This window comes from Cupriavidus basilensis (assembly GCF_029335485.1).
Taxonomy (GTDB): Bacteria; Pseudomonadota; Gammaproteobacteria; order Burkholderiales; family Burkholderiaceae; genus Cupriavidus; species Cupriavidus basilensis_E.
In genome coordinates, this window is sequence record NZ_JARJLM010000718.1 from 1 (window position 1) to 57,671 (window position 57,671).

At 62.2% G+C, this 57,671-nt stretch carries 44 protein-coding genes and 8 pseudogenes (1 of these 52 running past the window's edge); 29 read left to right on the forward strand and 23 right to left on the reverse strand.

Translation table 11 applies throughout. The features are described 5' to 3' along the window. The 5 genes from P3W85_RS44185 to P3W85_RS44205 form a co-directional block, all read right to left on the reverse strand. Window positions 1-938: NAD(P)(+) transhydrogenase (Re/Si-specific) subunit beta (locus P3W85_RS44185; protein WP_276269511.1), on the reverse strand; the 938-nt coding region annotated here is incomplete at its 3' end. A 2-nt stretch (window positions 939-940) separates the two neighbouring features. Then, the gene (locus P3W85_RS44190) at window positions 941-1,273 is read right to left on the reverse strand and encodes an NAD(P) transhydrogenase subunit alpha (RefSeq protein WP_276269472.1); all 333 of its coding nucleotides are present in this window, start codon (window positions 1,271-1,273) and stop codon (window positions 941-943) included. A 20-nt stretch (window positions 1,274-1,293) separates the two neighbouring features. Then, the gene (locus P3W85_RS44195) at window positions 1,294-2,412 is read right to left on the reverse strand and encodes a Re/Si-specific NAD(P)(+) transhydrogenase subunit alpha (protein ID WP_276269473.1); all 1,119 of its coding nucleotides are present in this window, start codon (window positions 2,410-2,412) and stop codon (window positions 1,294-1,296) included. Window positions 2,413-2,896: 484 nt separating this feature from the next. Then, the gene (locus P3W85_RS44200; protein ID WP_276269474.1) at window positions 2,897-3,304 is read right to left on the reverse strand and encodes a hypothetical protein; all 408 of its coding nucleotides are present in this window, start codon (window positions 3,302-3,304) and stop codon (window positions 2,897-2,899) included. 773 nt (window positions 3,305-4,077) lie between these two features. After that, window positions 4,078-5,331 carry a CaiB/BaiF CoA transferase family protein gene (locus tag P3W85_RS44205; protein WP_276269475.1) on the reverse strand — a complete coding sequence of 418 codons (1,254 nt, stop codon included), beginning with the start codon at window positions 5,329-5,331 and terminating at the stop codon, window positions 4,078-4,080. A 636-nt stretch (window positions 5,332-5,967) separates the two neighbouring features. On the opposite strand from P3W85_RS44205, the gene P3W85_RS44210 reads away from it, so the two are divergent. The 12 genes and pseudogenes from P3W85_RS44210 (at window position 5,968) to P3W85_RS44265 (ending at window position 16,515) form a co-directional block, all read left to right on the forward strand. Continuing rightward, the gene (locus tag P3W85_RS44210) at window positions 5,968-6,948 is read left to right on the forward strand and encodes a Bug family tripartite tricarboxylate transporter substrate binding protein (RefSeq protein WP_276269476.1); all 981 of its coding nucleotides are present in this window, start codon (window positions 5,968-5,970) and stop codon (window positions 6,946-6,948) included. 692 nt (window positions 6,949-7,640) lie between these two features. Further along, on the forward strand, window positions 7,641-8,798 hold the full coding sequence (locus P3W85_RS44215; RefSeq protein WP_276269477.1) for a CaiB/BaiF CoA transferase family protein: 1,158 nt from the start codon (window positions 7,641-7,643) through the stop codon (window positions 8,796-8,798). 597 nt (window positions 8,799-9,395) lie between these two features. After that, on the forward strand, window positions 9,396-11,069 hold the full coding sequence (locus tag P3W85_RS44220; RefSeq protein ID WP_276269478.1) for a class I adenylate-forming enzyme family protein: 1,674 nt from the start codon (window positions 9,396-9,398) through the stop codon (window positions 11,067-11,069). Window positions 11,070-11,143: 74 nt separating this feature from the next. Continuing rightward, entirely contained in the window at window positions 11,144-11,389 is a 246-nt protein-coding gene (locus P3W85_RS45745) for a hypothetical protein (protein WP_430869725.1), read from the forward strand. Further along, a pseudogene (locus P3W85_RS44230) lies at window positions 11,346-11,525 on the forward strand (electron transfer flavoprotein subunit beta/FixA family protein); the annotation flags it as partial. The gene P3W85_RS45745 and the pseudogene P3W85_RS44230, both read left to right, overlap by 44 nt. 300 nt (window positions 11,526-11,825) lie before the next feature. Beyond that, complete coding sequence (locus P3W85_RS45750; protein ID WP_430869726.1) at window positions 11,826-12,017, forward strand: thiolase C-terminal domain-containing protein; 192 nt, start codon at window positions 11,826-11,828, stop codon at window positions 12,015-12,017. Between the two features lie 159 nt (window positions 12,018-12,176). Then, window positions 12,177-12,263, forward strand: a pseudogene (locus tag P3W85_RS44240) (acyl dehydratase); the annotation flags it as partial. 67 nt (window positions 12,264-12,330) lie between these two features. Then, entirely contained in the window at window positions 12,331-12,546 is a 216-nt protein-coding gene (locus P3W85_RS44245) for a MaoC family dehydratase (RefSeq protein WP_276269514.1), read from the forward strand. Window positions 12,547-12,746: 200 nt separating this feature from the next. Next, window positions 12,747-13,571, forward strand: coding sequence for an enoyl-CoA hydratase/isomerase family protein (locus P3W85_RS44250; RefSeq protein ID WP_276269479.1), 825 nt, complete (start codon window positions 12,747-12,749; stop codon window positions 13,569-13,571). A 289-nt stretch (window positions 13,572-13,860) separates the two neighbouring features. Continuing rightward, window positions 13,861-14,181, forward strand: a pseudogene (locus tag P3W85_RS44255) (ATP-binding cassette domain-containing protein); the annotation flags it as partial. 206 nt (window positions 14,182-14,387) lie between these two features. Next, window positions 14,388-15,347, forward strand: a pseudogene (locus tag P3W85_RS44260) (IS5 family transposase). 169 nt (window positions 15,348-15,516) lie between these two features. Next, entirely contained in the window at window positions 15,517-16,515 is a 999-nt protein-coding gene (locus tag P3W85_RS44265) for an AraC family transcriptional regulator (protein WP_276269480.1), read from the forward strand. A 350-nt stretch (window positions 16,516-16,865) separates the two neighbouring features. Here the strand turns inward: P3W85_RS44265 and P3W85_RS44270 are convergent. Further along, a pseudogene (locus P3W85_RS44270) lies at window positions 16,866-17,539 on the reverse strand (IS5 family transposase); the annotation flags it as partial. Window positions 17,540-18,326: 787 nt separating this feature from the next. Further along, a complete protein-coding gene (locus P3W85_RS44280; protein ID WP_276269481.1) occupies window positions 18,327-20,054 on the reverse strand; it encodes a sigma-54 interaction domain-containing protein in 1,728 nt (575 codons plus the stop codon). A 443-nt stretch (window positions 20,055-20,497) separates the two neighbouring features. On the opposite strand from P3W85_RS44280, the gene P3W85_RS44285 reads away from it, so the two are divergent. Together P3W85_RS44285 and phbB are read left to right on the forward strand one after the other, a co-directional pair. After that, on the forward strand, window positions 20,498-20,875 hold the full coding sequence (locus tag P3W85_RS44285) for an acyl-CoA dehydrogenase family protein (RefSeq protein ID WP_276269482.1): 378 nt from the start codon (window positions 20,498-20,500) through the stop codon (window positions 20,873-20,875). A 40-nt stretch (window positions 20,876-20,915) separates the two neighbouring features. After that, window positions 20,916-21,653 carry an acetoacetyl-CoA reductase gene (phbB, locus tag P3W85_RS44290; protein WP_276269483.1) on the forward strand — a complete coding sequence of 246 codons (738 nt, stop codon included), beginning with the start codon at window positions 20,916-20,918 and terminating at the stop codon, window positions 21,651-21,653. A gap of 478 nt (window positions 21,654-22,131) precedes the next feature. Here phbB and P3W85_RS44295 read toward each other — a convergent pair whose 3' ends face one another. Then, the gene (locus P3W85_RS44295) at window positions 22,132-23,751 is read right to left on the reverse strand and encodes a GMC family oxidoreductase (protein ID WP_276269512.1); all 1,620 of its coding nucleotides are present in this window, start codon (window positions 23,749-23,751) and stop codon (window positions 22,132-22,134) included. A gap of 1,720 nt (window positions 23,752-25,471) precedes the next feature. Here P3W85_RS44295 and P3W85_RS44300 point away from each other — a divergent pair. Then, window positions 25,472-26,743 carry an acyl-CoA dehydrogenase family protein gene (locus P3W85_RS44300; protein ID WP_276269484.1) on the forward strand — a complete coding sequence of 424 codons (1,272 nt, stop codon included), beginning with the start codon at window positions 25,472-25,474 and terminating at the stop codon, window positions 26,741-26,743. Window positions 26,744-26,754: 11 nt separating this feature from the next. After that, window positions 26,755-27,543, forward strand: a complete 789-nt coding sequence (locus P3W85_RS44305) for an enoyl-CoA hydratase/isomerase family protein (protein ID WP_276269485.1) — start codon at window positions 26,755-26,757, stop codon at window positions 27,541-27,543. A gap of 36 nt (window positions 27,544-27,579) precedes the next feature. Here the strand turns inward: P3W85_RS44305 and P3W85_RS44310 are convergent, their stop codons facing one another. Together P3W85_RS44310 and P3W85_RS44315 are read right to left on the reverse strand one after the other, a co-directional pair. Beyond that, entirely contained in the window at window positions 27,580-28,917 is a 1,338-nt protein-coding gene (locus P3W85_RS44310) for an IS110 family transposase (protein WP_276269486.1), read from the reverse strand. A 293-nt stretch (window positions 28,918-29,210) separates the two neighbouring features. Then, window positions 29,211-30,493: pseudogene (locus tag P3W85_RS44315) on the reverse strand (IS110 family transposase). A gap of 147 nt (window positions 30,494-30,640) precedes the next feature. On the opposite strand from P3W85_RS44315, the gene P3W85_RS44320 reads away from it, so the two are divergent. Next, window positions 30,641-31,567, forward strand: coding sequence for a LysR substrate-binding domain-containing protein (locus tag P3W85_RS44320; RefSeq protein ID WP_276269487.1), 927 nt, complete (start codon window positions 30,641-30,643; stop codon window positions 31,565-31,567). Between the two features lie 155 nt (window positions 31,568-31,722). Here the strand turns inward: P3W85_RS44320 and P3W85_RS44325 are convergent. Then, window positions 31,723-32,048: pseudogene (locus P3W85_RS44325) on the reverse strand (hypothetical protein); the annotation flags it as partial. A 325-nt stretch (window positions 32,049-32,373) separates the two neighbouring features. Between P3W85_RS44325 and P3W85_RS44330 the strand changes: the two are divergent. After that, on the forward strand, window positions 32,374-33,219 hold the full coding sequence (locus tag P3W85_RS44330; protein WP_276269488.1) for an oxidoreductase: 846 nt from the start codon (window positions 32,374-32,376) through the stop codon (window positions 33,217-33,219). A 189-nt stretch (window positions 33,220-33,408) separates the two neighbouring features. On the opposite strand, the gene P3W85_RS44335 is transcribed toward P3W85_RS44330, so the two are convergent. The 12 genes from P3W85_RS44335 to P3W85_RS44390 all read right to left on the reverse strand — a co-directional run bounded on the left by P3W85_RS44335 (window position 33,409) and on the right by P3W85_RS44390 (window position 46,142). Next, complete coding sequence (locus P3W85_RS44335) at window positions 33,409-34,110, reverse strand: hypothetical protein (RefSeq protein WP_276269489.1); 702 nt, start codon at window positions 34,108-34,110, stop codon at window positions 33,409-33,411. A gap of 41 nt (window positions 34,111-34,151) precedes the next feature. Beyond that, the gene (locus P3W85_RS44340) at window positions 34,152-35,672 is read right to left on the reverse strand and encodes a 3-hydroxyacyl-CoA dehydrogenase (protein ID WP_276269490.1); all 1,521 of its coding nucleotides are present in this window, start codon (window positions 35,670-35,672) and stop codon (window positions 34,152-34,154) included. 87 nt (window positions 35,673-35,759) lie between these two features. Further along, window positions 35,760-36,959: an ABC transporter substrate-binding protein gene (locus P3W85_RS44345; protein WP_276269491.1), complete on the reverse strand. Its 1,200-nt coding sequence runs from the start codon at window positions 36,957-36,959 to the stop codon at window positions 35,760-35,762. A gap of 93 nt (window positions 36,960-37,052) precedes the next feature. Then, window positions 37,053-38,174, reverse strand: coding sequence for a CaiB/BaiF CoA transferase family protein (locus P3W85_RS44350; RefSeq protein ID WP_276269492.1), 1,122 nt, complete (start codon window positions 38,172-38,174; stop codon window positions 37,053-37,055). Further along, window positions 38,171-38,827: a 3-hydroxyacyl-CoA dehydrogenase family protein gene (locus P3W85_RS44355; protein WP_276269493.1), complete on the reverse strand. Its 657-nt coding sequence runs from the start codon at window positions 38,825-38,827 to the stop codon at window positions 38,171-38,173. The genes P3W85_RS44350 and P3W85_RS44355 overlap by 4 nt, the downstream gene beginning before the upstream one ends. Before the next feature lie 2 nt (window positions 38,828-38,829). Next, complete coding sequence (locus P3W85_RS44360) at window positions 38,830-39,705, reverse strand: 3-hydroxyacyl-CoA dehydrogenase family protein (RefSeq protein WP_276269494.1); 876 nt, start codon at window positions 39,703-39,705, stop codon at window positions 38,830-38,832. A gap of 15 nt (window positions 39,706-39,720) precedes the next feature. Then, entirely contained in the window at window positions 39,721-40,887 is a 1,167-nt protein-coding gene (locus P3W85_RS44365) for an acyl-CoA dehydrogenase family protein (protein WP_276269495.1), read from the reverse strand. A 15-nt stretch (window positions 40,888-40,902) separates the two neighbouring features. Next, a complete protein-coding gene (locus P3W85_RS44370; protein WP_276269496.1) occupies window positions 40,903-41,658 on the reverse strand; it encodes an SDR family NAD(P)-dependent oxidoreductase in 756 nt (251 codons plus the stop codon). Beyond that, on the reverse strand, window positions 41,651-42,424 hold the full coding sequence (locus P3W85_RS44375) for an enoyl-CoA hydratase/isomerase family protein (protein ID WP_276269497.1): 774 nt from the start codon (window positions 42,422-42,424) through the stop codon (window positions 41,651-41,653). Before P3W85_RS44375 ends, P3W85_RS44370 begins: the two co-directional genes overlap by 8 nt. Window position 42,425: 1 nt before the next feature. Continuing rightward, the gene (locus P3W85_RS44380) at window positions 42,426-44,105 is read right to left on the reverse strand and encodes a class I adenylate-forming enzyme family protein (protein WP_276269498.1); all 1,680 of its coding nucleotides are present in this window, start codon (window positions 44,103-44,105) and stop codon (window positions 42,426-42,428) included. 17 nt (window positions 44,106-44,122) lie between these two features. Further along, window positions 44,123-44,902, reverse strand: a complete 780-nt coding sequence (locus tag P3W85_RS44385; RefSeq protein ID WP_276269499.1) for an enoyl-CoA hydratase-related protein — start codon at window positions 44,900-44,902, stop codon at window positions 44,123-44,125. A gap of 10 nt (window positions 44,903-44,912) precedes the next feature. Beyond that, entirely contained in the window at window positions 44,913-46,142 is a 1,230-nt protein-coding gene (locus tag P3W85_RS44390; RefSeq protein WP_276269500.1) for a CaiB/BaiF CoA transferase family protein, read from the reverse strand. A gap of 279 nt (window positions 46,143-46,421) precedes the next feature. Between P3W85_RS44390 and P3W85_RS44395 the strand changes: the two genes are divergently transcribed. From P3W85_RS44395 to P3W85_RS44445, 11 genes and pseudogenes are all read left to right on the forward strand, one after another. Beyond that, window positions 46,422-48,101, forward strand: a complete 1,680-nt coding sequence (locus P3W85_RS44395; protein WP_276269501.1) for a sigma-54 interaction domain-containing protein — start codon at window positions 46,422-46,424, stop codon at window positions 48,099-48,101. A gap of 409 nt (window positions 48,102-48,510) precedes the next feature. Further along, the gene (locus tag P3W85_RS44400) at window positions 48,511-49,431 is read left to right on the forward strand and encodes a Bug family tripartite tricarboxylate transporter substrate binding protein (protein WP_276269502.1); all 921 of its coding nucleotides are present in this window, start codon (window positions 48,511-48,513) and stop codon (window positions 49,429-49,431) included. A gap of 24 nt (window positions 49,432-49,455) precedes the next feature. After that, entirely contained in the window at window positions 49,456-50,853 is a 1,398-nt protein-coding gene (gene leuC, locus P3W85_RS44405) for a 3-isopropylmalate dehydratase large subunit (protein ID WP_276269503.1), read from the forward strand. Window position 50,854: 1 nt separating this feature from the next. After that, on the forward strand, window positions 50,855-51,481 hold the full coding sequence (gene leuD / locus P3W85_RS44410; RefSeq protein ID WP_276269504.1) for a 3-isopropylmalate dehydratase small subunit: 627 nt from the start codon (window positions 50,855-50,857) through the stop codon (window positions 51,479-51,481). Between the two features lie 51 nt (window positions 51,482-51,532). Further along, complete coding sequence (locus tag P3W85_RS44415) at window positions 51,533-52,087, forward strand: carboxymuconolactone decarboxylase family protein (protein WP_276269505.1); 555 nt, start codon at window positions 51,533-51,535, stop codon at window positions 52,085-52,087. 475 nt (window positions 52,088-52,562) lie between these two features. Next, window positions 52,563-52,754, forward strand: a pseudogene (locus P3W85_RS44420) (GMC oxidoreductase); the annotation flags it as partial. A 73-nt stretch (window positions 52,755-52,827) separates the two neighbouring features. Next, on the forward strand, window positions 52,828-54,105 hold the full coding sequence (locus P3W85_RS44425; RefSeq protein ID WP_276269506.1) for a CaiB/BaiF CoA transferase family protein: 1,278 nt from the start codon (window positions 52,828-52,830) through the stop codon (window positions 54,103-54,105). 301 nt (window positions 54,106-54,406) lie between these two features. Then, complete coding sequence (locus tag P3W85_RS44430) at window positions 54,407-55,186, forward strand: SDR family oxidoreductase (protein ID WP_276269507.1); 780 nt, start codon at window positions 54,407-54,409, stop codon at window positions 55,184-55,186. Between the two features lie 107 nt (window positions 55,187-55,293). Beyond that, entirely contained in the window at window positions 55,294-56,112 is an 819-nt protein-coding gene (locus P3W85_RS44435; protein ID WP_276269508.1) for an enoyl-CoA hydratase/isomerase family protein, read from the forward strand. After that, entirely contained in the window at window positions 56,109-56,537 is a 429-nt protein-coding gene (locus tag P3W85_RS44440; RefSeq protein ID WP_276269509.1) for a Zn-ribbon domain-containing OB-fold protein, read from the forward strand. The genes P3W85_RS44435 and P3W85_RS44440 overlap by 4 nt, the downstream gene beginning before the upstream one ends. Then, the coding region annotated (locus P3W85_RS44445) for a thiolase C-terminal domain-containing protein (protein ID WP_276269510.1) crosses the window boundary (this coding region is incomplete at its 3' end): on the forward strand, window positions 56,534-57,671 show 1,138 of its 1,163 nt. Its footprint extends 25 nt past the window's final position. The genes P3W85_RS44440 and P3W85_RS44445, both read left to right, overlap by 4 nt.

Below are 57,671 nucleotides of genomic sequence, written 5' to 3' on the forward strand. Positions count from 1 at the left end.
TTCACGTTGCGCTGCGCCTGGCCGCCGGCCGCCGCCGCCGCGGGTGCGCCGCCGAAGCCGCCGAGCAGCACGTTGAAGAAGGAGCGGTTCATCGCGCGGCACATGATGTACGAGAGGATGGCACCGCTCGATCCCACCAGCGAGCCGGCGACGATCAGCATCGGGTTGTTGAGCGAGAAGCCGATGCCCGCCGCCGCCCAGCCCGAGTACGAATTGAGCATCGACACCACCACCGGCATGTCCGCGCCGCCGATCGGGATGATGATCAGCACGCCCAGCACGAAGGCGATCGCCAGCATCAGCAGGAAGGGCAGCCAGTCCTGCGACAGGCAGAAGATGATGCCAAAGCCAATCATGGCCACCGCCAGCAGCAGGTTCAGCAGGTGCTGCCCGGCGAAGGACACCGGCGCGCCCTGGAACAGGCGGAACTTGTACTTGCCCGACAGCTTGCCGAAGGCAATGACCGAACCGGAGAAGGTGATGGCGCCGACGAAGCAACCGATAAACAGCTCGAAGCGGTTGCCGAACGGGATATCGTGCGAGCCCGGCGGCGTGATGCTGAACGCCGACGGCTCGGCCACCACGGCCACCGCGATGCAGACCGCGGCCATACCGATGAGCGAGTGCATCGCCGCCACCAGCTCGGGCATCTTGGTCATCTCGACCCGCTTGGCCACGATCGCGCCGATGCCGCCGCCGACCACCAGCGCGCCGAAGATCAGCGCCATGCCCTCGGCAACCGAAGACTGGCCGGCGCCGATGGCGAGGAATTCATTCTTGAGCTTGACGATCAGCGCCAGCGTGGTCACCACGGCGATGGCCATGCCGATCATGCCGAAGGCGTTGCCGCGCCGCGCGGAGCTGGGGTGGGACAGGCCCTTCAACGCCTGGATGAAGCAGACCGAGGCGAGCAGGTAGAGCAGGGTGACGAGGTTCATGCTCACTTGGCGCCCTCCTCGTGACCCTTGCCGGCCTTGGCCTTGGGTTCCTTCTTCTTGAACATCTCCAGCATGCGCTGGGTCACCAGGAAGCCGCCGAACACGTTGACCGCGGCCAGCGCCACCGCCAGCGTGCCCATGGTGCGGCCCACCGGGCCCTCGGTCAGGCCGGCGGCCAGCATGGCGCCGACGATGATGATGGCCGAGATCGCATTGGTCACGGCCATCAGCGGGGTGTGCAGGGCGGGCGTTACCGTCCAGACCACGTGGTAGCCCACGTAGATCGCTAGCACGAAGATGATCAGGTTGATCACCGTATGGTTTATGCCTTCCATGTCAGTTCCTTGGCGGTGTCTTATTGTTCCAGTGCCATTTCGGCGCGCTTGGTCATCAAGCAGGCGGCGACGATGTCGTCGTCCAGGTTCAGTGTGAACTGACCTTCCTTGTCGATCACGAGCTTGAGGAAGTCGAACACATTGCGCGCATAGAGGGCCGAGGCGTCAGCCGCTACCATGCTGGCCAGGTTGGTGTGCCCGATTAGCGTGACTCCGTGTTGCTCGACCACCGCGTCGGCCACCGTGAGTGGGCAGTTGCCGCCCTGCGCGGCGGCCAGATCGACCACCACCGAGCCCGGCTTCATGGCCTGCACGGTCTCTTCCTTGAGCAGTACAGGCGCCTGGCGGCCCGGGATCAGTGCGGTGGTGATGACGATGTCGGCAGCCTTGGCGCGCTCGTGCACCAGTTCGGCCTGGCGCCGCATCCAGTCCACCGGCATGGGACGGGCATAGCCGCCCACGCCCTGCGCGATCTCGCGCTCTTCGTCGGTGACGAACGGCACATCTAGGAATTTGGCGCCCAGTGATTCGATTTGCTCCTTGACGGCGGGACGCACGTCGGAAGCCTCGATCACGGCGCCCAGCCGCTTGGCGGTGGCAATCGCCTGCAGGCCGGCCACGCCGGCGCCGAGGATCAGCATGCGCGCCGCCTTGACTGTGCCGGCGGCGGTCATCAGCATTGGCATAAAGCGCTGGTAATGCTGGGCGGCAACCAGCACGGCCTTGTAGCCGGCGATATTGGCTTGGGATGAGAGCACGTCCATGCTCTGCGCGCGCGTGGTACGCGGCGCGGCTTCCAGCGCGAAGGCGATCACCCCGGCCTCGTCCATGCGCGCCTTGATTTCCGCGTCGAAGGGATTGAGCATGCCGACCAGCACGGTGCCCGGCTTGATCAGCGTAAGTTCAGCGTCGGTCGGTGCGCGCACCTTCAGGACCAGTTGCGCACCTAGAGCGTCGGCCGCGGTGCCGATGGTGGCGCCCACTGCCTCGTATGCGGCGTCCGGTTGGCTGGCGCGCGTTCCCGCGCCCGATTGGACAATGACTTGGTGCCCCTGGGTGACATATTTCTTGACTGTCTCCGGGGTCGCAGCCACGCGCGCCTCACCTGCTCGCGCCTCCTGCGGGATGCCTATGTGCATCTACTCTCTCCTCACTCTAACGGTGTTATCTCAAATTGCCGCTCAGCTCTGGCCAAATCGCAGACGAATAGCCTTTGTGCTCGACGCGGCAGGTGCCTTGCCATCGGGGTCTCCCGACGCGGAATATGTTTCGGATTGACCACGACTGGTGGGCTTGTGCCGATTTCAAGTGCTTCCGGTGCTTTACGTGCTCATGATGGACTGCTTCCATAAAATGCCGAGGCCAAACAGGCTCATCACCTGAGCCGTGTTTCTGGTCAGGTATCTCGAATCTGGGCCTGGGTTTCCTCCGGACCGATCAATAACGCCCTTCATAGGCGCCTTTCGTGCTTGGCCATGACATACCAGTTCATGGAAGCGAATTGCGGCACGTCACACCTGTCAGCGCTATCTAACTCGCATCGGAAAATGCAATGTCCTGGTGACCATGCAGTAATGCTGGAAAGAAGATAAACGCCGTACTGAGAACGCCGAGAATGAAGACTCAACAAACAAGCCTTGCATCTCGCGGCGGAAACACACGCCAAGCTCCGTCCTCGTGGCGAAAAAAATAGAGCGAAAGCTCGTCCGAAGCGCGAACTACCTCGACTCGCACGCAACCACCCGGGCGTAGTTGCGGGGAGCGCACGCGTGTAATGCGTGCCGACGTGGTGGAGGTGGGGCCTAACCATTTGTCGATTAGTCCGCGCAGGGTTGCTTCACCTGCGTTCTCTCTCGCTCGACCTTGGATGTTCTGGTCGATTGTGTGAATCGCCTGGCTCTGGTTGCTTGCCATTGTCGGCCCTTGAATTGCGGCGTCCTCTTCTCCTTGAACTCCATGTGCTTCGCTGGTTCGCGCCATCGAAAGGTCGGCCGCAACGATCTCGTGTACCGTGGCAATTTGCTTGGTCATTGCGTGTCTCCTTGAGACGGTTCCATTCAGCGATATTTCTCTTACTGCAAGCGCCGTGCCAAGGAGCTCCGATACGCCAGAAGGCACTCGGGGTGGCGTCCAGACTTGGTTTCCGCCGATGCGGAGGAGAGGAGTGTCTTCGGACGGATCCAGATGCATAGCCAATTGTGCACTTTCCGACTACACAACTTGTGTGCGAAAGACATTGCAGTGGCAACCGGCGGGGGTATATGGGAAGGGCTGTGCCAACTTGGCGTGTCTGACGTTGGCGATGTGCTGCAGTTTCAGTAAGCCGACAAGTCTTCGGGCAGAATTTGTGAACCCCTTCATGGATTGTTGAAAATTTGTCGTTGCCGCTTTCTTCGGACATCCGTCGATGGCATCTGAGCGCCGCGGTGTGGCGTCATTTGTCTCCGCTTTGGTAATGCATCCCAACACCGTGGGCGAGACCAATTGCTCATGGTTGTTCGTCATGGCGGGGAGAAGGAAGGCCGAGGGGCTCAGTTGGACCGCTACGCCGTGTCAATGTTTGACGCCAAGTGGAATCCGGATGACGTCGTCCGTCTTCATTTCTTGACCTCTCGACCAGACAGGTAAGGCAATTTATCGTCGTGGTCACCTTCCAGGTTGTGCGCTGAATTAAAGCGGCCTCAGGTCGGTGTTAGACCCGCGAGCTACGTCGTTTTGGTCGTCTGAACTGCGAGTATGCGGGTAGAGGTCCGTCAGCCTCGCGAAGGGCGGTCGACGTACTCTTCCTTGTCATATGGACTGCGTTAGTCCAGCATGGACGACGCTGCTGGCTTGCTGTCGCTGGACTTGGCAACCTTCGCGGTCCCGAACGCGCCAGCTCGCTCAAGCCGTGCGATGTCCACAGCCGAGAGGCTGAGTTCGCGGGCGAGTACCGCATCGCGCTGCTCGCCGAGGCGAGGGACGCGAGGCGTGTGTGCCGTGTTGTCGAGCCATGCAGCGTTCGCGGGCAGCGTGAAGGTGCCGCCGAACCCGTCGTCCACTTGCCTTAGGGCACCGCGCTTATGCAGGTACTCGTCGGCGACCACTTCTCGCATGCTCAGGATTCCGGCCACGGGAACGTCCACGTCGATCAGCTTCGCCGCGATCTCGGCCCGTGTGTGCGCACGGGTGAAGGCCTCCGTGATGGTGTGCACTTCCCTCTGGTGTTTGACGCGATCACTGTATGTCGCATATCGTTCGTCCGAGGCCAACTCGGGGCGCCCCATCGCAACGCACAATCGGCGCCAGAAGTCGTCGCGGTTGCAACCGATGTTGACGGCACCGTCCGCGGCCGGAAACGCGCCATATGGGACACCGTGGAAGTTGTTGGAGCCGGCGAAGTCGGAGGTCTCCTTGTCTTCTATCTGAACGCGGCCCAGTGCGACGGACACCATAGGGAGCATGCATTCGACCAATCCCACGTCGATGACGCGGCCGATTCCGTAGCGTTCCTGATTTCGCAACGCCAGAAGGATGGCGGCGTGCGCCGACACGCCTGCCATGATGTCGCCCAGTGCAAAGCCGCACCACACGGCATTGCCGGAGTGGTCGCGGGTCAGGCCCGTGGCTCCGGCCATGGCTTCAGCGACCATCGCGAGGCCCGCGCGGTCCGCATGTTCGCCAGAATTCTCCATGCCAAAACCGGAAATGCAGGCGATGACGAGGCGCGGGTACCGCTCGTGCAGTGCATTCGGATGAAAGCCCAGTCGTTCCAGGGCCGACGTGCGCATATTGGTAACGAACACGTCCGCGGTTTCGAGCAGCTTGGCCAGGACTCTGGCGCCCTCTGGGTTCTTGAGGTCCAGCACGACGCTTTCCTTGTCACGGTTCAACGATGCGTAGTACGCGGTGACCTCGCCGTCGGCAGCCTGGCGCGTTGGCTGCCTGTGTCGGGTGAGTTCCCCCCCTGGTGGCTCGACCTTGATGACCTGCGCCCCTTCGTCGGCGAGCATCTGGCAGCAATGCGGGCCGGCAACGAGGTGGGAGAGTTCGACGACTTTGATGCCCTTGAGGGGCAAGGGCGCGGGGCTTCTGCTTGGCATGGCTATGACGTTGTTAGGTGGCGAACTGTCAGATTCTCGGGTCGAGGGCACGCCGAGTCGAGTCGGATTTTTTGTGGGAGACGGTAAGTTCGGCTGTCCCACTGTAGCCATCGGCGGGATGGCATGGGCATGTTTGTCCGCTCATCTGCTAGCCGCCCGCCCGGGCTGACTAAAGCCACCCGAACATGCTTTACGGCATCGCGCGTTTCGGTAATCGGCCACTCGAATACTCTGGGCGAAGCGAATGGCACTTGGCTAACAGCACATTGCACACCGGAGCTGAATTGGCCACGATCTGAAAGCCGTGAGGGGAGCCCCATCAGCTTCACATACTCGCGTGGGCTGAGGTAGAGACCCACTACGTCGCGGAACTTCTCGATGAAGGAGACGTCGGTGCACGGCTTGAGGGCCGTTAGTTCTACGGCTACTCGATTCGCGTTCAGTCGAGCCGTGACCTGCTGCCGCGGCTCGGGAGCAAGCTGCAGTGTCCCGCGAGTTAGCTTTCTTGTGACCGACGGTTGGAAAAGATGACTGGACTGCGCCGGACGGGCGAGCCAACAATATATATCGCGCCATTGGGCGAATGCCATAATATTCTAAGGAGACATTCTCATGAGTTCTGTGCGTTGTGCGCTTCTTGCGGTGGGGCTCGCACTGGCCGGCGTAGGAGCTGCTGCGCAGGGGAGCTGGCCCACGGGGAAACCTATTCGGATCATCGTGCCTTTTCCACCAGGTGGGCAGACCGACGTGGCTGCGCGCGTGATCGGGCAGGCGATAGGTGAATCGCTACGGACGCCTGTGTTGATCGAAAACAAGTCCGGTGCGCACGGCTTCATTGGAGTAGTGGATGCTGTCAATGCGCCAGCGGACGGCTACACTCTCCTGATGGCCAGCACCGGAACGATTGCCATCAACCCCAAACTACATGAGAAAATTCCCTATGATCCGTCGCGGCAACTTGCCCCCGTGTCCCTTGTGCTGACGGTGCCGATCGTCATCGTCAGCAACGCGGAGGCGCTGCCGGTGAAGACGTTGGCAGAGCTTATGGTCTACCTGAAGGCGAATCCTGGCAAGGTGAACTTCGCCTCTGCTGGGAACGGCGGCTCGTCGCACCTAGTGCCAGAGTACTTCAAGTTCCGCACTGGCACTTTCATGACGCATATCCCATACAAGGGCCAGGCGCCTGCGGTCGCGGACGTCGTTGCAGGCCAAATACACGTGATGTTCGACACGTTGCTGAGCAGCTCACCATACGTAAAGGCCGGCAAGCTTCGCATGCTCGCCGTGACCACCAAGGAGAGGTTGGCAGAATTTCCTGCGGTGCCGACGGTGGCGGAGGCGTTGAACATGGATGACTTCGAAGCCTCGTCATGGTCCGCGCTTTACGCGCCCGCGCGTACACCACCGGAGGTCGTTAAGCGCCTGTCGGCGGAGGTCGATGTGGCGCTCAAGAACCCGAATATCGCAAAGCGCCTGAGGGAACTCGGCGCTGTGCCCGCAGGCGGGACGCCTGAGAGGCTCGGCCAGTTCCAGCGAGAAGAACAGGAGAAATGGGCCAAGGTGATCGAAACAGCTAGAATCAAAGCGGACTGACCGCTTCGGTTTTCAGTTGATTGACGAGAGTGTTCTAAGGCTACCTCTCGTCGCGAGGTGCTACGCGCCGCGTCACAATGGTGGGCGGGGAGGCGTTGCAGGCGGTGGGGACATGGAGACAGTGACTCTTGAGATCGGCTGCGGGTCGCCGAGCATCATCACCTTTCACGCGGACCGGACAAGGCGGTTGAAACCGCAATGGTAGCCCTCTGCCGGAACTTGACGCCGATCGGCTCCGACGCGCGGCCGTTCTAGCATGAGAATGAGAGCCGGCACTACGAATCGCGCGGCGTGTCTCGAAGATCGCCTCTGACTACATGGTCGGCTTCGCATTCGACCTGACACGAAACTCGAGCCCTTTGATCTACGCGGCAGATGCAGCTGGGCTGCAAGGCGGTGTTGGGATGTTGGTCGCCACGTTATGCCATGGGCGTGATGAGAGCGCAGGCCGCTCCTCAATGATGTGATTTCGGGCTGCGAACCTGAATGAACACACAGCGTGTACTGCTAGGAAATGATAGATTCCGTGAATACGAAAGTCCTATGCTGTGCCAATAGCATGTCTTGTAGTGGGTGCGTATTGCCGTGTTCGCGAGAATGACATCTGGTGTCTTCACGACGGACACCTTACCGCCAGTCGGGCACTGAATGGGGCTTCGGCCACTGGCACAGAGCTTGCTGCACAAATTAACATGAATACGCAAAAGACTCTTTGGCAGCGAAACATCCAGCGCGGCCCCCTGGCCGGCATCCGCGTCGTCGATTTCAGCACCCTGCTGCCCGGACCTATGTGTAGTCTGCTATTGGCGCAGGCTGGGGCTGAGGTGATCAAGGTTGAGCGACCAGGCCGTGGCGACGAGATGCGCTCGTACTTGCCGAGATTCGGCACTGATGGCGTGAACTTCGCACTGTTGAACCAGGGCAAGCGCTCAGTCGCTCTCAACCTCAAGGATGCCGCCGCGCAAAAGGAAGCCATTGCCCTCGTGCGTACGGCTGATGTGCTCATCGAGCAATTCCGCCCAGGCGTGATGGAGCGGCTAGGTCTGGGTTACGAAGCGATGCGGGCTTTGAATCCCCGTCTCGTCTATTGCGCTATCACTGGCTGGGGTCAGTATGGCCCGCTGGCCAATATGGCCGCTCACGACCTGAACTATCAGGCAGAAACCGGCTTGATGGGGCTGACGGCGGGAGCTGATGGCACACCTGGTCTGCCGAATACCCTCGCCGCGGACATCTCGGGAGGAGCCTATCCGGCCATGATGAACATTCTGCTCGCACTGCGCGCCCGCGAGGAGGATGGGCAAGGACGCTTTATTGATGTCGCGATGGCGGATAACTTGTTCACCTTAATATATTGGGGGCTAGGTAACGGATTCGCGGCAGGCGAGTGGCCCACACCGGGTGGTGACGTCGTGACCGGTGGTACGCCGCGCTATCAGGTGTACAGGACGCTCGACGCCCGTTTCCTCGCTTGCGCGCCGCTGGAGCAGAAATTCTGGGAGAACTTCCTTCGCGTCCTAGACGCGCAGCATCTACTGGACGATGCTGCGGATCCGCCCGCGACTCGCGCGGCAATCGCGGCCATCATAGAGACCAAGACGGCGGACGACTGGGTGAACCGCTTCGAAGGTGTTGACGCCTGCGTATCGATAGTGAAGTCGCTGCAAGAGGCGGTCGACACCCCCCATTTCCGCGAACGTGGACTCTTCGCCGGGCGCGTCTCAAGCGGGAGCGGCACCGAGATTCCTGCGGTGCCGCTCCCGCTAGGGCGCCATTTCCGACTGGAGAGTTCGAGCGAGTACCCAGTCCTCGGTGAGGCGAACGCCGACGTTCGCGCTGAGCCGGACTGAGCCGGGCAGTCCGCGCCGTGCCGTTCAGGGTCATGGAGCGGCCACGTTCATGTCGATCGTTGAAGGAGCATTCGCCCCGCTCGGCGGTATCTGCTGCTGGTGGCTAGATGCCGGGGCTTTTCTCGATCCTTTGATTGAGATCGTAAGTGCAGTTCCTGAAGCCGTCTAGCTCGCGAATCGCGCTCAGCGAGGATTGCCAACTCGGCTCAAACATGGGTCTCATTCCAGGGAGGAATCATGCAGGAAGCTCAGCCTTGTGTTGTTCTGTCGAAGGCAGTGCCTTCACTGAGGGCACGTTCCTTCTGTGCAGCGCGCACCTGTCCTTGATGAAGACACGCGGCAGCGATCACTTGTGCAAGGAACGCTTAATTGGGCCGGCACTTTTTATTGCGAACGAGGACGGAGGCGTCGATGGCGACTTGGCACACAGCTTGCTGTATGAGCACTAGCAGCGCCAGAGCGATCTCGGGTTGTTGTGCTGCAAGCCTACTTGGAAGCCCAGTAGCACGATGAACTCGCCAAGGCCTTCACTGAGCGTTGCCGCCCCGATGCGTCGCGCTTCGGCCAATGAATAGCTTGCATCTCGGAGTCAAAATCATGTCTCACCTTCTCACGTTGCACGATCCAGCCGCTGCCAGAGAGCACTATCTGTCGGGTATCTGGCAGACCGATACGCTGTATTCGCTTGCTCGCAGGAATGCGACGGAGCGCGAGAACGCCTACGCCGTGCGTGACAGTGAGAGACGGCTCACCTGGAGCGCGCTCGTAGCGTGGGTGGATGCCGTAGCAGCCAATCTCCACGACGCCGGCCTGCATCGCGGCGACCGCGTGTCGATCTGGTTGCCCAATCGGCTGGAAAGCGCGGTCGTGCTGCTCGCGTGCTCGCGCAATGGGTACGTATGCAACCCGTCTCTGCACCAGAACTACACGGTTGCCGAGGTAGTGACGCTGCTATCACGCATCGAGTGCCGTGCGCTTTTCGCACAGCCGGGCTACGGAGCCGACGCAGTGACGGCGGACATCTTTGGGGCCGCGGCCGGCCTCAGGCACATGAAGCGGATCTACGCGCTGCCGGCGCTGCACTTGCCTGAGACGCAGCTTCCGTCGGGCGCGCATTCTATGCCTATGCCGGGGCAGGAGTCGTGCATTCCGCTTGCTCCGCCCAGCACTCATCCGGATCAGATTGTGTACCTAGCGTTCACCAGCGGTACCACAGGTACGCCGAAGGGCGTGATGCACAGCGACAACACATTGTTGGCCAACGGCCGCGCGATGGTTGCCGACTGGGGGTTGAACCGCGACACAGTGCTGCTGACGTTGAGTCCGATGAGCCACCACGTTGGAACGGTCGCGCTGGAGCAAGTGCTGGTAGCAGGCTGCGAACTCGTCATCCACGATCCTTCGGCAGGTGTTAGGGCTCTTGATTGGATCGAGACCACTGGCGCTACATACGTCATGGGGGTGCCGACTCACGCGATCGATTTGCTCCAGGAGATCGATAAACGCAGTTTGACGAAGATCGGCGCCGTCAAGGTATTCTATATGGCGGGGTCCTTGATCCCAAGCGAGGTTGCTGCCCGCATGCTCGCGCTCGGGGCAAAGCCACAGAACGTCTACGGCATGACCGAGAACGGCTCCCACCAGTACACCAAACCTGCGGATCCCGCCGAGGTTATCACCAGTACCTGCGGCAAGGCCTGCGTGGGTTATGAAGTGCGCCTGTGGAATCCGGAAAACCCCGATCTTGAGGCTGCCCCGGATGAGCTGGGTGAGATCGGTGGCCGCGGCGGCGTGCTGATGCTCGGTTACTTCAACAACCAGTCGGCGACCGAGAGTTCATTCAACAGCAGCGGCTGGTTCCTGAGTGGCGACCTGGGGCGTTTCGACGCCGCAGGCAACCTGCAGATCGTGGGTCGCAAAAAGGACCTGATTATCCGAGGCGGGCACAACATCCATCCTGCTCACATCGAGGAGTATGCCCACCGTCATCCCGCCGTGAAGAAGGCTGCGGCTTTCGGGGTGCCCGATGAACGCTTGGGCGAGAAGGTTTGCCTTGCCATCATTAGCGACGACAAGACTCCGGCCGGCGATGAGATCTTGCAGCACCTAGCGCGAGAAGGACTTTCCAAATTCGACATGCCGGAATTCTTTGCGGTCGTATCGGAGTTCCCGATGACTGCCAGCGGGAAAATACTGAAGCGTGAACTGACGCAGTGGGTGGCGAGCGGCAAGCTGCAGCCCGAACCCGTACGCTATCGCGCCTCTGCCTGATGATCTAATTCACGCAAGACGAAAAGTTTGCGGTCCCGACCATCCGGCACCCCTCAGCGCTGAACGCGCTGACCTTGGAGCAGATCACTCAAACTGGCGAGTGCATCAAGCAGGCCGTGGGATCGACAGCTTGGGATCTGATCGTCACTGGCGAAGGCGAGAGGGCGTTTTGCGCGGGTGCTGGCATCAACGAGATGAAGGGTCGCAGTCTCTCGGCGCAGCGCGACGGCGCCGAGCATGGCCACGCCGTATTCGCACTGCTCGGTCGGCAACTGCGGCGTCGACCGTTTCAACGAGAAGATGAGCATGAACCCCTTTAGCGAAGTTCCCGTTGAAAAGGCAGTGCGGCCGAAGAAAAAGGGATGGCAACCGGACCTCGTGATCCCAAGTAAGCGGGTTATCGACGACGACGCCAACCGGACCGGCCAGATGCTCGCCGCGCCGGCCGACCCGCCAGCAGGCCGACCTTAGTGCCTACAAGGTGAGAGTGACCAGCGAATGCGGATGTGGGCTACGCCCCCAACGACTGGTAAGTGGGCCGGACGGACAGGATCGTACAGCCCCGGCTGTATGTGGTAGCTGGCATCTGCGGTGCCATCCAGCCGCTAGCCAGAATGAAGTACTCCAAGCGTTCGCGGCGATCACAGAAGCGACGATGCGCCGACTATTCGGTATCGCCGCCTATGGGGTGGTTGCCGGACCTTTTCCTGGCTGTGACGCTGTTGGCGGCGCTGTAGCCATGGCGTTGTTGCGTGAATGCCTGCGGGTGCGAACGCTGTATGGCAAGGAGCGGCCAGCGGCCTCATCGACATCGTGGAAGCGGTACGCGAGCTAAGAGGGGGGCTTGGCGAAAGCCAGGTTCAAGGTGCCGAAGTCGCGCTCGTGAACAATGAAGGCAGCGTCCTTTCGGCGCACTGCACTGTTATTCCTGCCAACGCCAAGGGCTGAGAAGTCCCCAGCACGTCTCTGAGAAACCCCGACACTTTGCAAGACGGTAATAGGACATGCCATGACTATTCAGATAGAGCCGTGCGGCTGCTACTTCGAGGACTTTGAAGTGAGTTCGAGTTCGTGGTGCCCGCGCATACCGTCACCTCCACCGACATTGTGAACTTCGCTTGCCTCACAGGCGACTTGAAGGAAGTCCACACCAACTTCGAGTGCTGCAAGACAACACCATCTGGTGAGCCGGCCGCTCACAGGTCGCTGATATATGGCACCATGAACAGACTGAAGTATGCCAGCGGCATTAACCGGTACGATGCCGGCGCTCCTGCAGATCGACAACGGGCGCATGCTCAGCCCCGTGAAGCACGGCGATACCATCCGGATGCATTCGCGCGTGCTGGAGAAAAGGGAGTCAAGTATGCCGGACCGCGGCGCGGTCACCTTTCTCCGCCAGTGCGTCAAGCATGACGGCACTGTGGTCCAGGAGATGAAGATCACTCTCATGTACAAGCGCCGTACCAAGGACTGAATGTGCGCGTGCGGGTCTGGTAAGAGCGGCTGATCATTGGTGTTAGAAATTATAACCCGCAGCCTGCTGTATTCCCGTCAAAATGGACTTCAACACGAACGCAGATATCGAACAGTTGGAGTCCCGCATGAGCACCGTCTTAGCTGTCGTAGAGGAACGGAATTTCCTGCTTCCGGTCAACGCAAAGTGCCACCTGCATCATGGAACGTGAGTTGGCATACGTCGAGACTGAGCGGGTCGGGGCGGTGGAAGTCATTCGCCTTGCCTCGGAAAGGACCCGCAACTCGCTCAGCAACGGCATGCGGGAGGCTCTGGCACGGGCTTTTTCAGACGCCGCGCGAGACCGGGAGGTGCGGGCGATCTATCTCACAGCGAAGGGCCCCCATTTCTGTTCGGGTGGTGACCTGAATGCGCTCGATGAGGTTCGTCAAGACCCTTGGGCCGTACACCGACGCTTTCGCGACATGGGCCAGTGGCTGCTGCCGTTCATGCGTGTAGAGAAGCCCGTCCTGGTCGGCGTTCGCGGCTATGCCGTCGGGGGCGGCCTCGGTCTGGCCCTCGCCGGCGACATGATGATCGCGTCCGAGACCGCGAAGTTCGCGGCTTCCTGGCTTCGGCTTGGGATCATGCCGGACGCGTTGGCGCTCTACACGCTGCCGCGCCTAGTCGGGCTGGCAAAAGCCCGCAAACTTTTCATCACCGAGGAAGTGCTTGATGCAGGCGAGGCCGAGAACTTGAATCTCGCTTCCGAGGTCCTTCCTGACAACGAACTGGATGCAAGAGGCATGGAGCTGGCGCAATCGCTGGCAAGCGGACCCGCAGAGGTATGGGGATTGACGAAGCTCATCTTGTCTCGGACTTTCGAGACAAGCATCGACGACATGTTCCTGCTCGAAGGCCTGGGTCAGGTCGTCGCAATGGGAGGCCCCGAGTTTGACTACCGGCTCCACGCGTTCCTCGAGAAGCGCGTGCAGCAGCCTTCTGCAGGCGATCTCCTAAGGAAGCGCAAGCGCGAGGGCCAGTAATAATCATCTCTTATGTGCGGGATCCGGAAATGCCCCTATCTGAAGGCAGCAAACGCAGGGAACTCCACCATCGCGCCATCGACATGCGAGCGTATTGCGTGACGATGGACTCTACGACGTGGAAGCCCAGCTTGTCGATCGCAAGCCCTTTGCTTTCAATCGGTTCAGCGCCCCCGAGCCGTGGCGGCGGGCGAACCGCTGCACGATCTGTGGGTGCGCGTGACTATCGATGAGGAGTTCGTGGTGCGTGCCATCGAAGCTGCGTCTGATATTGAGGGAGCGTTAGGACCAGATGGCAGGCACGTTGTCAGGTGGCGAGCAGCAGATGCTGGCCATTGCGCGTGCGCTGATGAGCGAGCCGCGCTTACTGTTGCTCGACGAGCCGTCGCTCGGCCTTGCGCCCCAGATCATCAAGGACATTCTTGAAGCGATTCAAAATTTGCGCCAATCAGGGCTGACCATCCTGTTCGTTGAGCAGATGGCCAAGCAAGCGCTAGGTGTCGCCGATCGCGCGTACGTTCTCGAAACCGGCCCTATTACGTTGGAAGGCCCCGGTCGCGCGCTGCTTAAAGATTCGAAAGTCAAGGCGGCCTATCTGGGTGGCCATTGACACTGGCTCCAATTGCTTGATGACATGGGCCTTTTCCTTCTTGCAATGGCCGGATAGGTCCGTCTCGAGGGTGAGCGGTATTAGGCGGCGTTGTCGCATAGAAGGGTACCTCGCGACATGGTGACGTTTACGCGCAGCCGGCGGGGCTGCCTGGCTGTTAACTTTGGGGCGCACCTGCGTAGATTCTCGATTTTTCGTGCGAGAAGATGCGCAAGGACGAGCACAAGACACGTGAGCCCAAGGGTGTCTACCGCGTCAGGAACTGGTCGGCATACAACGCCGGGCTGATCGCCAGGGGTGAGGTCACGATGTGGATCGACAAGAGCGTGCTGATGCAGGACACCGAGCTTGAATCGCGCAAGCGTGGGCGCCCGTGCGTCTACTCGGATGCCGTCATTCAGATGCTGCTGGGGCTCAATCAGGTGTTTCGTTTGCCGTTGCGCGCCCTGCAGGGATTTGCCTGCAGCCTTCGCAAGCTCGCCTTCGCCGACTTGCCAGTGCCGAACTACCCGGCGCTGAGTCGGCACGCGTAGGTTCTGAACGTGGTGCTGCCGGAGCAGCGCCCCGGTCAGGCGCTGCATCTGGTCGTCGACAGCACGGCCCTGAAGGTCTTCGGCGAGGGCGAGTGGAAGGTGCGCAAGCACGGCGATTCGAAGCGGCGCACCTGGCGCAAGATGCATCTGGCGATGGACGCGGAGACCGGCCGGATATGCGCGGATCTGATGACGCATCACGATGTGGTTGATGCCGATGTGTTGTCCGAACTGCTCGAACAGCTCCCGAGCGACACGCCGATCGGCACCATTGGCGGCGACGGCGCGTACGACGCCAAGCAATGCCACGCGGCAATTGCCGCGCGCGATGCGCAACCGCCGATTTCGGCGCGTGAGGGAGCGACGCCATGGCCCGAGAGCACGCCCGGCGCACCATGGCCCAACGAAGCCATTGACGTCATTGCCCGAACCGGCCGGCGCGAATGGAAAAAGTCCTGCGGCTATCACCGGCGTTCGCTGGTCGAGAACCTGATGTACCGGCTCAAGACGCTCACAGGCAATCGCTTGTGGGCATGCGAGGTCGGGTCCCAGGAGACCGAGGTGGCGATCCGCGTAGGCGTGCTGAACCGCACGGCGGCACTCGCTCGCCCTCAGTCTGTCCGCATCGCATGAAATCAAGACCACAAGAGCTCCTTTACCTGCAAACTCGATTTACGCAACAACGCCCTTCAATAGGAGAAAATAGCGGCAGAAACCTGTCGCTTCCCAAATTGGGGAAACAGCGAACTCGCGCAGGTGGTCGGCCATGTGCGCCACCCTTGCGCCGGCCTGAGCTATGCAGATGTTTGGCGAAAAGGGTGAAATGGTTGACGTGGCACAAATAAATGCCGAATTGTTCATCGCGAGCGATACGCACGAACTGGCAGCGCAGTTGCGGCCGCTCTGCGGCGATGTGGCAATCAAGCCTGGGCTGAATGGTCAGCTCGACCTGCATATGGCGTCGAGTCTCGTCGGCGGTCCGATCGCGAATCAAATCCGTACGCCAACGGGCCTTGAGCTTCGGTTTGAGCGCCCATTCGACGGCTATGCGCTTGTCCTGCTTCACGAGGGTGGCCTGCGCACCCGAATTGGGCAGCAGGAGCACGTCTGGTCCGCAGGTGCGTGCGTAGTACTGGATGCGACAAAGGTGAGCGAATGGCAATGGCACGCGGGCAGCTATGAGATGCTTTTGGTCGGCATGGGAGATGTCGCGCAGCGGCTATCGTCGCTGCTGGAAGCACCGTTGACGCGTTCGGTGATGTTCCAGGCGGAGGTGTCTCCGGAATCGGAGGGGGTGAGACTGGGCCGTGCAGTGATGCACTTGATGCAAACGTGCTTTGGTCCTGGTGTTCCCGGATCGGCGGCGATGGCCACGGCGGCCAGCATACGTGACGTTGCCGTGGGGGCCTTCTTGGAGGGCTTGCCGCACAATTACGCCGACAGGCTGCTGGTCAAGGCACCAGGACCGTCACCACGGCACATAAGATCCGCGATCGAGTACATTCATGCCCACGCGCGGGATAGCATTTCCGTGGAGGATATTGCCAACGTCGCCGGCGTCAGCGTACGCGCATTGCAAGTGGGATTCGCCACGTTCAAGAGCACCACGCCAATGGCGTACTTGAAGCGGGTTCGGCTGGAGGGCGTGCGCAATGAACTCCTCCATAGCGATTATGTGTCGGTTGCTGACGTCGCGATGCACTGGGGGTTCAAGCACCTTGGCATGTTCGCCAAGGTGTATCGGGAAGCGTTCGGCGAGCTGCCATCGCAGACACGTCGGATTCGGATTACGAGGCGCTAGGGAAAACTCCAACTCCATCGTCGATGTACACCCGCGCGGTGACCGGCATGACAAAGGAGACGACCTGCCACATGGAGGTGGCGGGTTGCCTGTCCGTCAACTGCGGGAGATCAGCTCCGCAGGGCGGATATTAGGCGACCGTACCCAGATGACGACGCTGTCCTGGATGGGCGAAATGAAATGTCTGCGTTTATCGTTTATATTGTGCGTCATTTGGATATTCAGGCGCCAATCCAGAAGACGCATCGGGGTTTCGCAGAGAAGACGACAATGCGGCGCGGCTGTCGGCTTGTATGGGCCTTGTCGCATAAATCGGGTTTGAAGACAAAGGTCCCACTGTGATCTTGAGATCATGCGATACGGACGGAATGAGGGCGGGCGAGCGCCGTCATGCGATTGAGCACGCCCACGCGGATTGCCACCTCGGTCGCCTGGGAGCCGACCTTGCGCGCCCACAGGCAATTGCCCGTGAGCGTCTTGAGGCAGTACATCAAGGACTCGACGAGCGAGCGCCGGTGATGGCGCTGGACTTCTTCCATTCGCGCCTGCTGCTCTGTGAAATTGCGTAAATGGCCTCGTTGCACCATGCCGCGCCGGACGTGCTCTCTGGCCAGGGCATCGCCCCCTCACGCGGTGGAATCGACGGTAGCGCGCCTCGCGTGGCAATCGCCGCATGGTATTGCTTCGTGTCGTACGCACCGTCGCCGCCGATGGTGTCGATCGGCACGTCGGTGGGGATCTGATCGAGCAGCTCGGGCAACACGTCGGCATCGCCAATGTCCTGATGCGTTATCAGAGCCGCGCATATCTGCCCGGTCTTGGCGTCCATCGTCAGATGCACCTTTCGCCAAATGCGTCGCTTGGAGTAGCCGCGCTTGCGTACCTTCCACTCGTCTTCCCCGTAAAGCTTTACGCTCGTGCTGTCGGCGACAAGATGCAGCGACTCGCCGCTGCGCAGCGCGGGCAGCACCACGTTGAGTGGTTGCGCGCGACGGCTCAGAGTCGTGTAGTTCGGCACTGGCAGTCTGCGAATATCCGCCGCGGCCCCAGTTCGCGTCGCACCTTCGCGCTATTCGGTACTCTCCTCCAGCGAGGCACGTTCCAAGCGGGCAGTGCGACGTAGTTATCGACGTTCTGTGCAAGTGGTGGTGGGTTTTTGAACAGCGATACCAAGTATCGACACGCATCAATGTCGTTGGCTTTGCAGGCAAGATTTGACGATCGAGTGGAGGAGGGTCGTGGCGTTTGCTCCGTCGACGGTATAGGCGAACATCCATCCTCGACAGCCAGCGTGCTGCAGTCGTGATGGGCCCTGGTGCAGTCAGCCAAGCACCGCAGACATGATCCATGGGTCTACCGCAACGATGTGTTGAACCGCCTGCCCACCCATCTAGCGACGAGCTGCTTCCCCACAACTGGCATCCGGCGCGCTGAATGCGTCCGCTCTCTCACAAACGGCAATCGACCGGCAAGTTGGGACGGCAGGACGCTGGATATTCGGCGATGTGCTCGAAGGGGTGCTGAAGGTAGGCTTCAGGATCGAGGCCTGGCAGGCGAGCAGTTCTCACGAGGCTAATGAGGCATATATAGATAGAAATGGTGGCAGCCTCCTGGTAGACCCACCCAGTCCGCGTGCCTGTGGGAACACGCCTGAAGCCATAGCTGCCGTGCACAAGTTGGCATTGGCAGGCAAGATGTTCGCAGGTAGTTGCGGTGTTCAGATCAGGCTGGATCGAGGAAGCGGTGCATGAGGGATGCTGCCCGCCGCCACGTCGCCGAATCCGCCGCAGGCGAGGACCATGTATCGACATTCATCCCGCTGCACCTTGGTCAAAGCCCATCTGGGAAAGCCTTTTGTAAAGGTAGGAGCGAGAGATTCCGAGTTCCGTAGCAACACGTTTCTTGTTGCCGTGATATCTCGTCATGGCTTGGCGTATGAGCCGTTCCTCCAATTGCCCGACCGCGTTGTTCACCCTCGTCGATTCTTTTAAATCCGTCGTCGTCTCAGGTTTCTCCTTATCTCCTAGATTGTCCAAAGGCGCATCTAGTACCATCTCTGAGGCTTCCAACTCGATGAGTCCAAAGTCAGCAGCGTGTATGGCCTCGGCTTCAGTGAATATTGCGGCCCGCTCAACGGTATGCATCAGCTGACGCACATTTCCGGGCCACCGTTGATTTTTTAGGAATTCAAGCGCGTCGTCGGACAATCTCTTGGGACGCAGTCCGTGCCGGTTCGCGAACTGTTTGAGCGCCAATTCCGCAAGCAACGGGATATCCTCCAATCGCTCGCGGAGTGAGGGAAGTCTGATGGTGACAGCCCCGATGCGATAGAAAAGGTCGAGCCGGAAAGTTCCGTCTGCGATCATCGCCTCGAAATTTCGGTTGCTGGCACTGATCAGGCGAAAACTCGAGCTGCGAAGCTCGGCACCACCCACTCGTTGGAAGGATCCGTCCTGAAGGACGCGAAGCAGCTTTACCTGGACATCCCAGGGCATGTCCCCCACTTCGTCAAAAAAAAGCGATCCACTATCCGCTTGCTCGATCTTGCCTTTGCGGCCTTTGCGCTCTGCCCCCGTGAAGGCCCCCGCTTCATAGCCAAAAAGTTCGCTCTCGACAAGCGTCGCGGGAAGTGCAGCTGCATTGACCGTCACCATTGTGGCGTCACGCCTGGGACTTAGCCTATGAATGGCATGCGCAGCGAGTTCCTTGCCGGTGCCGCTTTCACCCGTCAGTAAGACCGGGATATCCAGCGGCGCGACTTTCACAATCTGCTGCTTAAGGCGTTGAATGGCTGGGCTGTCGCCAACTAGCTGATCGAGACCGTAGCTGCGGTTCTTCAAGCCGCAAAGCTCGCGGCGATAGAAAGCCACCTCGGATTTCAGCTTCGTGAGTTCGTTCGAAAGCGCTTGGAGTTGCTCTGGACCTTTGAACATGACTTGCCCAATGGCACCGACCGTCTCTCCACTACTAGTGCGGATCGGATGGCGGGTCACAATGCGCGTTACCCCCCGCATCACCTGTGACGAGCCAATCTCCGCTTTGCCAGTTGCTGCGACATGGTGAAGCCTGGTGTTCTCAATTACTTCAGTGACGTGAAGACCCACGCCGTCACCAGGTCTCATGCCAAAGAATCCCTCATGAACTGCACTCATGTACCGAAGGACTCCCTCTCGGTCCACTACCGTCATTGCTTCGAAGGGGTTCGTGAGAAAGTGAGCAAGTATCCCGTCTGCGAAATCAACAGAGCCGACGAACTCGAAGAGCGCGTCTCGGCCTTCACGTTGCATTGCAACAAGAACTGTCGCGTTTGATGTTGGCAATGCGACTACGACCACGGAGGAACCGTCAGGTCCTTCCAATGAAAATAGGCGTCGCTGCTGGCGTTGACTCTCGTGCCAGCCACTAATGAGCCGTCCGGCTAACTCGGGCTGTGCAGCGATGCCTCCGGAAGCCAACTCTTCACCATCAGCACCGAGGACCAGAACGCCACGCGAAAAAAGTTGGGGTGAGCCTGTTGGGCTCTTGTCTTGTGTCTCCATTGAAGGCATGTTACTTCAGTTAAAAGTGTTTGTCTTCATCGAGGATAAACAGCGCAATGCGGATGCGAATCACGCCAGGATGGACTGCATTCCGATAACAGTCGAGGTGCGTGAAATAGATCTGTCTGCTTCCAACTCGCCGCACCCACCCTCAATGTACATGCGGTGCACGCCGATGGTGTCGACGCAGTCCTTGTCGGCAACTCATTCCCGCCAGGGTTGCCGTTCTCAAGCTCGTCCATGCCCAATCTAGAGTCTCTTGCGCGACGTTATGTGCGGCTCGCCCGAGCCGGCGCTCATGGCACTTGAGAAGAATGCCGGGCTAGGTTCGGAGAGGAGTAGGGTGCCCTGCCTGAAGACGGCGAGCGTAAGAGTAGCTAAACCTCAAAGGCATAAAATACGACCCCAGGCTCGCACGATTCCTCTCAAAATTCATATTCAGATTGGAAGCGCCGAGTGAGGCCATCGCAATCGAAGCCAGTCGGGTCCTGGTGTACAAGGCCGCGCAGATGACGGACGACATTCAGCCGTCCAACCGAATTGCCGCCATTGCCAAGTACCACGCGTCGCAGACTGCCAAGCTGTACGCCGACAAGGCTCAGCAGATCTTTGGTGGCTACGGGCTGGCCAAGGAGTATAGGGTGTCGTGGCTGATGTCCTACGCCGATCTGTTCTTCACGGGAGAGGGCTCGGTCAACGTGCAGAAGATCATGATCGCCGAAGACGCCTTGGGCCGCAAGATGGCGGATCGGCACCATGGGAAGACCGGTCTGCGTGACATCCGAAATGATGACGTTGCGGCAGACCTGAGCAAATCGTGACGGCTAGCAATATGTCCGTCCTTAACGGATTTGAGGTCGTATGACAGCACTTACTAGCAACCGAGTTGCCTTGGTGACGGGTGGCACCCGAGGGATCGGGGCAGCAATATCGAGGATGATGAAGGAGTCCGGTTATCGCGTTGCTGCCACCTATGTCAGCAACGCCGAAGCGGCCGCAGCGTTCCAGTGGCAATACGACATCCCTGTCTTTAGTTGGAATGTCGCGAATTCAGAGGAATGCAGCAAGGGCGTGGAAGCGGTCACTGCAGCGCTGGGCTCGGTTGAAATCCTGGTGAACAATGCCGGCATCACGCGCGACTGCGCGTTCAGGAAGATGACAGACAGCGACTGGCACGATGTGATCGATACCAACCTGAACTCCGCGTTTTACATGAGCCGGGCCGTGATTGAGGGCATGCGGGATCGGCAGTTTGGTCGCATCATCAACATCTCATCCATCAACGGCCAGCGCGGCCGCTATGGGCAGGTGAACTACTCCACCGCGAAGGCCGGCATGTACGGCCTGACGAAGGCCCTGGCATTGGAGTATGCCAGACACGGGATCACCGTCAATGCCGTGGCTCCAGGGCACATCGACACCGACATTGTCCGATCGGCCGGCCAAGCGCTTGTCGACAGCCTGATCGCCGAGAATCCTGTCGGTCGGCTCGGCACGCCGGAGGAGATTGCGCGCTGCGTGCTATTCCTCGCTTCTGACGACGCTGCGTTCATGACGGGGTCTACGCTGACCGCCAATGGCGGCGCTTACATGCTTTGAGATCTAGGTGGGTAGCGACCCGCCGGGGAAGAGGTTCGGAGATGGGCATTCGGCTGCCTGACCCGATAGTTGACTCGATTACCCACCCACAAAACAGCCTCTCGGACTTCTCCCCCGGGACTGAGTAGCATCTCTGCGAGACGAAGCCCAAAAGAAGAGGGAGTCCGTCCTGTCGGAATATGCCTGCGGTTTCGACTCCCAGGTGCTGTTGTGCGTCGTGCTTGCCGGGGAGGCCCGCCTGGCTGACAAGTTCACCCGCGACGATCTGATCCCGTTCGGCAGGCGAATTTGCGCGCGCCACGCGATGTGGGCCGCCAGCGTGCACGAACGCGGGCGGGCTACAGACTGTTCGTTGAGCATTCGCTCGGAATGTCGGCCCAGCGCCGGCGGCGGCTTTCTTACGGGGTCATGAAATTCCTTCGAAAGCGCGTTTGGGGGTGGTGCGGATTACGTGCCTGGTGATGCCGCAATCGCTATGTCAATCGCTGCTGCGCATCGCCGCGGAGTCGGCGCGGATCATGTCAGCCCCCTTTTCCCCAATCATGATGGTCGGCGCGTTCGTGTTGCACGAGGTTACGGTTGGCATGATGGAGGCGTCGATCACGCGAAGGCGATCAACTCCGCGCACGCGCAGCCGCTCATCCACGACGGCCATGTCGTCCTTCCCCATCTTGCAGGTTCCTGCTGGGTGGAATGCGCAGTGGCCCTCCCGCTCCATAAAGTCAATCAGTTGCTCGTCCGAGGTGATTCCATGGCCGGGCACGATCTCGGAAATGACGCGCGAAGCGAATGGCTCCGTCGCCAGAATCCTGCGGAGCTGGCGGATCCCCGATAGCATCGCCTGTGTATCCTCTGGTTCACTCAGGTAGTTGGGAATGAAAGCCGGCGGCTGCAGCGGATCTGCGGAGCGCAGCAGGATCTCCCCGCGCGAGGCGGGGCGCACGCGGTACACAGATGCGCTGATGGCATCGTAGTTGTCGACCGCCGCCTCACCCGAAGGACTTACGGTGAAAGTCATCGGGCGGAAGCTGATCTGCAGATCGGCGTAGTCAATTCCTGGCCCACTCTTTACGTAGGCGCCCGCCATCGACGCTGCCTGCGCCAAATACCCGCGATGCGTCGCGAGATAACATATGCCCTGCCAGTACTTGCGCCACCCGAGCAAATCGCGGTTGTACGAGCTATCGGGTGTGGTCTTTGCCTGGACGCGCGCCACGAAGTGGTCTTGCAGGTTTTTCCCCACTCCTGGGGCATGCATAAGCGTCTGAATGCCATGGCGCTGGAGCATCTCGCCATTGCCAATGCCGGAGAGCATCAGCAGGTGCGGAGAGCTCAGCGTGCCAGCACAAAGGATGACCTCGTGCGTGGCGGAGAAGCTGCGCAGCTCGCCGCTTTGCACTACGTCGACGCCGGTCGCTTCCAGGCCCCGGAACCGCACCCGGCGCACTTGTACGCCCGATTGGACTACCAGGTTCTGCCGGTGACGCACGGGCGCTAGGAATGCCTCGTATGTGGACTGTCGGATGCCGTTGTGAATGGTGGCCTGAAAGAACCCGCAACCCTCCGGCTCACCATTGTTGAGATCCTCCAGGCGAGGAATGCCATTGCGCCGTGCCGCCTCGAGAAAGTCGAACGCCGAGGGATGCTTAACCGCAGGGTCGCTAACTCCGAGCGGTCCGTCGGAGCCGTGGTACGGTCCAGCACCGCGCTCATTGTTTTCCGAACGCTTGAAGTACGACAGTACATCGTCCCATCCCCATCCTGGGTTGCCAAGGTCCGCCCAGTGGTCATAGTCTCGGCGATTGCCGCGGGTGTACACCATGCCATTGATCGCGCTCGTTCCTCCGAGTCCCTTGCCGCGCGGCCAGTACAGTCGACGATTGTGTAAGGTCGAGACCGGTTCGGTGAAATAGCGCCAGTTGTAGCGATCGGATTGGTACATTTTGGCCATACCCGCTGGCGTCCTGACCCAGAAGTCATCCGCCGGCGGCCCGGCTTCCAACAGTAGCACACGCACCCCTGGATCGTCGGACAGACGACGCGCCACCACACAACCGGCCGAACCGGCCCCAACAACAATGTAGTCGTAACTTTCCAATTCAACTCCCAAGAACGAATATTGGCAGGACGTGATGAAGGCGCTCTGGCCGAATCCGAACACACGATATCCCGAGTGCCTTCGTTAGATCCAAGCAATCCGCAAATCGTAAACACTAAAAAGTTAAAAGCAATTGCAATGCCAGTCGATCGCGACAGCGTTCCGCCACATGATCCCTCGAACGCGTGAATTGCGTTGTGGGGGAGAAGGTGAATGCACGCACCGCGCCCTTAGTTGGCTTCGCTCTTGAAGGGCTCAAGTGCCGTCTTCAACCCCGCACTCGATGTTCAAGGCCAAGCCGGAAGAAAGGGCAAACTCCCCTTGAAAAGTTGCCGCGCACAGCCCGGCCGGCTAGCCCGCGCAAAAAGCACCTACACAGGTCGGCAAGGGTAATTCCCACTTCGACGCCGCGGGCCACCCACGGCTTCAGTTCCTCGAGCTTGCCGCCCACAGCCAGCACGCCACAGTTGACCAGGATCCGGTCGTGGTAGGCCAGTTCCGGCTGATTCCAGATGTCGCCAACACACCACCTTGCTGATGCGCGCAAGCATACTTGTGTATGCCACAGAATCGCCAGTGGCCGCAAATTCCGTCAAGTTGTTCCTCGATGTGAGTTGAGGATCGTTCGAGGGGTACTGCAAGACGTATGCCAGGGGTTCCGCAGGAACTCGCACATTGCGACAGGGTCGTGCGGTACGCCTCCATCGGCTGCGCCGAGCACCTCAGCGAAGCCGGCATGGAGATCTCATTTGGGAGCAAGACTGACATGGGACACCTCGTTAAACCAGCATCGGCTGCTTGAGCCCGCCGGCAACATGCCGCCGGGCTAAGGCCGTGTCAGTTTTCTACTGTCGACTCACCGGGGCCGCCATGTTGGCGCGACACAACCGAACGAGACTTTTCCCCGGTGCGATTCAGGTCGTGTAGCCGTAATGCCTTAGTTGTCTGCGGCGCATACATAAGTGTTTCGCGAAAGAACATCTAACAACCCAACCTTCGCGCGCTCGGTACCACGCGCCGCATGTCTGCCCCATGCATGACGCCTCCGTGTCCTCATTGAACCCGTCGTAAATGGCACGGCGCTTGCAGCCAGGGCGCACATGAAGGAAAGCTCTACGCGATAGTCGGTTGGGAGGGCCGTCCTCCTGGGGAGGCTGCCAGGGTCGCAGCTGTGCACCATCAACCCCATGCTAGAGATTCGGTTTGGGAGGGGCGAGCACGGGGTTTGGAGCGACTATTTTGGAAGCTTGGCGCCTCTTTACTGGCACTACCCAAAGTCCGTCTGGTGTCTTTTGAGCGGAAGCGTTGACTGTGTGTCCATTGCATCTGTCTCTCTCAACGTGACAAAGCCGACTGGAGAAGAGTGTGGGGCTAGGTTCGCGGAGGAGTAGGGCGCGCCGCATGAAGACGGCGAGCGTAAGAGTAGCTAAACCTCAAGTGCATGAAATACGACCTCAGGCTCGCACGATTCCTCTCAAAATTCATATGCAGATTGAAAGCGCCGAGTGAGCGCCATCGAAATGCAGCTTCGTCCCGTCAGGCGCCCCTGCTGCGCTCGTGAAGTAACTGCGAGAAGGCAATTTATGACGTCGTTGGTTGGCACGCTGCGCAGGAAGCGCTGCAGATGCTCGGACTCGTGCGGGGGCTGAAGACATGGCACGATCAAGCCCGAGGCCGCTCGATGGGCCTAGGTGATTAAGGCTCCGAGCATTCGGGCCGAGTGAGCGAAGTGTCCACCAAGAAAATTTGCGAAGAGAATTTGATGAGTCAAGAAATGTCGGAAGAGATTGTAGCGGTCCGCGATATGGTCAACCGCTTTATGCAGGCCGAAGTGGTTCCCGTCATGAACGGCTACGAGACGCGCGGCGAGTTCCCGCGTGAGCTAATCCGCAAGGCCGGTGAAGCGGGTTTGTATGGCGCGGTGTTTCCCGAGTCGGTGGGTGGCAGCAACATGGGCTACCTGGCCGCCACCGTGATCCAGGAGGAGATGGCCCGCAACGACGTGCGGTTCTCGTCGTGCAACAACCAGCAGGGTTCTACCTGTCCCAGTTGTATCTACCTAGGCGGCACCACGGAGCAGGTCACGAAATACGTGCCTAATCTGATCGCGGGTAAAACGATCGGCATGATGTCGCTCACCGAGTCGGGCGGCGGCTCTGACGCCGAAGGCAATATGAAGGCGTTCGCCCGGCGCGACGGCGACGTCTACCGCATCACCGGCCAGAAGATGTGGGCCTCGATGGCGAACGAAACGGATGTCGGGGTGCTGTTCGCCAAGACCGACCGCGATGCAGGCGCCAAGGGCGTCACTGCCTTCATCGTCCAGCCCAAGAAGTACCCAGGCTGGAAGGCAGAACCTATCGCGATGCACGGCCTGTCGAACGCGCTTCGCACGAATGTGCTGTTCCTCGACGACTTCGTCGTGCCGGTGGAAGACCGCCTGGGTGAGGAGGGCGAAGGCTTCAAGATCATCATGCGTACGCTGCAGGCAGGGCGCTTGACAGTCGCAGGGAAGGCGCTGGGAGTGGCGCGGGCGTGCTTCGAAGACGCGGTGCGCTATGCCAACGAGCGTGTGCTGCGTGGGCAGCCGATCGGCCGCTTGCAGATGATCCAGTCTGAGATCGCCGAGATGGCCATCGCAATCGAAGCCAGTCGGGTCCTGGTCTACAAGGCCGCGCAGATGATGGACGACAGTCAGCCGTCCAACCGAATTGCCGCCATTGCCAAGTACCACGCGTCGCAGACTGCCAAGCTGTGCGCCGACAAGGCTCAGCAGATCTTTGGTGGCTACGGGCTGGCCAAGGAGTATAGGGTGTCGTGGCTGAAGTCCTACGCCGATCTGTTCTTCACCGGAGAGGGCTCGGCCAACGTGCAGAAGATCATGATCGCCGAAGACGCCTTGGGCTACAAGATGGCGGACCGACACCATGGGAAGACCGGTCTGCGTGACATCCGAAAGGATGACGTTGCGGCAGACCTGAGCAAATCGTGACGGCTAGCAATATGTCCGAACTGCTCAAGCTCGATATCGACCGTGGCGTCGCCACGATCACCTTGAATCGCCCGGAGAAGCTCAACGCATTCACCGACGAGATGCTGGACGAGTGGGTTGCGGCGCTCGAGGAGTGCCGCATCAACCCGGAGGTGCGTGTGATAGTGATCACGGGCACGGGCCGCGCCTTCACCACGGGCGGGGATGTGGACGGCTTCAGCGCAAGCGCGGCGCAGACTCCGGCGGGCATCAAGAGCCGTCTGACCAATGGCATCCAGCGGTTGCCGCGCAAGATGGCCGAAATTGACAAGCCGATCATCGCGGCGCTCAACGGCTTTGCTACCGGTGGCGGTCTGGACATCGCGCTCGCGTGCGACATCCGTTTCGCGGCCGAGAGCGCGCGGCTCGCCGAGACGTATGCCCGTATGGGGTTGATTCCGGGAGCCGGGGGTGCCTACCTGCTGCCGCGCATCGTGGGGATAGCCAAGGCGCTTGAGATGTTCTGGAGCTGCGATTGGGTGGACGCGCGAGATGCAGAGCGCATCGGATTAGTCAATAAGGTCTTTCCCGATGACGAGCTCATGGAAGGCACATATGCCTTCGCACGAAAGGTGGCCGACGGGGCGCCTCTCTCGGTGCAACTGATAAAGCGTGTGATGCGGCTGAGTCTGGGCCAAGCCTTGGACACGGCGCTGGATATAGTGGCGTCCAACCTGCCCATCGTGCGCACCAGCGAGGACCATCAGGAAGCCCTCATCGCCTTCAAGGAAAAACGTCCCCCCCAATTCAGGGGACGCTGAAGGACTCATGAGAAACCAAACTGAGGACGGCTGGGGTTAGGCGGCCACCTCTACCGGATTAACCTGAAACCCGAGGGCCGCGGCACGCCGTTTGAGCGCGGCGACGCTGCGCTCGCGCTGCTGTTCTTCATAGCGCTGCTGGCCCTGGTCGACGAAGGCCTCGCCGCGCGTGAGCATGAAGTACACCATGCGGGCGAGCTTGTGGGCGACGGCGGTATTGGCGCGGGGCTTGTCCATGCGGGCGCACAGGCGGCGATAGAACGCGCCGAGCGCCGAATCGTTGCGCGACAGGCTCATCGCCGCGAGCTTGAGCGCCTGGCGCACCCGGTTGGTGGAGCGCCGGGTGCGTGCCGACAGGACCTTGCCGCCGCTGATCTTGGTGCCGGGACACAGCCCCAGCCACGAGCAGAAGTGCTTGACGTTGGCAAAGCGGCGCAGGTCCGGGCCGATCTCCGAGAGGATCGTCAGTACCGAGGTCACGGCCAGGCCATTGATGCGCGTCAGGTCCACGCCGGCCCAGCGCGCCAACGCGGTGCGGGCATCAAACTCCGGGGTATTCTTGCCACGCCGCTTGCCCGGCCCGCCGAGTTCGACCTCGTGACGGCCCAGCGGCGCGAGCAAGGCCTCGAGCTTCGCGTCGCACTCGAGGATGCGCTGGGCCAGGCTGTCGAATATCGCCAGGGCCTGCCCGAGCACGAACAGGTGCTCCTCGCGCCAGTTGCCGGTCAGCGCCCGCGCGATGTCGCGCTCGCTGGCCTTGACGCGGCTGTGGCGATGCCGCGCCAGCACCTTCGGGTCACGCTCGCCCGCCACAATCGCGCGCACGATGGCCTGGCCGGTCATGCCCATCACGTCGGTGAGCACTTCGCTGAGCTGCAGGTTCATCTGCACCAGCGCCTTCTGCATGCGCTGCACCCAATTGGCCTGCTCGGTGAGCAGCACCTCGCGCTGGCGCACCACCGCGCGCACGACACAGACCTCGTCGCCGGGCCGCCACGCCGCGCGCAACAGCCCCAGGCTCATCAGCTTCTGCAGCCACTGGCAATCCTGCACGTCGCTCTTGCGGCCGGGCACATACTTGAGCTGGCGCGCATCGACCAGCCACACCGTCAGGCCATGCTGCTCCAGCACCTCGTACACCGGGATCCAGTAGACCCCGGTCGACTCCAGCGCCACCGTGTCGACCCCGCACGTCAGCAACCAGTCGGCCAGCGCATGCAGGTCATCGGTCATGGCGCCGAACTCGCGTACCGGCTCGCAGCCGGCCTGCTCGGCCAGATGCCGCGGCACCGCGGCCCAGTGGCTCGACGCACCCACATCGATCCCCGCCGCGTTCGGGAATACCTCGTCGTCTTCTCGCTTGCGCATCGCCATGGCCTGCTCCAGAATCGTCAGTGAACGGCAGCGCCATGGGAAGCGTCGAAGTTGACTCGATCTCATGAACGGGATGCGCATCGCTGCGCTCACCACTGTCGCCGACGAATCCCGGACCATGCTCTTGCGCGGGCTCACTCCACGGCATGCCACGCCGCGAGCGCGCACCATTGGTAGGTCGGTCATCGCGGCGCTGCCGTTCACGGGTATAGCTCATCTCCGTTTCTCCGCCCACGCCGGGGCCCGAAGGGCCTTGAAATGCTCTTGAGAAACAATTAGGGCAGCACGGTTTTTCAAGCTAGCTGAACGGCTGGGGTGATCTGGAAACCGAGGGCAGTCGCGCGGCGCCGGAGCGCGGCGACGGCGCGTTGGCGCTGCTGTTCTTCGTAGTGCTGCTGGCCCTGGTCGACGAAGGCTTCGCCGCGGGTCAGCATGAAGTACACCATCCGCGTGAGCTTATGGGCAACGGCGGTATTGGCACGCGGCTTGTCCATGCGACTACACAGCCGGCGGTAGAAGGAGGCGCCGAGCGCCGAGCCGTTGCGCGCTAGACTCATCGCCGCCAGCTTGAGCGCCTGGCGCACCCGGTTGGTGAGCGCCGGGTGCGCGCGCTGAGCACCTCGCCGCCACTGACCTTGGTGCCAGGGCACAGTCCCAGCCACGAACAGAAGTGCTTGACGCTGTCAAAGCGGCGCAGGTCCGGGCCGATCTCCGAGAGGATCGTCATCACCGTCGTGACCGCCAGGCAATTGATGCGGGTGAGGTCCACGCCGGCCCAGCGCGCCAGCGCGGTGCGAGCATCAAACTCCGGGGTGTTCTTGCCGCGCCGCTTGCCGGGCCCGCCGAGTTCGACCTCATGACGGCCCAGCGGCGCGAGCAACGCCTCGATCTTCGCGTTGCACTCGATGATGCGCCGAGCCAGGCTGTCGAACATCGCCAGGGCCTGTCCGAGCACGAACAGGTGCTCCTCGCGCCAGTTGCCGGTCAGCGCCCGCTCGATATCGCGCTCGCTGGCCCTGACGCGCCCATGGCGATGCCGCGCCAGCACGTTGGGGTCACGCTCGCCCGCCACAATCGCCCGCACGATGGCCTGTCCGGTCATGCCCATCACGTCGGTGAGCACTTCGCTGAGCTGGAGGTTCATCTGCACCAGCGCCTTCTGCATGCGCTGCACCCAGTCGGCCTGCTCGGCCAGCAGCACCTCGCGCTGACGGGCCACCGCCCGCACCACGCAGACCTCGCCGTCGGGACGCCAGGCCGCGCGCAGCAACCCCAGGCTCACGAGCTTCTGCAGCCACTGGCAGTCCTGCACGTCGCTCTTGTGCCCGGGCACGTAATTCATCTGCCGTGCATCGACCAGCCACGCCGTCAGGCCGCGCCGCTCCAGCACCTCGTACACCGGGATCCAGTAGACCCCGGTCGACTCCAGCGCCACCGTATCGACGCCGCACGCCAGCAGCCAGTCGGCCAGGGCGTTGAGGTCATCGGTCATCGCCCCGAATTCACGCACCGGCTCGCAGCCGGCTTGCTCGGCCAGATGCCGCGGCACCGCCACCCAGTGGCTCGACGCCCCGATATCGGAGTGGGTGCTGGGTAGCCGATCGCCATGTTGTAGACAATTTGTCCGCTGAAGATCACTTTACGAGCGGGCATGCTAGTTGCGTACCGAACTATTGTTCTCCAGCTAATCTCTCCTTAACCCCGACCCATGGAACTTCGACATTTGCGCTACTTCATCGCGGCAGCCGAAGAGGAGCATTTCGGCCGCGCTTCGGAGCGGTTGCATGTGACCAGGCCAGCTGTGTCACAGATCATCGCTGATTTGGAGAGCGAGCTCAGTACTCCTCTCTTCGAGCGGCAAGCGCATTGCGTAAAGTTGACTGCCGCCGGGCGTGCTCTCCTGCCAAGACTGCAAGCCGCCATGGACGACCTTCATGATGCTTTCGCGGTGGCGAAACGTGCAGGCGAAGGCAAAAGTGGAGCGCTCAATATCGGCTACGGATCGCTCACATTGCTCCACCCATTGTTCCGCACGGCGATCAAGCAGTTTCACGAGTCCTTTCCCGATGTCGTGCTTTCATTGTTCGAGATACCGACCATGGAACAGGCGAAGGCGCTTGCCGAGGGTAAGATCCATGCGGGTTTCATGCACTTCGGGCCGCGGCCCACGTTGCTGCAAAGGAAGCGCGACCAAGGCGTGTTGGCGCAAGACAGGACGGTCTTGGACTGGATTCGGATCCAAACGGGTGGACTCGGTGTCGTGGTCCCCCAAGATCACCCCCTGGCGAAAAGAAGGCGCCTCAGTCTCGCTGAACTGGCGGGGGAGCGCTTTGTTGTCGTACCGCGTTCAAGCAGCAGCCCCGGTTATGGGCCGATATACGCCCTCTGTAAAAAAGCTGGCTTCGAGCCGGAGATTGTGCAGGAAGTCAACACGATCGCTTCCCAGCTCAACCTCATTTCCGTTGGAATGGGCATTGGGCTCGGTGCGATAGGAAAGAACTTCAGCTATCCGTCGAGCCTGGTGGTCATACCGCTTGATGCAGTCAGCTACACAACCAGTTTCGTATTTGGCTGGGTGAAAGGACAACGAGATCCAGTACTCGACCGTATGATCGACATCGTCAAGGTTCTCGCCGAAAATGACTCATAGCGTAACGAAGGGCTTTTTCACGTTGAGGGAGACGGATGCGATGGGTGCACGGTCAACGCTTCCGCTCAAGAGGTCCCGGACGGATTTTGGTAGTGCCGGTAAGGAGGCGTCAAGCCTCGAATCATGCGGCGGGCTGTTTGCGATCAGGTGCAGAAGAGGAATGCCTGAGTGCGATCAGCCAGCCAGAAACCGCGCATGCGCGGTTCGCATTTGCGTGTGGGCTGGTGGCGGTTCTCGGCTCGATTGTTCGCGCGCGCTGGCTTTGACGAACACATATTTCACATTGGCCAGCGCGGGAATCTCAGCTTTGGCTGCTGGGTAGTTGCGCAACTGATCTGTGTCTGACGACAAAATCTCGCTCGTACAGCAATTCTTCGATATCGCGCAGGCCCAGTTGAAAGCGAAAGTGCCAGTGGACAGGCTGGCTGATGACTGCAGGCGGGAATCGATAGCCGTGATAGAACGTCTCTGTCTTCTGCATCGCCTATGCACTGGCCAACGTGACAAAGCCCCCACCAGGGCAAGTGCGACGCGGGGCGCGGCTACGGTATGCGGGAATTCCTCAGCGCGGCTCGAGAAGGCACGATGCCTTCCGGCCTGCCCCGAATGCGGCCATGGTGTCGTTGAGGTGAACACACGACGATACACAGTTGCGCTGTCCGTGAACAGGACATGTCTGTCCCCTACATGTACGCGGGGAGAGCACGTCGCCGCCCTGTACAGTCGGCGGCCCGTGCCGAAACGAGCGCGGCGGGCGTGGCACTACACTTGCTACTCCTTCTTGTCGCTAACACAAAGGAAATGACATGCCGAAGCAATCCCCCCGTACCTGGCTCATCACGGGCGCTGACAAAGGGCTGGGCTACCAGGCAGCAAAAGCCGCGCTCGAGCACGGCGACCAGGTTGTCGTGACCGTGCTCGCCGCGGACGGGCGCCACAAACTGAGCTTGCAGTACCCCGAGCGCTTGCGTTCCTTCCACCTCGATGCCCGCGACCATGCTCGCTTTGACGCAGTGGTCGCCCAGGCTGCCGCCGCGTTCGGCCGCATCGACGTCCTGGTCAACAACGCGGGCTACGGCCTACTCGCGGTTGCCGAGATGACCACGGCGGACAAGTATCGCCCGATGTTCGAAGTGAACTTCTTCGGCCTGGTGGAGATGACTCGCGCCGTGCTACCGATTATGCGGCGCCAGCGCGCGGGGCACATCATCAACCTGTCGTCCAAGGCGGGCTTCTCCGCTTCCCCGGGTTTCGCCTTGTACAGCGCCACCAAGTTTGCCGTCGAAGGCTACTCGGAGGCGCTGGCGAGGGAGGTGGAACCGCTCGGGATTCATGTGACTATCATTGAGCCCGGCGGTTTTCGCAGCGATTTCGCCGGACCGTCGCTAGTCACCTCCGGCAATGGCGGCGACGACTATGCCGGCATCAACCAGATGATCGAGCAGTACGCCGCGCAACGTCATGGCAAGCAGCCCAGCGATCCAGTGAAGTTCGGACTTGCGATGTACCGGCTGGTCGATGAAGCTCAGCCGCCGCTGCGGCTGCCGTTAGGGCCGGACAGCGTGCAAAGCATGCGCGAGGACCTGGCGTCGATCGCACAAGAACTCGAGCGCTGGGAACAGCTGTCGCTGTCGACGAGCGTGGATGCCTAGCCGCAGTTGACATTTGTCATTCCGGAGCCTGGCGATGCCTGGGCGTGGAGGGGCGCCAATCAGCTCGGCGCGTCGCTGGGCCTGCCTCACAAGTGCGGATGGCAAGATCGCGGCGCACCCCGTGTGCGCCACGGAGACTCAATGAGGCGCAGGTCTCAAAGCCGGCTGGGCTTTGCGCCCCGGTCCGGGCTAGGCGATGCCGGTTGAGGCAAGCCGCGCCAACGCGCTCACCGGAAGTCCGAAGCGGTCATAGACGGCATTCTCGAGATGGCAGCGGTCCCGGAATCCATAGAAGGCGGGCACTTGCATCGAGCCGGTCGCCATCAGGTCCAGCGCGAGCCGGGTCAGCCGATAGGTCATGACAATCTCCCGGAAGCTTTCGCCCTCGCACAGCAGCCTGCGCGACACTGTGCCGGTCTCATCGAGGCCGAGCGGGCGGCAGGCGGTCGCCAGACGCCAGTCGGCATGCGGTGCCATGAATACGGCCAGTGACAATGCCGCGGTTAGGGGCTTGCGTTCGCGTGCGTCGTCGGCCACCCAATCCGCACGGTCCCCGAGCCCTGCGAAGCCTCCCGGCGCCTTGGGTATGGGCAGGGCGTCGATTTGTATGAGGGCCAGCGTCACCGAGTCTATCAACACCAGCGAGACCGGCTCCAGCGCCGGTACCACGCGAGCTACGCGGCTGCGCAGCGTGCGTGCGAAACCGCGCTGCGAGACGATGCAGTGACCTGCCGTCACCTCGATGCTGAGCGATACGGGAAAGCGCAGATCGCGGATCGACACGACGCCCGCGGCGTCGCTATGCAGGCGAACCTGCCCGGCTATCACATCCGGGTCCCGTAGATCCGGTTGTGCGCGGGCATCGCAGTCAGAGATGACGTTTGCGGTCATACCTGAACCAGGCTGCAGGACCGACGCGGACGACAAAGCCGTCATGCATCGTTCAGCAAGGACAGGCCGAGGCCGGCGCGGCGCCACAGCCACGGGCTTGGGCGGTAGCGCATGTCGCCGGTGAGGTGTTCCAGGTTGCGCAGCACAGTCAGCACCAGGTGCGGGCCGATCACGTCGCCCAGCGCCAGCGGGCCCTTGGGGTAACCCAGGCCGAGGTTGACCGCGAGGTCGATGTCCACCGGCGTGGCAATGCGCTGCTGCGCGATGTCGCTGGCGATATTGACGATGCAGCTCACGATGCGCTGGGCCACGAAACCGGCCGAGTCGCGGATTACGGTAACGGGCACGCCGTCGCTGCCGAACAGGCCGTGCGCGGCTTCGCGCATGGCGGCGGAGGTGGCCGGCGTGGTCATCAAGGTGCGGCGCTTGGTGGCTTCGAACGGCAGCAGCGTGTCGATGGCGACCACGCGGGTGGGGTCCAGTCCTTCCTGCAGCGCGCAGGTGGTGGCGTCCAGGCCCAGCGGGGTGACCACGATCAGCGCGTCGGCGGAGGGCTGGTTGCCCGCTTCGGTGGTCATGCCCAGCGCGCTGATCAGCTTGACGGCCATGGCATGGCCGCGCTCGTCGGCGTGGCTGACCCAGACGCTGGCCGGGCGTGCCGCGGGCAGGGCGGCGGTGGCGGGCACTTGCTTCTGGCCGTCCACGTAGCGGTAGAAGCCGGCGCCGGCCTTGCGGCCGATCAGGCCGCCCACGGAGCGGATCGCCGTGATGGGCGACGGGCGGTAGCGCGGCTCCTGGTAGAACTGGTTGTAGATGGACTCCATCACCGGGTGCGACACGTCCAGCCCGGTCAGGTCCATCAGCTCGAAGGGGCCCATGCGAAAGCCCGCCTGCTCGCGCATGACCGCGTCGATGTCGGCGAACTCGGCCACGCCTTCCTGCGCGACCTTCAGGCCTTCGATGTTCATGCCGCGCCCGGCATGGTTGACGATGAAGCCGGGCATGTCCTTGCAGCGCACCGGCGTATGGCCCAGGCGGCGCGACAGCGCCATCAGCGCGTCTCCCACGGCGGGGTCGCCGGACAGGCCGTCGATCACCTCGACCACCTTCATCAGCGGCACCGGGTTGAAGAAGTGGTAGCCGGCGATGCGGCCCGGTTGCTTGGCGCCCACCGCGATCGCGGTGATCGAAAGCGACGACGTGTTGGAGGCGATCACGGCGTCCGGACGCAGGATGGCTTCCAGCTTGGCCACCAGGTCGCGCTTGACTTCGAGCTTCTCGACGATGGCCTCGAGCACCATGTCGCAGCCGGCCAGGTCTTCCAGTGCATTGCAGGGGAGAACGCGGGCCAGCGCGGCCGCGCCATCCTCGGCGCTCATCTTGCCCTTTTCGGCGAGCTTGGCGAAGGTATCCTGCAGGTATTGCCGGGCCGCTGCCACGGTTTGCGGGTTGGTGTCGAAGAGGCTGACGGCCAAGCCGGCCTGTGCGGCGATCTGGGCGATGCCGCGGCCCATTGCGCCGGTGCCGACGATGCCGAGGGTGTGGATGTCTGATGTATGCATGAGTCTGTGGATCGGTTAGCCAAAGCCGGCGCGACGGGGCTATGCGCCGAGGCGTCGGCTGCGGTGGGGTGACGAAGGGGCGGGTGTTCAGCCTTTCAGCGGACAGGCGCTCTGCGCCAAGGGCTGGAAAGCCTTGTCCGCAGGGATAACCTTGCGGATCTTCAGCAAGTCAAACTCGCCTTTGGACTCGGCCGGGCTCTTCGCTTCGGCCAGGTACATGTCGTGGAACATCTGGCCGTTGCGTTCGATGTGTCCATTCTTGACGAAGAAGTCGTTGATCGGCGTTTGCCGCAGCTTCGCCATAATCTTGTCGGAGTCCGCGCTACCGACCGACTGGACCGCCTTCAGGTACTGTGTGACGGCCGAATACATGCCGGCCTGTACCATGGTCGGCATCAACCGGGTCTGGGACTGGAACTTCCGACCGAAGGCCCGCGTTTCGTCGTTGTAGTCCCAGTAGAAGGCCGTGGTGAACTGTAGGCCCTGCGCCGTCTTCAAGCCCATCCCCTTCAGATCGGTGTCGAAGATCAGGAGCGGGGCGACGACCTGCTTGCCCTGACCAAGGCCGAACTCTGCGGCCTGGCGCACGGCGTTCTGCGTATCGCGGCCCGCGTTCGCCAGCGCGAATACCTCGGCCTTCGAGGCCTGCGCTTGCAGCAGGTAGGAGGCGAAGTCGGGAGCCGACAGCGGATGCCTCACCTTACCTAGTACCTTGCCGCCGCCTTGCTGGACGACCGCTGAGGCATTCTCCTCGAGCGAATGGCCGAACGCGTAATCCGCAGTGATGAAGAACCAGTTATTTTTCCCTTCCGCGAGGATTGCTTGAGCGGTGCCGTGGGCTAGCGCGTAGGTGTTGTACACATAGTGGATGCCGTAGGACGAGCACTGCTTGCCAGTAAGCTCGGTCGTTGCGGAACCGGCAAAGAACGTGATCTTCCTCTTGTCTCGGCCGATCTGTTGCAAGGCCAGCGCGGAAGCGGAATCGGTTGACTCGATGATCATCTGCACATTGTCGCGATCGTACCACTCGCGCGCCCGGGTAGCAGTGACGTCGACCTTGTTCTGGTAGTCGGCGGTCAGCACCTCGATTGGCCGCCCCAGCACCTTGCCGCCGAAATCGTGAACTGCCATCTTGACTGCTGCGATGCCGCCCGGCCCACCGATGCCGGAGTAGACGCCGGTCATGTCGACCAGTACCCCGATGCGGAACGGTTCGTCCGCTGGAAAGGCCGGGCCGCTGGCCAGTGCCATCAACACACAGCCGTAGTAGATAGATCGCCGATTCATTGCGCAGTTTCCTGGTAGTTGTCGAGGTGGTAGTCGTTGTCGCCGGGGGGGCGTGACCGGCCGCAACCGCGGTGGTGCCGCTCTCGCGCTGCCTCAGTTCTTCCATGCGGGAAGGCTGTCGCTGCCGGTGTCGCGCACAGGCGCCGGTGCGGTCAAGTTTTCCCCACGGAAGGCGTTTGTCACCGGCACGGGCAGCGCGGGCATTTGCTCACGCGTACCTGAGGTCACGCTCCGACTGAACAGGCCGCGCGCGGTGAAATGTGGGTCGCGGCAGGCTTCGTCGAGACTGACAACCCTGGCCGTGCAGACATCTTGTCCGCGAAAACGTTGCTCCCAGACGCATGCTGGGTGGCGCGCGATAACCTCCGCCACGCGCGCGATGGCGTCGTGTGCACTCAGGCTTGCCAGCGCATCCTCCTCCAACCCGATCAGGCGGACGAAATTGGACCAGAACTTGTCCTCGATTGGGGCAGCAGCCAGGTACTGCCCGTCTGAGGTTCGGTAGATCCGGTAGCGCGGTGAGCCGCCAGTCACCAGTCCCGAGCCAGGGGTGGGCCAGGTACCACGCCATCCATCACCAAGTCCCCAGTATTGGAGGGTGAACAGGTTGTCGGCCATGGCGATGTCAAGGAAGGTGCCGCGGCCGGTCTGCTCGCGCTGCCGTAGTGCGAGCAGGATGTTGATCATTGCGGGGTAGGCACCCCCGGCGATGTCGGCGATCAGCGCGGGAGGCAGCGCTGGCGCGCCATCGCCGCCGCAACTCAGAGACAGCATGCCTGTCGAGGCCACGTAGTTCAGGTCGTGTGCGGCATCCTGGGCGCGCGGGCCGTGCTGCCCATAGCCCGTGATGGAGCAATAGATCAGCCGTGGATTCAGCGCCGACAATACCCCATAGCCAAGGCCGAGCCTTCCCATCACGCCAGGACGGAACTGCTCGACTAGCACATCGGCGTCGCGAACCAGCGGCTCCAGCGCTTCAATGGCTTCCGCCGATTTCAGGTCAAGGGCGACCGAGCGCTTGCCACGGTTCAGCAAGGCGAAGTTGGCACTGTCCGAGCCCAGCTTCGGCTTGTAGGAGCGCATCTCATCGCCGTGCACGGGCCGCTCGACTTTGATGACGTCGGCGCCGGCCTCCGCCAGCAGCAGGGTGCAGAGCGGACCGGGGAGAAGCGTGCTGAAGTCCAGGACCTTCACGCCCCGCAATGGCTGCGTCATGACGACGACCGCTCCGCACGTTGCGCGGCCACGCGAGCGCGGCGGGCGGGCGCGTAGGCTTCCTGGCCCAGCGCCTCGTAGAGTGACGCGGTCACGGTGTAGTGGTGGGCCAGGCCGGTACGCTCGAGCAGGGAGATCGGCCCTTCTGGATAGCCAAGTCCCAACCTAAGCGTCTGGTCCATGTCCTCCGCGGTGGCGAGTCGCTCGTCGAGCCGGCGGAGCGCGGCGTTGTAGTAGGGACGGACCAGCCGGTCAACGATGCGGCCGGGAAAGTCATTGCAGACCGCCACCACGAGGCCGACGGCCTGGAACGCTTCACGCGCAGCCTCGACGGCCTCGCAGGCGGTGCCGGGCTGCTTGACGAGTTCGACAAGATTGCTCGGTGCTGCGTTGCCCAGGCGGAAACGAGCGAAACCGACCACATTTGAGCCTTCCTTGCCGGCCTGCTCGCCGGTGTGGGCGCCAAGGCATTCAGAGTCAAGCTCGACGGCGATGAAGCGAGCCGACGGATTCGCGGGCGCTCCGGCAAACGCCTGGCCGGCGCCTTCGCCGAGATAGACGATGCCGTCGCCAGCTGGACTGGCGGCGTCAAGGAAGGGGTGCCCGTCCGGAAACGAGCGGCTTTGTCCTGCTTCAACGATCTGGTAGCTCATGGTCAGGCTCCGAACATTTTCGAGTCGCTATAGGTATGGAAGCCCTGGCCGGTCTTCTTGCCGAGCCGTCTCGCGGCGATCATGCGGCGGACCAGCGGCGGGCAGGCAGCGCGTGGCTCATTGGTAAGGCCGTACATCGCCTCGCAGAGCAGCTTCTGGGTGTCCAGGCCGACCAGATCCAACAACTCGAGCGGCCCCATCGGGTAGCCCAGTGCGGTCTTGATCGCGGCATCGATATCGGCCGGCTCCGCAACTCCCTGTTCTACCAACCGGATGGCATCGTTGTTGAAGGGGATCAGGAAGTAGTTGAGGATAAAGCCAGGGGTATCCTGCGTTCGGACCGGCTTCTGACCCATGGCCAAGGTGAATTCCCAGGCGGTGGCGAAGGATTCGTCCGAGGTCGTCAGTCCTGGCGACATCTCGACGAGCTTCATCAACTGGGCAGGGAGGCAGAAGTGCATGCCGACGAAGCGATCGGGGCGTCCCGAACCGCCAGCGATCTCGGTGATTGAAATGGTCGACGTGTTGGAAGCGAACAGGGTATGCGGGGGGCAAACCTTGTCGAGTGCGGAAAATAGCTCATGCTTCACCGCGAGGTCCTCGAAGATCGCCTCGATGACGATGTCGCATTCCGCCATGGCCGCGACGCTGGTTGTACCTTGCCAGCGATCCATAATTTTCCCGACTTCGTCCGGCTGTATCTTGCCCCGCTCGGCGGACTTCTTCAGGAAGCCCTCGGTTTGGCTGCGGGCACGGTCGAGTGCCTCCTGGCGGGTGTCGTACACGATGGTCTTAAAGCCTGCGCGAGCCGCGACGATGGCAATGCCGGCCCCCATCGTCCCGCTGCCGGCAACGCCGACGGTCTTGATCGTTGTCACTGCATGACTCCTTGCTTATTTGGTGAGGAAACTTCTACCGATGAGCTGGCGGTGAACCTGATTGGTGCCTTCCCAGATTTGGGTGATCTTGGCGTCCCGCATCAGCCGCTCGACGCGGTAGTCATTGCAATATCCGTAGCCGCCCAGCAGTTGCACTGCATCGGTGGTGATCCGCATGGCCGCATCGGTAGCGCGAAGCTTGAGCATCGATGCCTCGATGCCAAAGTCCTTTTCACCCCGGTCGACCATTTCGCCGATCCGCCACAGCCACGACTCGCACAGGGCCAGCTCAGACGCCATGTCGGCCAGCATGAACTGGATACCTTGGAACTCCAGGATTCGCCGGCCAGATTGCTTCCGCTCGTTGATGTACGCGGTGGCGTCATCGAAGGCGGCGCGGGCGATGCCCAGCGCGTGCGCCGCCACGCTCGGCCGGGAGCGGTTCAGCGAGCCGAACAGGATGGACAGGCCGTCGCCAGGCGCGCCGATGAGGTTGGCGCGAGGTACGCGGCAGTTCTCGAAAGACAGAGCTGCGGTGCTGGAGGCGCGCGTGCCCATCTTGTGCTCTGTGTTGAGTACCGTCAGGCCATGGGTGCCCTTTTCGAGCACCAGGACTGAGATCGACTGCTTGCTGTCGGAGATCTCGGACCACTTGCCGAACAGCAAGTACAGGTCGGCCACGTCGCCATTGGTGATGAACACCTTGCCGCCCTGGATCACGATATCGTCACCATCTGGCGTGAAGGTCGTACGCATGCCGGTCGCATCGGATCCCGCCGACGGCTCGGTAATCGCCAGCGAGGCGATCGCCCCCTCGGCCACGCGCGGCAGCCAACGTTCCTTCTGCGCTTCGCTGCCGTACTCAATCAGCGGCTTCACTGCATGGAAGTTGGTGGCCCAGATGATGCCGGTCGAGGCGCATGCCTTTGAGATCTCGCGCACGCAAGCCAGGTAGCTGACATATGAAGTCTGCGCGCCGCCATAGGCCTCCGGCACGAACATGGCGTTCAAGCCAAGCGCATTGATCGCTTCGATGTTCCGCCAGGGAAACTCGCTGGTGCGGTCGTAGTGGGCCGCATCCGGTGCAATCCGCTCGCGGCACAGGTCCTTGACGCTGTCGAGCAGCATCTGTTCCTCGTCCGACAGACTGAAGCTACGGTCGAGGCGTTCCAGAATATTCATGTCTCGCTCCTTGACTCAGAGAGCCATGCCCTGGCCGCCATCGACGTACAGGGTCTCTCCCGTGAGGAATTGGCCGGGCAGGCGATAGAGCATCGATACCAGCCCGGATACGTCGGCGACTGCGCCCGGGCCGCCAGTTGGGATCCGTTTGCGCAGGAAATCCTGCAGCGGTCCTTCGTTGAGTTCCGCACGGTTCAGGTCCGTCTCGATATAGCCGGGGGCAATATTGATGACGCGGATGCGGTCACGCGCCCATTCGACCGCCAGGCAGCGTGTGATGGCGCCCACCGCGGCCTTCGATGCGCAATAGGCGACGTTCCCTTTGACGCCAAGCTTCTCGAAGAACGATCCCATGTTGACGATCAACGCACCGCCGGCACGGGCAAGATACGGATAGGCGGTCTGGCTGACCGCGAACACCGAGGTTGCGTTCGCCCCCATTACCGCCTCGTAGTCGGCAACGGGGAAGGTTGCCGACTTGCCCTGCAGGTGCACGCCGGCATTGTTAACGAGCCCGACGATTGGCCGGTCGGTAGTCGCGGCGATCAGCGCGAATGCCTCGGTCAGCGAGTTGGCATCGGTGATGTCGCAGGCGATGGCGAACATCCTGGTTCGCTCCGCCAGCTCGAGGTCGATGCCGGCAGGGAGACTGCCGGAGCGAGACAGGCAGGCGACCTGGAAGTCTGCGCGGGCCAGTTCCTGCGCGATGGCTGCGCCGATGCCACGGCTCGCGCCGGTGACGACGATGCAGCCGCGAGAGATATCATCCATCCTTGAACTCCGGTTCGCGCTTCTCGATGAATGCCTTCATGCCCTCGGCCGCGTCACGGGTCTGGTACGCAAGCGTCGACAGGTCGGCTTCGATCCGCAGACCTTCGTCGAGCGTGGTCGCTAGCGCCCTCTGCACGGCTTCCCGCGCGAAGCGGGAAGCGCAACCGCTGAAGGCCAGGAAGGGGGCCAGGTACTGCCGGCCCAGTTCGACCGGATCGTCGCCTTCGACGAGCTGATTGACGAGGCCAATCCGTTCGGCCTCGGCGCCGTCGATGGCACGGCCGGACATGATCAGTTCCAGCGCCCGTCCCTCACCGACTAGGCGCGGCAGACGCTGTGTGCCACCATAGCCGGGGATCAGCCCCAGCTTGATCTCGGGCAGTCCCATCTTGGCCTTGCGGGTCGCGATCCGGAACGTGCATGCCATCGCCAGTTCCAGCCCGCCGCCGAAGGCATAGCCGTGCAGCACCGCCACGGACGGGATGGCGAGCCGGGCGAGCTTGTTGAAGGCCTGCTGGCCAAGTAGGGCGCCGTCCCGCTGCGCGGTCAGGTCGCGGTCCATCAGTTCCGTGATGTCGGCGCCGGCGCAGAACGCCTTGGGACCTGCGCCCACCACGATCAGCCCGCGCGCCGGTGACTGCGCCACCTCGTCGATCGCCTGCGAAATCTGCGCAAGCATGCGGAACTGCAGCGCATTGAGCGCGTCCTGGCGGTTCAGTGTCAGGATCGCGTATTGGTCGGAAAAAAAGCTCAGTTCGACTGTCATGTCAGGCTCCCGACCCTGCGGCCGCCTTATAACGGACCGCAACCGGCGAAATTTTTCCCAGACGCGCCATCTCGACGAGTTCGCGTTTGAGGATCTTGCCGCTGGCGGTCAGCGGGAAGGCTTCCATGTCGATGAAGTATTCGGGCATGTCGTACTTGGAAAGTCCACAGGTGGCGAGATGCGACAGCATGTCCTGGGGGGCGACCTGCTGTCCGGAGCGGAGGATCACCGACAGGCAAACCTTCTCCCCGAGCCGCTCATCGGGCACTGGAAAGGCCGCAGCACGCTCCACGGCCCTATGGCGCATAGCCAGCTCTTCGATATGCGCGGGATGGATGTTATGGCCGCCGCGGATGATCAGGTCCTTCTTGCGGCCGACAATGATCAGGCAGCCGTTCGCGTCCATGATTCCGAGGTCGCCGCTCATGAACCAGCCGTGGATGTTGAACGAGCTCTCGGTGGCAACCTGGTTGCTGAAATAGCCAAGCATCAGGGTGCCGCCGCGGCCCCCGATTTCGCCAACTTCTCCGATTTCGGCCTCCTCATCAGGATTGCCCTGCTTCCAGATACGCACTTCGTAGCCGCGGCAGGCGTGGCCACATGTCGTAACGATGGCGTCCGGCGTATCGGTGGGAACGGTGTAGTTGTGCGAGCCGTTCTCGGTCATGCCGTAGACATTCTGCGGCATCACGCCGAGGCTGACGAACTTCTCCGCCACGTCACGCGGGATCGCCGCGCCGGCCATGTAGAAGGTCCGCACGTCCCCCAGCGAGGTCATGCCGCGCTCGCGGATGGCCTGCAGGATATCCATCGCGTGGGTCGGGACGCCCATTACATAGGTGGCTCCGGTGTCGACGATCCAGTCGAGCGCGTGGGCGCCACGACGCAGGTTCGTCATCACGAGCTCCATCCCGACCACCAGCATCTGTTCGATCGCCACGGTGGCAATGTGGTGGCTCATCGGGCTGAGCGTCAGCACAATGGTGTCCGCAGTGTGCCCCCAGTCCGCGACCATGGCCCGACCGTTCGCTAGCAGCGTGTTGTCGCTGTGCATGACGCCCTTCGGCTGGCCGGTGGTGCCCGATGTGAAGGCCAGGTAGACGATCTTGTCGGGGTTCATGTCGGGCACGGTGAGCGCCGACGGCGGCTGCCGGCCGGGAAAGGGCCCGGCGCCCGCTGCAGTCGTCTCGGCCACGTCGGCATCGCCTAGTGCGTAGACAGCACAGAGTGTGGGGATATCGCGCACCCGCTCGAAGATGGAGTGCTGGGCCGCGTCTGCACCGTAGCCTGGCATCGCGAACAGGGCGCGGCACTGGATCCGGTTCAGCAGCGTGCAGATCTCGTCGACGGTGTAGTTCTGATGCAGAGATGGACAGCACACATAGCCGTTACGCGAGCAGGCCAGGAACACGATCACCGTATGCACGATGTTCGGCAGCCAGATGCCAACCCGGTCGCCCGGCTTCAGGCCTTTGCGGTGCAGGTCCTCGGCCACGCTGTCTACCCAGTCGACGACCTCGCGCCAGCTCAGCCGGACGTCGGCGTCGCGCAGCGCGCAAGCGCTTGGCCGCTCGCGCGCATGGCGCCGGGCCAGGGTGTACAGGGTGTCCTGTTGCCAGATGCCGGACAGGTAGTAGTCCCTGGCATTCTGCGGATTGTGAAGCGTCAGGATGTTTTGCATGGCAATGGCTCACTGGTTCAGTGACCGAACTTCCCGGCGTCCGGCTGACGGCGCTCGGCAAACGCGGCAGCAAGTTCGTCGTGTTCCTGGCTGTCGAGGTAGCCACGCAGCAGCAGGTCGTGCGCCATCCGCGACAGTCCGGATACGCCGCCATGGCGCGCATTAAAGGCGCTCTTCAGCGAAGCGAGGGCGAAGGCGCCGCGTTCGGCGATTTCCAGCGCGTAGGCGCGGGTAGCGGACTGCAGTTCTGCGTCCGGTACCACCTTGTTGATCAGCCCCATTTCCAGCGCCTCCTGTGCGCTGATCTTCGGGTTGCGGTACCAGATGTCCTTCGCACGCTTCTTGCCGACCAGATCCTCCAGATACCACGTGCCATACCCCGCGTCGAAGCTGCCGACCATCGGGCCGACCTGGCGGAAGACGGCCGATTCCCTGGCAATGGTCAGGTCGCACACTACCTGCAGTACATTGCCGCCGCCGACGGCGAAGCCGTTGATCGATGCGATCACCGGCTTCTGGAGGCGATCGATGCTTTCGTACATCTCCAGCGTCGGCAGCACGCCGGCGTAGAGGGTGGTGTCCTGCATGCCGTCCTTGCGACCACCTGTGCAGAAGAACTTGTCGCCGGCGCCAGTGATGACAATCACGCGCGTACGGGTTTCACGGCGGATGTCGTTGATGCAGTCGCGGATCTCGTGGCACATCCGCTCGGTGAACATGTTGCCGTCGTGTGGCCGGTTCAGCGTGATGGTGCCGATGGGGCCGTCTTCCTGGTAGAGAATCTCTTCGTATGCCATGTCTTTTCCTTTAAACGATTTCCGAATCCGTTAGTCCGGCGATGCAGGTGGGTGACATCGACAGACGTTGGCCGAGTATTTGCCCGGAGTGCTGACCGAGCGTGGGAGGGGGCATGCGTGTGGTCTCGGTCCGCCCGTCGAAGCGGATGCCGAGACCGACCTGCGGAATAGGGCCCTGCGGCCCGTCGATCGCAAAGAACAGGCCGTCGTCGCGCAGCACCGGATCGGCGACTAGTTGCTCAATGGTGTTGATCGGGCCGGCCGGGATCCGGTGTGTGGCGAACAGCTTGAGCCACTCTGCCCGGGGGCGGCCGATCAGGATGTCGGCGATGGCCGCGACGATCCGCTCGCGCGCATTGCGCCGCTTGGCGTTGGTGTCGAGTTCAGCCTGTGCGCCGAACTCCGGCTTGCCGACCGCGCTCCAGAAACGTTTCCAGATGGCGTCATTGCCCAGGCCGAGGGTCAGCGGATGGTCGGCGGTATCGAACACCTGATAGATGGCAATTACGGAGTCGCGCCCGCCCGAGCGGCGCGGCATCTCGTCGGAACCGAGATATGGAACGATCCGGGGTGCCATGAAACGGACCGAGCTGGCGACCATCGAGATATCGATCTGCCGGCCCTTTCCGGTCCGTTGCCGATCGTACAGCGCTGCGAGGGTAGCCATCGCAGCGTCCTGGCCGGCGAGAAGGTCGGAGGCCGGTGTGCCGACCTTTTGTGGCCCATTGGACGGCTCGCCAGTCAGATCCATGATGCCGGCGTAGCCTTCGGCGATCAGGTCGTAGCAAGGCAGTTCCGCGCGCGGGCCCTGCAGGCCAAAGCCAGTGATGGAAACATGGATCAGCCCGGGGTGGATTGCGCTCAGCCTCGCATAGTCGACGCCCAGCTTGGCCTGCACCGCTGCGCTGGTGTTCACCACGACCACGTCGGAGATCTTGATCAGCTGGTCCAGAACCTGCCGGCCTTCCGCTCGGGTCAGGTCAATGGTAATGCTGGACTTGTTCCGGTTGACAGCGAGAAACCACAACGATTCGCCATCGAGGAACGGCGGCCCCCATGCGCGTGTGTCGTCGCCGGTCGATGGCCGCTCGACCTTGACGACTTCCGCGCCGAGGTCGGCGAGCAGCAGCGTGCCGTAGGGGCCTGCAACGGATGTCGTCAGATCCAAGACGCTGACGCCCTTCAGAAGTTCGAGGCCGGCGGATAGGGGCTGCTTGGGCAATTCACTCAGTGTAGTCATGCGTTGCTGCCTGGGTGGGTAAGTGCCCCATTAATGCAAGCCTCATGCCACAGAGTCGTGCCGCTGGCACAGGATGTGCGTCAAGGAATCGCAAAGCCCGCGCGGGCTTGGCCTCCAAGCTGGCTTCCACGGCGATTTGGAGGACTTTCCGGGCGGCGTGGCAAGCGCGCGAGGGACAGCGCTCGCCTGTTCTCGCGAGGTGAGCTGCGTTTTCCGACTACAGAGCGGTGTCCTCATCGAATACACTAAAGACAGATAGAGATCACAGCAGAGACGGTGATGAAGAGAGAGACAAAAGGAATCTTCGTGTTAGACGAGGAAGGCCAGACCCGATTCGCAAGCGGACTTGGGAAGGACGTGTTCGTTGCCCGATCCCTTGCTGCGGCGTGGCGGAATCGCGGCAGGGTGCCACTTCGGCGCCTCTGGGCGATGACTGATCTGGAGCAACCACTGACAATTGCTGCGGTGCACAATACCGACGGGGTGTGTTTCTTGATTTTCGAGGCTGGTGAATCGGATGACCTCAACGAGTTCCTCGCTAGCGTCGATTCTGCCGAGGACATTCTCCGGCACTTCATTACGGACCCCTACCGCGCTATGGTGGTTGTCGACCCGGGTGGCAAGATCGCGTATATGAGCCCGGTGCATGAACGCTTCTTTGGACTGAAGCATGGCGAGGCGATCGGACGCCACGTCACCGAGGTTATCGAAAACACGCGTCTGCATGAATGTGTGGCGTCAGGGAAGGCGCAGGTTGCGCAACTGCTGGAGATGAAGGGCGTAACGCGCATCGTGTCGCGCATCCCCATCTTCGACCGCAACGAGCGGGTCGTCGCCGCGATTGGTCAGGTCATGTTCAAGGGCCCCGAGGTCATCAGCCAGATGACCGAGGAACTGACCCGGGTGAAGAAGGAACTGGATTTCTACCGGCGCGAGCTGTCCGGCATTCGCAACCGCAAGTACGGATTGGATCAGATGGTGGGCAATAGTGAGGCTGTCCGGCGACTGAAGGAAGACATTATCCGGGTCGCGCCGCTCGACGTCCCCGTGCTGCTGGCGGGCGAAAGCGGGACAGGCAAGGAGCTAGTCGCGCACGCGATCCACATGCTGAGTCCGCGCAACGACAAGCCGCTCGTGGTGGTCAACTCCGCAGCCATGCCGGCCAACCTGGTGGAGAGCGAGCTGTTCGGCTACGAGGCCGGTGCCTTCACCGGCGCGGACAAGAAGGGCCGGAAGGGAAAGTTCGAGGCGGCGGACACCGGCAGCCTGTTCCTCGACGAGATTGGCGACATGCCGCTTGATATCCAGGTCAAGCTGTTGCGCGTGCTGCAGGACGGCCTCTTCGAACGAGTGGGTGGCGACAAGGCCCGGCAGTCGGATTTCCGGCTAATTTCGGCGAGTAACCGCGATTTCGGCGCGATGATTGCCGAGAGCACATTCCGCCTCGACCTGTTCTACCGCATCAGCGCGGTGACCCTGCGCCTGCCGCCGCTGCGTGACCGGCTCGAGGATATCCCGGAGTTGGCGAGCACCTTCCTCGAGGCCTTCGCGCATCGACAGGGACTGCAGAAGAAGGGCATCACCGACGCGGCGATCCGTTTCCTGCAGTCGCGCGCGTGGCCGGGCAATATCCGCCAGTTGCAGCATGCGATCGAGCGTGCCGCGATCTTCTGCGATGGCCCCGCGCTCGGCATTGAGAGCTTCGGCAGTCTCGAGAGCGCGGAAAGCTTGCTCGAGCGCGGCAATGCGGCGCGGACCATGCGGCGCGACCCTTCCAATGTCTCGGATGTCCGCGACGCCAAAGATCGGGTCGAATCCGATTTGATCATGGAAGCGATGGTGCGCACGCGCGGGAACAAGAAGCGCGTGGCAGAGGAACTCGGCATTTCTCGGTCCTATCTGTACAAGCGTCTCAAGGAGATTTCCGCCAAGCGCGGGGACGTGATCATTGAACTGTAAGCGCCGCACCGGAGGCGGCGGCGCCATGCTGCCGCAGTTTCCTGCCGCATTTCCGCCTTGCGTTTGTCCTGGGACTCCTGTGTCGATATGGGTTCGCGGGGCCCGCACGGGGCATCATTGCCTGGCGGGTGAATCGCTGCGCCGCACGGTTGCATTGGTTAGAAATTCAGTTGCATTGGTTAGAAATTCAAACCGATTGCCACCTGGCCGTTGTGTAGACTCGATCGTGCTAACAGGAGGGTCCGTTTCGAGCGGAGCCCCGATCCGGACGCATGCGCGAGCAACGGGCCAGCGTCCGCCGCAACGTGCGGCGATCGGCAAATGCATGACAGGAGACATCATTTCCATGAAGCGTCGCAGATTTCTTCATTGCCTGGCCGGCATCGCGCCGGCGTCGGCACTGTTGCCAATGCCCGTGCTGGCGCAGGACCCCGCGTTTCCATCCCGGCAGATCCGCATCGTCGTCGGTACCGTCGCGGGTACGCTCGTCGACCAGAGCGCGCGGTATTACGCCGAGAAGATGTCGGTGTTCCTCAAGCAACCGGTCGTGGTCGAGAACGTTTCCGGTGCCAGCTCGCTGCTGGCAATCAGGCAAGTGATGAAGGCGCCGGCCGACGGCTATACGCTGCTGGCCGCCGCCAACACGCTGGTGACGGTGCCGCATGTCAATCCTCGCGCCGGCTATGCGGTCAGCGACTTCACCGCGATCGGCGAAATGGTTCGCTCACCGTCCCTGCTGGTGACGCGCGGCGCCGGGCCGTACAGGACTCTCGCGGAACTGATCGCCGCCGCTCGCAAGAGCCCCGGGCAAGTCAGCTACGGCTCGGCGGGCATTGGCGCTACCAATCACCTTCCGGTGGAGCTGCTCGCGCGCCAGGCTGGGGTTTCGTTCACACACGTGCCGTACAAGGGCATCGGCGCCGCACTTCCGGACGCCGTCGCCGGCCGGCTCAGCTTTGTGATGGGCGCCGCGACCTCGATGGCGGAATTATTAAAGAGCGGTACCTTGCGTCCGTTGGCGATCAGTTTGAACCGGCGCTCGCCGAAATTTCCGGACGTCCCGACATTCCGCGAGCTGGGCTATCCGGATGTGACGTTCGAGGTCTGGGTGGGTGTGGTCGGGCCGGCGGGGATCCCGGCTGCGGCAAAGTCCCGGCTGGCGGAAGCGATGGCCTTCGCCCGCGCGGACCACGACATCATCCGGCGCCTGGATGCCGTGGGCCAGGAAATCTCGCCGGTGCGCACGCCAGAGCAGTTCGCGGGAGTGCTGCGCACCGACGAGGACAAATTCCGCAAGCTGATCAGGGACGCCAACATCATTGCCGATTGAACCGGCGCGAGCCGAAGAGCTGAGATGAGCAAGACGCTATACGAGAAGATCTGGGACGCCCACGCCATCCTGCAGCGCGAGGATGGCCAGACGCTGCTGCACGTAGCGCGCCACTTTGTGCACGACGGATCACTACACGCCTTCGACTTCCTGGAGGGGCGGGGGTTGGGCGTGCGTAGGCCCGACCAAGTGTTCGGCACGCCCGATCACGGCGTGTCGACGCAGCGCGCCGAACTTGCTGCCATTGCCGATCCTGAGCAGCGGCGCGCCGTGGACCTGCTGTCGCGGAATACCGAGAAATTCGGCATTGTCCAATTTCCGCTTGGCGATCCACGCCAGGGCATCGTGCACGTGGTCGGGCCGGAGCAGGGACTGACGCAGCCCGGGATGTTGCTGGTCTGCGGGGACTCCCACACATCGACCCACGGCGCGCTGGGAGCGCTTGCGTTTGGGCTCGGCACCAGCGATATCATGCACGTGCTGGCGACGCAGACCACCTGGCAGCGTCGCGCGAAGACCATGCGCATCTCGGTCGACGGCGCTCTGCCCGCCGGCGTGACCGCCAAGGACGTGATCCTGGCGATCATCGCGAAGATCGGCATCAACGGCGCCACCGGACACGTGATCGAATACGCGGGCTCGACGGTGCAGGCGATGTCGATCGAGGAGCGCCTGACTGTCTGCAATATGTCGATCGATGCCGGCGCGCGAGCCGGCATGGTGGCCCCGGACGACACCACCTACGCCTATCTGCAAGGCCGCCCATTCGCGCCTAGCGGCGCGCAGTGGGACAAGGCGCTTCAATACTGGCGTTCGCTGCCGTCCGATGCCGGCGCGGTGTTCGATAGCGAAGTCTCGCTCGATGCCAGCACGCTGGCGCCGATGGTGACATGGGGCAACAGTCCCGCCGACGTGCTGCCGGTCAATGGACGCGTGCCCGATCCGGCGTTGCAGCCTGATTCGCAGCGCCGTGCCGACATGCAACGGACGCTCGACTACATGGGTCTGGCGCCCGGTATGGCGCTGACCGATATCGAGATCGATCAGGTCTTTATCGGATCCTGCACCAACGCGCGACTGGAAGACCTGCGGGCGGCGTCCAAGATTCTGCGAGGGAGGCGCGCGACGGTCCCGACGCTGGTCGTGCCCGGCTCGACGCAGGTGAAGCTGGCCGCAGAAGCTGAAGGTCTTGACCGTATCTTCCGCGACGCGGGCTGTACCTGGGGCGCATCGGGTTGCTCGATGTGCGTGGGCATGAACGGCGACGTGGTTGGACCTGGCAAGCGGTGCGCATCGACGTCCAACCGCAATTTCGTCGGGCGGCAGGGCAAGGGCAGCAGGACGCATCTGGTGAGCCCGGCAATGGCCGCGGCCGCCGCACTCACTGGGCGCATCACCGACGTGCGCACGCTTGGAGCTTGAGATGGAACGATTCGAGATACTTGAAGGCGTTGCCGCTCCGCTGGACCTGCCCGCTGATACGGACCAGATTTTGCCCGCGCGCTTCCTGCGCCGACCCCGGCAGCAGGGCTATCAGGACTTCCTGTTTCGCGACATGCGATTTCGCGAGGATGGCAGCGAAGTTCCCGAGTTCGTGCTGAACCAGGCGCCGTACCGCCACGCTTGCATCCTCGTGGGCGATCGCAATTTCGGCAGCGGATCAAGCCGCGAGCAGGCGCCGTGGGGGCTGATCGACTACGGCATCCGTTGCGTGATTGCCGCTGACTTCGGTGACATCTTCTATCTTAACGCGCTTAAGGGAGGGCTCTTGCCGGTGCGACTCGATGCCGATGTCTGCGCGAAGCTGCGACAGCAGCTGCATGCTCGGCCCGGCGCGACCCTTCGCGTGGATCTGCCCCGACAGACCGTCACCGGCACGGACGGCGCACTCCATTCCTTCCAGATCGATGCCTTTCGCAAGCACTGCCTGCTTGAAGGGCTCGACGACATCGGCTTCACGATGCGGCACGATGGTGCGATCACCGCATTCGAGCAGGCTTACCGGCGAAGATTCGACTGGCTGTTCGAGCGCACGGACGGCGGGCATTGATTGTGCTTTGTATCGAGCCCCCATTCCATTCATAGCGAAAAGGTGATTCCCATGTCCTTCTTTAAGTCCCTCGCGGCCGATGCCGGCCCTCCCGTCGTCTACAACAAGTATCCGGAGATATACGGTCCCTGGTCAGTGATGAGCCAGGCGCTGATGAACGGTCCCTCGCCCCTGAGCCAGGGCGAGCGTGAGTTGATCTTCGCTTATGCGGCCGGTGTCGCTGGCTGCAAAATGGTGTATGTGGCGCACTCCGAGGTGGCCTATGCGTGGGGGATTGAACAGGGCTTGGTTGATCGCTTGCTTGAGAACCCGGATAGCGCCCCCGTCGAAGCCCGCCTGAGGCCGCTGCTGGCGTTTGTACATAAGCTGACACTGACGCCCAACGAGATGTCCCAGGCCGATGCCGATGCGGTATTCGAGGCCGGCTGGGACGAGCAGGCCCTGCACGATGCCATCGCCGTGACCGCCCGCGCGACCTTCATGTCACGACTCGTTTCGGGGTACGGCTTCCAGCCGATGTCCCGCGAACACGCGGCCAAGCGCGCGAAGCAGCGGATGGAGCAGGGCTACGTGAACCTCTATCCCGCCTTCCGCGAAAGCAAATAAGAGCGCTGTCTGTGCCACAACGTACCGCCGATCAGGCGGTACGGCATTCCTCCGCAGGCGTCCATCCAGCTAGGCACGCCGCTCGCGTCTTGCTCCCCGCCCCACCGCTCGTCATCTCACGGCATTTCATCTGCATGGCGTCAGCCCATTGCAACGACAATCCTCCATCCTGTCGTTACAAAGCACATGGGTGTTCTCGCTAAATACAGTTCCAGAACACATTTCAAGGGTATAGCCCGGGGTCGGCATCGCCTCGGTGGTTGCCACCCCTTGCGCCAGCGACGGAGGCAGCTCAACCTGTGACCTCGGGTGGATCAGGCATGCGCATTGCTTAAAAGCCTTGTATCCGAAACACACCAATAACAACGAGCTTGGCCGCAGGCAATTGGCCAGCAAGGAGACATGTACGCCATGAAAAAGCTCATCGTGAGTCCGGCAGCGGAAAAAATCGACTACATCGTGGTGGGTGCCGGACATGGGCTATGACCGGATGGCGGTGGTGGACACGCAGCTGCGCGTGCACGGCGTGGCGCGGCTCCGGGTGGTCGATGCCTCGGTGATGCCAACCGTCACCTCCGGCAATACCAATGCCGCCGCCGTCGTGATTGGCGAGAAGGGGGCGGACATGATCCGCGCCGATGCCACCGCGATGCGCGACGCCGAATGATCACCGCGTCGGTGGCTCTCCCGCCCCGGACGCATTTTCTCATCACAGAATGACACACTCCTATCGACATCCCATGTTCAGCAAACTTGAAGCCGAATTTCCCGAGCACCAGTCCCGTCCCGCAGGCGCGGATCTCGCCTTGAAGGGACTGAAGGTCGTGGACTTCACGCATTTCATCGCCGGACCCTTCGCCACCATGGTCCTGGCCGATATGGGCGCAGAGGTTATAAAGATCGAGGCGCCCGGCAAAGGGGACGATTTCCGCCAGTACCCTCCGTACGAGGCTGCGCTGGGCGGTGGCGCCCCGTTCATCTGGACCAACCGCAACAAGCGCAGCATCACACTCGACCTGAAGTCGGCGGAAGGAATTGCGGTGGCGCGCGAGCTGATCGCCAAGGCCGACGTGGTGGTCGAGAACTTCTCAACCGGCGTGATGGAACGGCTGGGTCTGCACTACGATGCCTGCCGCAAAAGCAATCCCGCGCTGATATTCTGCTCGGTATCTGCGTATGGTCGCACCGGGGCGTTTTCCGACCGGCTGGGCTTCGATCCCATCGTACAGGCCGAGAGCGGCTTCGTGTCGATGAATGGCTATGCCGACCGCGAAGGCGTGCGCGCCATGTCGTCGGTGATGGATATCAGCACCGCGATGCTGGCCTGCAACGCCATCCTCGGCGCGTTGGTGGCGAGAGGGCGGACCGGTGAGGGCCAAGCGATAGAAGTGGCCCTGCTGGATAGCGCGATCCTGATGACGGGTTATGCGGCGATGCAGCAGCTCTTCACCGGAGTCGAGCCATCCCGCCACGGCAATACTAGCCCCGACACCTGCCCGTCAGGCGTGTTCAGGTCGAAGGACCGGTCCTTCTTCATCAACTCGGGTAACGACAAGATCTTTCAGCGCTTGATGAGGCAGGTGCTGAACCTTCCGGAAGTCGCAGCCGATCCCGCTTACGCCACCGGGCGCGACCGCATCGCTCGACGCGGAGAACTGTTCGCGCTGCTGGACGAGGCATTTGCCCAGCAGCCGTGGGATCACTGGAAGGCGCGCATGCGCGAGGCAGGCGTGCCATGCGGGGAAGTCCGCACAGTTGGCGAGGCGTTGCGCTCTCCAGAGGCGCGCGAACGCGGGATGGTGACGCGCATTCCGCATCCGGAACTGGGCTGGGTCCCCAACGTGTCGTTGCCGATCCGCTATTCCGGCACGCCGCTGGCCGATCCGGTGTTGGCGCCACAAGTCGGCGAGCACACTACCGAGGTACTGGCTGACTGGCTCGGCTACGACCGTGAACGGCTCGCGCAGCTCGCACAGGCCGGCGCCTTCGGTGCCGTCGCAACGGGCGCCACAGCTTAGCGACAGCGTGGCTTCGGAGTTTCGGACGGCCTGGTTGACACCAGGCCGTTTCCACTTTGGGCGTCGGCTCATCGCGCGAGGTCTGACCGCTCGCGCTGTGCATTCGAGCTGTCGTCACCGCGCACATGTTGGTGTTCAGCAAGGACACTCCATCGCGAGGTGTCTGCCGGAAATCTGCGCGCGGCGCGCGGAATAGCCCTACTTTCCGCCAGCGGTGGGGCGTCGTAGGACCTGCTCGCGTATTGGCATGCGGCTTGCGTTAAGACGGGATACGACACAACGAACCCATGGAGAGGAATTGATGTACAAGGACGACACATTGAAGGGCCGCGTTGCGCTGATCACCGGCGGTGGCAGCGGCCTTGGACTCGATATCGCCAACCTTTACGCGAGGCTGGGGGCAAAGGTCATGCTGGTGGGGCGCACCGAGGAGAGCGTGCAGGCCGCGGCGGAGGCCATCAACCGCGAAGGCGGGACGGCAGCGGCATGCCGGACCGATGTGCGCAACTACGAAGAGGTCAAGCAAGCGGTGGAAGCGACCGTGCAGCAGTTCGGCGGTCTCGACATCCTGGTGAACAACGCCGCCGGGAACTTCGTATGCCCGACCGCCGAGCTGTCGCCGAACGGTTGGCGGACGGTGATCGACATCGATCTCAATGGCACATTCCACGGGTGCCACGCGGCATATCCCTACCTGAAGGCCTCGTCGCACGGCGGCTCGATCATTAGCATCATCACTATGCTTGGCGTGACAGGCTGGCCGGGTGCGGCGCACGCGTCAGCGGCCAAGGGCGGCATTCTTTCTCTGTCGCGGACGCTGGCGGTCGAGTGGGGCGGCGACGGCATCCGCGTGAATACGATTTCTCCGGGGCCGATCGGCGACACCGAGGGCGTGCGCCGGATGTACATCGAGACGGGACGCGGCGAGCTTGAAGCGAAGAAGACCGCGCTGGGCCGCTTTGGCCGCAAGCAGGACATCGCGAATGCGGCAGCCTATCTGGCGTCGGACCTTGCGTGCTACGTCACTGGTGAGAACCTGATCGTCGACGGCGGACGTTGGCTGAAATACGTCGCTGAATGACATACACGCAGGTCCGCCTGGCGATGAGGAAGTGCCAGAAGTGGACCGAGTACCCATCGAGACATCGCCATCCGCTCGGCGGATGGCAGGCAATTGGAGACAAAACCATGACGGAAAAGATCGTAATCACGGAGCGTGACGGTCCCGTACTCATCGTGCGGCTTTCGAATCCTGAGAACCGCAACTCGCTGACGTCTGCGCTGCGAGAGCAGATCGGCGACGCGGTCGCCTTGGCCGAGCGGGACCGGACCGTTCGTTCCGTGTTCCTGACCGGCGACGGCCCGACGTTCTGCTCGGGCGGCGATCTCAACATGTTGAAGACTGCGTGCGATCCGTGGCCGGTCCACCGTCGCTTTCGCGGCCTGGGGCGTTGGCTGACGCCGCTGATTACACTGGACAAGCCGGTCGTGGTCGGCGTGAACGGGCACGCCGTAGGCGGCGGGATGGGGCTGGCGCTGACCGGCGACGTCTTGATCGCCGGGGAAAGCGCGAAGTTCATGTCGGGATTTTTCCGCCTCGGCGCCATCCCCGACATCGGCATGATGTATCACCTGCCGCGACTGATTGGCATGGCGCGCGCCAAGGACTTCCTGTTTAGCGGAGCGAGCATGACCGCGCAGCAGGCGGCGGAGCTCGGCTTGGTCTCTCGGGTTGTACCGGATGCCGAGCTGCGCGAGGCCGGCCTGCGCGAGGCACAGCGGCTGGCAGACGGCCCCGCCGAAGTCATGGGCCTGGCAAAGATCTTGATGGCGCGCAGTTTCGAAACGACGCTGAACGACATGTTCGCATTCGAGGGGTTCGGGCAGGCGATGGCGATGTCCAATCCCGAGTTCCGTGAAGGGCTGGCCGCAGCGCTTGAGCGTCGCAGCGCCGATTTTGCCGGCGCGGCGGACCGTGATCTCCCGCTCGGGGGAGGCCAGCCATGAGCGTGCAGCTTCCCCAGCCGATCGCCAACGCCGACTCGCAACCCTATTGGAATGCCGCGCGCGAGCGCAAGCTGCTGATCCGTCGCTGCAAGGCATGCGAGGCTCTGCATTTCATGCCCCGCCACCTTTGTCCGGAGTGCTGGTCCGACGAGCTCGAATGGGTGCAGAGCGCGGGTACGGGCAGCGTCCACAGTTTCACCATCATCCGTCGCGCCTCCATGCCCGCGTTCAACGACAAGGTCCCCTATGTGGTGGCCATGATCGAACTCGACGAAGGCCCGCGCATGGTGGCCAACATCGTTGGCGACAATGCGCTATCGGTGTCGATCGGGGACCGAGTCGAGGTGACATTCGAGGAACGCGGTGACGGCGCCATGGTGCCCCAGTTCCAGCCCGTCGCAGCCACAGCAAAGGTCGATCGATGAAGACACCTGCATCGTTGAAGAACAAAGTGGCCATCGTCGGCATCGGCGAGTCCGATATCGGCCGCGTACCGAATATGTCGGGGCTGGGGCTGAACGCACAGGCCGCCAAGCGTGCGCTCGAAGATGCCGGCCTGAAGGTCTCGGACATCGATGGCGTGCTGACCGCGTACTCATTCACTGAGCCCTATTTCATGCTGGGCTCGGTGCTTTGCGAGTACCTGGGCATCAAGCCTCGCTTCAATGCGTCGATGGTGGTCGGGGGCGCGAGCCCGGCCGTGATGTTGAAGCATGCCGCGGAAGCGATCGTTAGCGGACAGGTCGAGACCATCCTCGTCTGCGCGGGTGAGAACCGCGCCACCGGCCAGTCCCGCGACGCCGCCGTGGCGGCGCTGATGGCGGTGGGCCACCCGTACTTCGAGCAGCCTTATGGCGCGTCGATTCCAGGCCTCTACGCGATGATCGCGCAGCGCCATATGCATGTCTATGGCACCACTCGCGAACAGCTCGCTCACGTGGCGGTCATGGCCCGTGACCACGCGTTGTTGCACCCGAATGCCCATATGAAGAAGCCGTTGACGCTCGACGACGTGCTGACGGCCAAGCCTATCGCCGATCCACTGGGCATGCTCGACTGTTGCCTGATCTCGGACGCGGGCGGGGCATTCATCGTGACATCGGCTGAGCGCGCGCGCGATCTGCACAGCCGACCGGCGTTCCTGCAGGGCATTGGGGAATATCACACGCACGAACACCTGATGTGCGCGCCCAGCCTGACCGAGTTCGGCGCCAAGGAGTCTGGGCGTATCGCCTACGAAATGGCGGGCCTGGGTCCGCAGGACATCGATGTGGCGGAGTTGTACGACTGCTTCACCATCGTGCCGATCATCGAGTTGGAAGAGCTGGGCTTCTGCGAACCGGGTGAGGGCGGGGCGTTCGTCGCGGGCGGACACGCGCGCATCGGCGGCAAGCTGCCGGTGAACACCCACGGCGGGATGCTGTCGCACGCCCATGCCGGCGCAGCGGGCGGACTGTTCGGCATCGTCGAGGCGGTGCGCCAATTGCGCGGCGGCTTGGGCGAACGCCAGGTCGATGGCGCCGAGGTCGCGCTCGTGCACAACGAGGGCGGCATCCTGT

Bases quoted from the DNA above. Each gene is read 5' to 3' on its own strand.
- P3W85_RS44200 (WP_276269474.1), bottom strand. From the start codon at position 3,304: ATGACCAAGCAAATTGCCACGGTACACGAGATCGTTGCGGCCGACCTT.
- P3W85_RS44215 (WP_276269477.1), top strand. From the start codon at position 7,641: ATGAATACGCAAAAGACTCTTTGGCAGCGAAACATCCAGCGCGGCCCC.
- P3W85_RS44330 (WP_276269488.1), top strand. From the start codon at position 32,374: ATGCCGAAGCAATCCCCCCGTACCTGGCTCATCACGGGCGCTGACAAA.
- P3W85_RS45750 (WP_430869726.1), top strand. From the start codon at position 11,826: ATGCCTGCGGGTGCGAACGCTGTATGGCAAGGAGCGGCCAGCGGCCTC.
- P3W85_RS44395 (WP_276269501.1), top strand. From the start codon at position 46,422: ATGAAGAGAGAGACAAAAGGAATCTTCGTGTTAGACGAGGAAGGCCAG.
- P3W85_RS44190 (WP_276269472.1), bottom strand. From the start codon at position 1,273: ATGGAAGGCATAAACCATACGGTGATCAACCTGATCATCTTCGTGCTA.
- leuD (WP_276269504.1), top strand. From the start codon at position 50,855: ATGGAACGATTCGAGATACTTGAAGGCGTTGCCGCTCCGCTGGACCTG.
- P3W85_RS44265 (WP_276269480.1), top strand. From the start codon at position 15,517: ATGTTTGGCGAAAAGGGTGAAATGGTTGACGTGGCACAAATAAATGCC.
- P3W85_RS44430 (WP_276269507.1), top strand. From the start codon at position 54,407: ATGTACAAGGACGACACATTGAAGGGCCGCGTTGCGCTGATCACCGGC.
- P3W85_RS44340 (WP_276269490.1), bottom strand. From the start codon at position 35,672: ATGCATACATCAGACATCCACACCCTCGGCATCGTCGGCACCGGCGCA.
- P3W85_RS44335 (WP_276269489.1), bottom strand. From the start codon at position 34,110: ATGACCGCAAACGTCATCTCTGACTGCGATGCCCGCGCACAACCGGAT.
- P3W85_RS44435 (WP_276269508.1), top strand. From the start codon at position 55,294: ATGACGGAAAAGATCGTAATCACGGAGCGTGACGGTCCCGTACTCATC.
- P3W85_RS44220 (WP_276269478.1), top strand. From the start codon at position 9,396: ATGTCTCACCTTCTCACGTTGCACGATCCAGCCGCTGCCAGAGAGCAC.
- P3W85_RS44370 (WP_276269496.1), bottom strand. From the start codon at position 41,658: ATGGATGATATCTCTCGCGGCTGCATCGTCGTCACCGGCGCGAGCCGT.
- P3W85_RS44425 (WP_276269506.1), top strand. From the start codon at position 52,828: ATGTTCAGCAAACTTGAAGCCGAATTTCCCGAGCACCAGTCCCGTCCC.
- P3W85_RS44210 (WP_276269476.1), top strand. From the start codon at position 5,968: ATGAGTTCTGTGCGTTGTGCGCTTCTTGCGGTGGGGCTCGCACTGGCC.
- P3W85_RS44440 (WP_276269509.1), top strand. From the start codon at position 56,109: ATGAGCGTGCAGCTTCCCCAGCCGATCGCCAACGCCGACTCGCAACCC.
- P3W85_RS44355 (WP_276269493.1), bottom strand. From the start codon at position 38,827: ATGAGCTACCAGATCGTTGAAGCAGGACAAAGCCGCTCGTTTCCGGAC.
- leuC (WP_276269503.1), top strand. From the start codon at position 49,456: ATGAGCAAGACGCTATACGAGAAGATCTGGGACGCCCACGCCATCCTG.
- phbB (WP_276269483.1), top strand. From the start codon at position 20,916: ATGACAGCACTTACTAGCAACCGAGTTGCCTTGGTGACGGGTGGCACC.
- P3W85_RS44280 (WP_276269481.1), bottom strand. From the start codon at position 20,054: ATGGAGACACAAGACAAGAGCCCAACAGGCTCACCCCAACTTTTTTCG.
- P3W85_RS44390 (WP_276269500.1), bottom strand. From the start codon at position 46,142: ATGACTACACTGAGTGAATTGCCCAAGCAGCCCCTATCCGCCGGCCTC.
- P3W85_RS44375 (WP_276269497.1), bottom strand. From the start codon at position 42,424: ATGACAGTCGAACTGAGCTTTTTTTCCGACCAATACGCGATCCTGACA.
- P3W85_RS44385 (WP_276269499.1), bottom strand. From the start codon at position 44,902: ATGGCATACGAAGAGATTCTCTACCAGGAAGACGGCCCCATCGGCACC.
- P3W85_RS44245 (WP_276269514.1), top strand. From the start codon at position 12,331: ATGCCGGCGCTCCTGCAGATCGACAACGGGCGCATGCTCAGCCCCGTG.
- P3W85_RS44415 (WP_276269505.1), top strand. From the start codon at position 51,533: ATGTCCTTCTTTAAGTCCCTCGCGGCCGATGCCGGCCCTCCCGTCGTC.
- P3W85_RS44400 (WP_276269502.1), top strand. From the start codon at position 48,511: ATGCCCGTGCTGGCGCAGGACCCCGCGTTTCCATCCCGGCAGATCCGC.
- P3W85_RS44250 (WP_276269479.1), top strand. From the start codon at position 12,747: ATGGAACGTGAGTTGGCATACGTCGAGACTGAGCGGGTCGGGGCGGTG.
- P3W85_RS44195 (WP_276269473.1), bottom strand. From the start codon at position 2,412: ATGCACATAGGCATCCCGCAGGAGGCGCGAGCAGGTGAGGCGCGCGTG.
- P3W85_RS44310 (WP_276269486.1), bottom strand. From the start codon at position 28,917: ATGGCGATGCGCAAGCGAGAAGACGACGAGGTATTCCCGAACGCGGCG.
- P3W85_RS44305 (WP_276269485.1), top strand. From the start codon at position 26,755: ATGTCCGAACTGCTCAAGCTCGATATCGACCGTGGCGTCGCCACGATC.
- P3W85_RS44345 (WP_276269491.1), bottom strand. From the start codon at position 36,959: ATGAATCGGCGATCTATCTACTACGGCTGTGTGTTGATGGCACTGGCC.
- P3W85_RS44380 (WP_276269498.1), bottom strand. From the start codon at position 44,105: ATGCAAAACATCCTGACGCTTCACAATCCGCAGAATGCCAGGGACTAC.
- P3W85_RS44365 (WP_276269495.1), bottom strand. From the start codon at position 40,887: ATGAATATTCTGGAACGCCTCGACCGTAGCTTCAGTCTGTCGGACGAG.
- P3W85_RS44350 (WP_276269492.1), bottom strand. From the start codon at position 38,174: ATGACGCAGCCATTGCGGGGCGTGAAGGTCCTGGACTTCAGCACGCTT.